We start from the raw sequence: 57,671 nt of genomic DNA on the forward strand, positions 1-57,671 counted from the left end.
AATGAAGTACAGTACGCACATCTCCTTCTCCGATCTCCTCCTCATCATAAGCTGCGCACAAAAAGGCCAAAACCACCCTGTCCGCTCCTAAAGAAGGTTCGATCACATAGGGCACATATCTTACATTTTTCTGATCGTCAAAATAAGTCAAATCCTGACCGGAAACATTCTGATGCTGGCTTAAATCATAATCGGTTCTGTCAGCGATTCCCCAAAGCTCACCCCAGCCAAAGGGAAACAAAAATTCAATATCTGTTGTGGCCTTGGAATAGAAGGAAAGTTCTTCTTTCTCATGGTCACGTACACGCATCTCATCCTCTTTCATGCCAAGGCTCTTAAGCCAGTCAATACAAAACTGCTTCCAGTAAGCAAACCATTCAAGGTCCGTATCGGGCTCACAGAAAAATTCAAGCTCCATCTGCTCAAACTCTCTGGTTCTGAAGGTAAAGTTTCCAGGTGTTATCTCATTGCGGAAGGACTTGCCAATCTGTCCGATTCCAAAAGGAATTTTCTTCCGGGAGGTTCTCTGCACATTCTTAAAGTTGACAAAAATACCCTGTGCCGTCTCAGGCCGCAAATAAACCGTATTTTTGGCATCTTCCGTAACTCCCTGGAAGGTTTTGAACATCAGGTTAAACTGACGGATATCCGTAAAATTATGTTTGCCGCAAGAGGGACATGGGATATGATGATCTTCTATAAAGTTTTTCATCATTTCCTGGCTCCATCCATCTATGCTGCCGTCTAACACAATGCCCTTGTCCGCTGCAAAATCCTCAATCACCTTGTCCGCCCGGAAACGCTCGTGGCATTCTTTACAATCCATCAAGGGATCTGAAAAGCTTCCAAGATGGCCTGAAGCAACCCAGGTCTGGGGATTCATCAAAATAGCGCAGTCAACACCTACATTGTAGGGATTTTCCATAATAAATTTCTGCCACCATGCTTTTTTTACATTATTTTTTAATTCCACTCCCAGATTGCCATAGTCCCAGGTATTGGCAAGGCCGCCATAAATCTCGGAACCGGGATAAACAAATCCCCTGCCTTTAGCCAGGGCCACAATTTTTTCCATCGTTTTTTCCATCATAGTCCTCCGTTCTTGCTTCGATACACAAATTGGGGCGCATGTACAAAATTCCCTGTGAAAAATTAATTTTACAGTATTTTTCTCTCCCACTGCTTATTTGTTCACAATTACCCCTCAACCCTATCTATCACTTATAAACAACATATATTATTTTATTCCCATCTTCCGTGCGCCTGACTGTCTTTCCGCCGGAAGATACCGTAACATTATCGCTGATATAAAGAGCTTTGCCGTCTAATTTTATGGCATCGCTGATATCCGTCACCAAAAGCTTTTCATCTCCCAGGGCTAAAATATCCGCTTTCCCCATGGTATCCTGGGAATCTTTCACACTGCTTAAAACTACGTTAAGGTCATACCCCGCGCTTTCCGCCTCCCCGGATTTTCCCGTAAAGAAAAGAGCCTGGTTGAATGCAGCATAGTCCTGCGCACCTGCATAGATAAGCTGGGCCAAAGCCACGCCGTCCTTCACTTCCACCTTTTTCACCGTTATACTCTCTGCCCCTGCCTGATTGTTATAATCATCTACCTGCTCTAAAATAGCCTGTTCCAATTCATCCTTATCATAATAGCTTTCTTCAAAGCTTTCCTCAATATTAGACTGAATGGTTCCATCATTAATAAGAGAAAGAAACGTTCCACCCTCCTCTTTGGCTTCACCACCGCAGGCCGAAAAGACCAGCATCACGGAAAAAGTAAGTACGCTTATTATCATTTTTTTGAATATTGGAAAACCTCTTTTCATTGCGCCCTCCCATTCACTTCCATTTTACCCCATCCATTATATATGACTTACCCTTGTTTTTCAACATTGAATTTCAGATAATATTTCAAGACTTTTCATTTTTCGGTCCATAAAACGTTTCCTGTAGCTTTCGGTAATCTCCGAAAGTTCAGCAAGGACCTGCCTTGTCACTGTAAAAGTGTAAAGCTTTTCTATGGAAGAATCCACAATATAATTTGCCGCATAAACCGTCCCAGGCAGATAAGGCCGTTCTCTGTCTGGCAGCCCCGGGTATTCCCCGTTAATGGAAAGCGCTCTAATCTCAAATATGTAGCGGATTAACTGATTGGAAAGTCCTTCATGCAAAAGCGCCCGCAGGGATTGATACAAGAGCTTTAACATTTCCATTTCGTCACTGTTTTCCCTGGTATAATAATCCATCATTTCCAGAAAATACATTCCATAACAAGCAGCCTCAAAATCTCCTCTAAACCCTTCAAAATAATTGCTGATGGAAGTTTCCGCTATGCCATAGGCGCTCCTTCCCTCATACAGCCGAAATTGGCCAAAACAAAAGGGATTGGTGGAAGCTAACAGCCTGCTGCCCTGTTTTCTGGCACCTCTTGCAAATGCTGCTATCTTTCCCCGTTCCCTTGTAAGTATCACAACCCGCCTGTCATATTCCCCAATCGGCTCTGCCTTTAATATTATCCCTGTAACACTGCTCTGTTCCTGCACCCTGCCCGGCTCCCTCATCCTCTTTCAAACCTGCCGTTCCTTCTCCCTCCCGGTAGGCCAGATAATCGTTGATATTTCCTGTACTTAAAAATTGTTCCCAGTAATTTATTACTTTCATCTTGTGCCCCCTAGTATCAAAAGTATGACAAGTATGGCATACATACTTCTGATATTAGGGTTTACTGTTTTCTTTTTTCTATTCGCACTCCTTGGGATTATACCCAAAATTTTTAATCAGGAACTCACTGTCCCGCCAATCCTTTTTTACCTTCACCCACAGTTGAAGATTTGTCTTGCACTCCAACATTTCCTCAATATCCTTTCTGGCGCTGGTTCCAATTTTTTTGAGCATACGCCCCTGCTTTCCAATGATGATTCCCTTGTGGGAATCTTTTTCACAGATAATGGTTGCGTCAATGTCAATGATTTTTCCGCGCTGTTTCATCTGCTCTATTGTGACGGCTATCCCGTGCGGAATCTCCTCCTCTAAGCAGTAAAGCGCTTTTTCCCGTATCAACTCCGCCACAATCTGGCGCTCAGGCTGGTCGGTAATCACATCTTCATCATAAAAAGCCGGTCCATAGGGCAGATAAGCCATAATACATTTTATAAGTTCATCGGTATTTTCCCCCTTTAGGGCGGACACCGGCACAATCTCGGCAAAATCCAGTTCTTTTCGATAGGTATCGATAAATTCCAGCAGTTCTTCTCTTTTCACTTTATCAATCTTATTAATGACCAGTATCACCGGCGTGTAAATTTTTTGAAGCTGTTCTATGATATGCCGTTCCCCTGCGCCTATAAAATTTGAAGGTTCTACCAGCCACAAAATTACATCCACTTCCTTAAGGCTTCTGTTTGCCACATTCACCATATAATCTCCTAACCGGTTCTTGGCCTTGTGGATACCCGGCGTATCTACAAAAACAATCTGTCCCTCCTTGGAGGTATAAACTGTCTGGATGCGATTTCTGGTGGTCTGGGGTTTATTGGACGTAATGGCAATTTTCTGCCCAATTAAGCAATTCATCAGGGTAGATTTTCCCACATTGGGCCTACCTATGAGCGCGGTAAAACCAGATTTATACTGATCATTCATACATAACAATCCTCCATACTGCCAACACCTGCCAATTTGGGCGTTGGTACAAATTGGTCTGTGAAAAATTTATTTTCACAGTAGTTCTCTCTACTGATAAGCAGCTGAACGAAAGCAGTCTGCTTTACAAATGATATCTTTCTTCCTGCTATTTGATTGGCGGTTCTTCCTTTTCTTCCGTTTTGATCTGTCCGTCCATCCTCCCATTAACTTCCGGCTGTCCAGGATTTCTGCGCATCTTTTTCTCCTGCTTTATCCCTCTTTTCTTTTTCACCAATTTCACTATCAGATGAATCATGAAAAAGACTATGAGCAAAATAACTGCCCATAAGATAAGATAAGGCAAATTAATCATACAGTCAATCCCAAAATTCACCATTCCGTTTCCAATATCATACAAGCTGCCCATAAAGCCTGTTGAAATCTTTTCCCACGGGGTCATCTCCTGCACCGGTGTATATTTCGTAACTTCATTGATATATAGGTAAACCGTGCTGTAGGAAACCTGATTGTCCATCGTCCGCAGCTGGGATTCCATGCTCTCAAGCAGGTAGCGCACCTCCGAAAGCCTGCTCTCTAAGGTGATGATGTCCTCAACGGTCTCCGCCTTCTCTAAAAGTTCCAAAAGCCTTTCCTGCTCCGCTGTCAGCGCCTTTTTATGGCTTTCCATATCCACATACTGTAAGGTCACATCCGTAACACTTTCATTCTGGCTGATTACATTGGAATTTTCGGACACCATGCTCAAAAACGCGTCCAGCTTTTCTGCCGGGATACGAATGGTCAGATTTGCATTCCGATTGCCCTTTCCATAATAATTGCTGCCGTTATAGGCATAGCTTTCTTCTATGTATCCTCCAAACTGCTCTGTCCTTTTTTTCACATCAGCAAGTAAATCCTCAAAGGCCTCTGTCTCCACCTCCAAGTTTACATTTTTGATAAGTTTGCGCTGGGTGCTTTGTACCTTTGGCGTTTCGCTGTCACCTTCCAAAGCATCTAATTCCCCGGCCTCTGCCGCCGCCTCCATAGCGTAACCGCCTGCGTCCGCATAGCCGTTATCTGTTGCCCCACTGGCTTGCATTGCCGTATCCGCCGCCTCCATGGCTCCCGTACTTTTAGACGCTCCGCCACAGCCTGATAAAAGAAATGCCATTATGATAAAAAATAACAGTAATTTCCTTTTCTCTTTTTCTCGTGATATCATCCTTAAATTTTTCATAGATAAGCCCTCCCATTCTCTTTTTCTGATTGTTACCCTGTGAAAAGTAATCTTTGATAAAAGAGATACGTTTCAAGCGGCTGATTTTATGGAAGAATGAAATAAATTTATGAAATAAGGTGTAAAGTCTAAAGGAACATCCATTCCGACCTTACACCCTTTTTGCCGTCTAAGCCTTTTCCTATAACTCACAGTTATTTACTGTTCTTGGGAAAGGAATTACATCTCTGATATTGCTCATACCTGTCAAATACATGACACATCTTTCAAAGCCAAGTCCAAACCCTGCATGTCTGGTGCTGCCATATTTGCGCAGGTCAAGATAAAAATCATAATCTTCTCTGTCAAGTCCTAATTCCTCCATACGTTTTACCAGTTTTTCATAATCATCCTCTCTCTGGCTGCCCCCAATAATTTCACCGATTCCCGGCACCAGACAGTCAACAGCAGCAACCGTTTTGCCATCCTCATTCAGCTTCATATAAAACGCTTTGATTTCCTTAGGATAATCCGTCACAAACACAGGGCGTTTAAATACCTCCTCTGTCAGATAACGCTCATGCTCTGTCTGTAAATCACATCCCCAGGACACCTTATATTCAAACTTATCATTGTTTTTACTTAAAATATCGATTGCTTCTGTGTAGGTCACATGGGCAAAATCGGAGTTAACAACATTGTCAAGCCTCTCCAAAAGTCCCTTGTCTATGAAGGAATGAAAGAAATTCATCTCCTGTGGCGCATGTTCAAGCACATACCGGATGATATATTTCAGCATGGACTCCGCCAGCATCATATCATCTTTTAAATCCGCAAATGCAATTTCCGGCTCAATCATCCAAAATTCCGCTGCATGGCGGGTGGTATTGGAATTTTCCGCCCGGAATGTGGGCCCAAAGGTATAAATATTGCGGAATGCCTGGGCGTAGGTCTCTCCGTTCAGCTGGCCGCTGACTGTCAAATTCGTTGCCTTATGAAAGAAATCCTGGGAAAAATCCACCTTTCCGTCCTCAGTCATTGGAATGTTTGCAAGATCCATGGTGGTCACCTGAAACATCTCCCCTGCCCCTTCACAGTCACTTCCTGTAATCAGTGGGGTATGCACATACACAAAATCTCTTTCCTGAAAAAACTTGTGGATAGCATAAGCAATCAAGGAACGCACACGAAAAACTGCCTGAAATGTGTTTGTTCTCGGACGCAAATGAGAAATTGTGCGCAAATATTCCATGCTGTGGCGCTTTTTCTGCAATGGGTAATCCGGCGCTGAGGCTCCCTCCACACTGATTTCTGTTGCCTGGATCTCAAAAGGCTGCTTGGCCGCAGGTGTTGGAACCAAGGTTCCCTTTACAATAATTGCCGCACCCACATTCATCCTGGAAACCTCTGCAAAATTCTCCATTTCATCATGATATACCACCTGCAGAGTGTCAAAAAATGTACCGTCATTCAGTACGATAAATCCAAAAGTCTTAGAATCCCGTATGCTCCGCACCCATCCGCCGACACATACCTCTTTATCCAAATATTTCTCTCTGTTTCTGAAAATTTCCCTGATCGTTGTTAACTGCATCTCGCAGTCCTCCTTCTACTTTCACTTAAGTTTGATAATTTTAACGCGGCAGGCCCTATTACCTTTTTCGTCCACCAGCCCTTTCCAAATCATAGCATTTTCGAAAGCAAAGCGCAAGATATGGCTTAAGTCTTTCATTTCGTGAATAGTAGTTCCGGTTACTATTCACAGCCTGGAAGCCGCTCATAGTAACATTCGGGGCGATATTCCAAGTTTCGCTTCGCAAAAATCGCCCCTCACACCTGAATCACGTTCTCACGGAATGCGCAGTAAATGTACATTCCTGACCCGCAAAAAGTAACCAGTTCAGCCCTGCTGACTGCTACTTGCAAAATCCATTAAAAATTGCCTTCAGCGATGGGATTTTGCATTCCCTAATCATATTCTCACGGTCTGTGCATTTACTGCACAGATCTGGCTGAATCGTTACTTTAGTAAAACAGCTGCTCCACCTGCATAAACAGTTCTTCACTTTCTTTTATCTTATCTCCATTTCCCACCACGCAAAGGCACTCATCCTCCATAAAGGCCCGCACATATCTGCCAAGCCCTTGGAGCTCCTCTTTGGTGGTGGCAAGCAGCTGGTCCCGCTCTTTTTGCACCTTGTCCATGGAAAGCCCTGTCATGTAGCCTCCAAGGGAATAGATTCCCTTAGTAGCCGGTGTCATAGGCGTATCCAGTTCGCTGATTGCCCCGATGATAAACTGTGTTACCGTCCGTTCGTCCAACTTTACATTCTCAATATATTCCGCCGCCTGCTCATACACATCCACTGTCTTTTTTAAATTAGGGTCCCTGTAAGAGACAAAATAACCGTCTCCATTTCTGAAAAATCCGCACATACAGCCATATGCGCCGCCCTTTACCCTGACCTGATTCCACAAATAGTCATAACCCATCATCACCTTAAGTACCTTTAAGGCGCCTGTGTAGGGCAGACCTTTGTCAATGAAATTCCCTGCACGGCATACATACTGCACCTGCCCTGCTGTCATGAAAGCCTCGTTTTTCTTTACCGGATCCGGCTTAAAGCTCTCCCCCGATGCCTTACTGGTATACAATTCGGCTTTTAATTGGCTCACGGCCTGGTCAAGGCCGGGATAGCTTTCTTTCGATGCGGTGTAATCCACCAGCAGGTTTTCAGGCCTGAAAATATACGCTGTCAAATCCTTCAGATTTTGCACCAGTTCCGTCTTCCTGCTCTCAAACTCTTTTAAAAGCTCCTCCAAAAGCCTGTACTGGGGAATACCGCTAATCTGCTCCGACACTGCCGCCGTAGGTGAAAAATAGGAAAGGGCCCGTATACTTGCAACGGAATGTCCCGCTCCTGTCATGACCGCCTGCATTCTGGATTTTGTTTCCGCCAGGATTTCGTACAGGCGCTTTGTATCGTCAAACTGGGAGGTCAGTAAAATCTCCTTCATCAGCTCCATTGCCTTATCCCGTTTTTCATAAAGCGCCTTAGAACGGATTTCCAGCGTAACTTTGTATTTCTTGAAATCATTTGCGTTGGTGTATGTGTTTACCACCGTTTTAATTCCACCCGTATGAATGTTTACCTCATTGAACAGTTCATTATAATTGAAGCGTTTTGTATCCACCATCATAAGCACTGCTTTTAAAACGCCCACATAGGGGAACAGCCTTGCAGGCACATCCCTCAAATCAAAGACCAGATTCAAATAACTGATACCATTTGTAAAAATATCATGGACAAGGATTGTAGTTCCGTCTATACTGTGCACTTCATTGATGTAGCCTGCCGCCTCTTTTTTCATATCCTCTCTGGTAAGCAGAGGAATCGTCTCCAGTGCCTCTTTTGTATTTTCCTCCTCCTGGTAAGCCCGCAATGCCTTTGTCTTGTCCACTATTTCCTGTTTTTCCTGCTGGGAAAGATCAGCTTTGTAGGTCTGTAGCTTCTCGAAAAGCGCTTTATCCTTTCTAGTGGTCAGTCCCTGTACGGGCTTCACCTCCATGATTGTTTTGTGTGGATTTTCCAAAATATATTTTTTTATGAGCTCCTCAAAATAACCTGTGCCGATCGAATCCTTCAGTTCCGCATAAGTCTTGTTCGCCTCTATATGCATAAAGGGCGCCTTCTCATCATAAAGCCAGCTGTCTAAAGCCTCCAGGCCAAGCATCAGTCCCTTTGGATAAGAACCAAAATCTGCTTCTCTGTACCGGAACTCAAAATAGTTGATGGCTGCAGCAAGGGCCTTTTTGTCCAGTCCTTCCGCTACCGCCTTTGTGAGCACTTCCTGGATCGTAGTTACAAATTCCTCCTTCTGGCCACCCTCCGCATTCTTGGCAATCACAGAAAAGTAAGGCTGGTAAATACCATTTTCCATGGTACTGTATACATCCTTCCCTATCCCCTTATCAATCAGCGCTTGCTTCACTGGCGCTCCAGGGGCGGAACAAAGCACATAGTCAAGAACATCCATTGCAATATAAAGTTTCTTGTCAAGACTGGTGCCCATGGAAACATTATAGGTTAGATAGGTATTTTCAAGAACAGAATCATCCTCCATAATGGAATACTCTTTAACCAGTTCCTTAGGCACTGCAAAGGGCCTCTGCACTCCAATCTGGGAGTCCACCTTAAGTTCTTCAAAATGGGACAAGTACTGTTCATCTATAAAAGAAAGATATTTTGCGGCATCCATATTTCCGTATAAATAAATATAACTGTTAGAAGGATGATAATATTTTTTGTGGAAGGCCAAAAAATCCTCATAGGTAAGCTCTGGTATAAAGTCAGGATCTCCCCCTGATTCAAGTCCATAGGTCATATCCGGATAAAGAGAATTCATGATTTCCCGCTCCACAACATCATCCGGTGAAGAAAACGCGCCTTTCATTTCATTGTATACAACACCGTTGATTGAAAGCTCGTCCTCCACATCCTCCATCTCATAGTGCCAGCCTTCCTGCCTGAAAATCTTCTCCTCATTATAAATGTTGGGATAAAACACAGCGTCCAGATAAACATGCACCAGATTTTTGAAATCCTTATCATTGCAGCTTGCCACCGGGTAAACCGTCTTGTCGGGATAGGTCATTGCATTTAAGAAAGTATTCAGCGAACCCTTCGCTAACTCAATGAATGGATCCTTGACCGGGAAATTTTTTGAACCGCACAGTACGGAATGCTCCAAAATATGGGCAACACCGGTACTGTCCTTAGGCGGCGTGCGAAAACCAATGTAAAACACCTTATTTTCATCATCATTCAATAAAAGGGTGATGGCGGCTCCTGTCTTTTTATGTCTCAAAATGTACCCTTCCGAATTTAAATCGCTTATTTTTCTCTTTTCAATTACTTGATAGGCGTCCATCGCCTCGATTTGTTGTTTCATAACGCACCTCATCCTTCTTTATTTTTTATCTGGTACATCTTTCCTTATAACAAGCGCAGCGCTGTACCAGTATAACAAACATGAATTATCCGAATATATCCTATTTTTCCCATAGTGCCCTATAAATATAAGCTTTCCAATACTTTTTTAGTGGCATATATCTTCTGCACGGATTGTAAACAAGCGCCGCTACGCTTCGCTAAACGGCTTATGGAATAAAAGAGCGGGCGGAAACAAGTTTCCAGCCCGCTCAGTGTAAAAGGGGAATTTTACCTAACTTCAGGCAATTCAGGAATTTCCTGACTGCGAACTCTATTATAACAGGATTATTTTCCCAGCGCAAGTAAAATATAAAATAAAATGTACTAATATATTGACAGATAAGTTATCATAACCTAAAATATTTAATACAGTAAGAAATGTTTGCGCCCCAGTTCCAAACTACAGGAATCAGGGCTTTTTTACCGTATATCTAGTGAAGAACAAATATTTGTCGTTTACTATCATTTTACTTTGCATAATACAGACGGAAACACGGAGAGGAAACAACACCTGCTATGACAAATATTGAAAATCATGTGCGTTACATGTATTCAGCCTTAAGCAAATCAGAACAGATTGCCGCCAGCTATTTTTTAACACATCCAGACCATATTTTCCAGTATCCTTTAGCGTCCCTTGCCCAGATGTCCAAAACCAGTCAGGGGGCATGGGTACGCTTTTGTAAAAGTATCGGTTATGATGGCATGAAGGGATTGAAGAATGCGCTTTTTCAGGAAATCAGTCAGGAAAAAGGGGATGAGGATTCTCCCAAAACCCAATTCCTTGACATCCGCCAGTGCAGTTCCATCTCTGTTACCGCAGATCAGGTAAGCGCCAATAGCATTCAGGCCATTGAAGCCACCAGAAAACTCCTAGATCAGGAGGCTCTTGAAAAAATCATTCCAATGATCATCGGTGCCAACACCATCGGCTGTTTTGGCATCGGCGCATCAGGACTTGTGGCGGAGGATCTGTATTCCAAATTTCTCCGTCTAGGCTACCATGTTTTCTTTAGCAGCGATGTCCATGTATGCTATGCCTATGCCGCCATTACTTCCCCCAAAGATATTGCCATACTTTTTTCCAATTCCGGGGAAACAAAGGAAATCCTCCGCATAGCGGACATTTTGAAAATGTCCGGTACCCCCTCTGTGGCTGTTACCCGGCATAACGCCAACAATCCTCTGTCAAAACTGACAGATTATGTATTGTATACGGACTCCACTGAAATATTAAAAAGAAGCGGCGCTACCAGCTCCCGTATCGCCCAGCTATATATATCCGATATTCTATTTATGGCAGTAGCCGGCCGGGATTATGACCAGATAGAAAAAAAACTGGAATTAAGCTATCGGGGCTGTCACCCGGCATTATCCTGAAACCAGGATGCTGCCCCGATAGCCGGGTCTTTTTTCCTTTCCGCCACATACACTGGCAGCTTTTCTCTGGCAATCTGTTCCCGCAAAAATCCGCCTATCTTTTTGTTTTTCACAAGTACACTGCCTGAGAACAGAATGGGATAGAACCCCTCTTCCATCCGGGAAAGACAGGGCCCTATCAGCTCTACCAGCTCACTGGCCGCAGCTTTTGCAATTTTCTCTGAAACCAGGTCTGATTTTATCCTTTCTTCCGTAAGCAGCTGGGCCAGATAGGCGATTTCTCTTTTTCCTGTTCCTCCATTGTATACAAAGCCTATGAGTTCTCCCACCGAATGAATGCCCAGCGTCTGAAAAACAGCCTCCGTAAGCACGGTTTTCTCTTCTCTTCCATCGTGCGACCGTACCACTGCCTGCAAAATATCCCTTCCGATTGCATAGGCGCTTCCGCCATCGTCAATCAAATGTCCGTATCCTCCCGTTCTGTACAGTTTTCCGGCCTTGTCCTGGGCAAGGCACACAGAACCGGTTCCCGCAATCAGCAAAAGACCGGCCTCTCCCATCAGCCCGCCCCTTAAAGCGGCTTCATGGTCGCCCATCACCACCACCGGACATACAAAGCCCAATTCTTTTATACATTCCTTTAAAAAGGAAACCGCCGCAGGATTACTTATGCCTGCCGCTCCAATACCTACACCTGTGCACAGAGCGGGCGCAAAACCATACTCCCGGCACTTTTCGGCTATCTCCTGCAAATGTTCTCTGATTTGCTTTTGTGAGTAACTGTTATAGTTGATTCCTCCGGCTGCAATACGTGCACATTCTTTCCCCTGCTGCAAAATTACCCCTTGCGTGGAAGTACCGCCGCCATCCATTCCCAATATAAACCCCATCCGTCCATTCTCTCCTTTAATCGTACAGCCGAAGCGATTTCACCGATTTGGAAAAGGCATCTCCTTCATCTTTCCAGCTCTCCTGTAAATCCTTTAAACTGACTTTTCCTTCCAGGTATTCCTCCGCCATGCCATTACCATAAAGGACCTTCAAATGCACCGTATTTTCATCCTTATCTTCTTTTCGGAATATCACCTTTTGGGGATAACGGTCACAAATAATCTTCATAAGCATAAGCGCTGTGGGAAGAAAGTCTTCCTCCAGTGAAAGGGGATGGAATTCCAGTCCATAGCATACCTCCCCCGCATACTTCCCACTGACGGGGATAAATGCCCTTCTGCGGAAAACGTAGCCCTCCCCTGTTTTTTGTTCCCACAACTCATGGTACACCAAGTCCATGTCCAGAAAAGGCGCGCCGTACATTAAAAAGGGCTTCATACTGCCCCTGCCCTCGCTGATATTGCTGGCTTCAAACAGGCACCCTCCACTGTAGCAGAGTGTATTCTCAAAGGCAGGAAGGGCGGGAGATGGAATGTTCCACAAAAGCCCTGTCTTAGGATGCATCATCCGGGATGTATAATTCTCCATCCGTATTACCCTAAGATCCAGTTTCAGGCCTGCATATTCTTTAAAATAAAACGCCGCCTCCCCCAAGGTCAGACCGTGCCGCATAGGAAGCTCATAATCCCCCACAAAGCTGTGAAGAGAAGGAAGAATTCTTGCACCGGTTATTATATTCCCTCCAAGAGGATTAGGGCGGTCCAGCACCACAAAGGGAATCCCCGCCTCCCCGGCTGCTTCCATGGCGTAGGTCATAGTATAAAGATATGTATAATATCGCAGCCCTACATCCTGCATATCAAAAACCAGAAGCTCGATATCCTGTAAATCCTGGGAAGAAGGTTTCTTCTTTTCCCCGTAAAGAGAGACAATAGGAGCCTCTCCTTTTCTTTGCTGGCTTTTTTCATCAATCGCTTCTCCCGCACCGGCTCCGTTTAAACCGTGCTCCGGCGTGAAAATCCGGGCTATGTGGTAACCGCAATCCCGAAAAACCATGAGATTATCCTTTTTCCAATCACTGGTTATCCCGGAAAAATTGGTGATCAGCCCAATGGCCTTCCCCTTAAATATTTCCTCATATTTCCTTACCCTCTCTAGTCCCAATACCGTCTTCATCCTTCTGCTCCTCCCTGCTTTTTCGTTTCTCTATTCCTCCTAGGAAATCCTCATATATGCCTGGAGATGAGTCAGGAATCACCATTGCGCCTACGCATTTTTCATAAAAAGCGGCAGGTCCTACACTTCCGATAATTGCATAGCCATACCCTTCTTCCCTCATAGCCCACAAACTGGCAAGTAAAAGCTGTTTTCCGATTCCCCTGCCCTGCTCCTTATCCAGAACCCTGGTAGGTCCAAAGAAGTCCGGGGCAGTGGCATCATAACAGGCATAGCCTATAATTTTTTCCTCTCTTGTGGCAATAAAACAGGTTATGGGTGTATGGGAAAAACATACATCGCACTCCCCTGCGGCGAAAATTCCCGAATGCTCTCTCACCCAGTCTACCACCCGAAGCTTATCCGGCGCCATTGCCCTTCTGATTTGATAATTTGCCTTTTTGATCTGTTCTCTGTCCATCTGCGGCAGATGATATAGTTTTACTAACATATCCGGCATATCAATCACCTCCTATTTCCTGTTTTCCGACCGCCTATCCCAGCTGCATTTTCTTACGCATCGCAGATAATGCTTGCGATACTCTCTACCACCGGATTGGCATCTGCCCCTTAGGCATCCACTCCCCTTTCAATATTTCCAGGGCAGCCTGAAAACTTCTGACTGAGTACTCCCACATAACAATTGCTGTGACATTTTGCGGAAGGTCCTTTAAATCATACGGGTTTCTGAGGGCAAAAACTGTCACCGGCGTATCAAGCTTTGAAAGCCTCTCTATCAGTTTTATCTGTCCCTTTTGTAAATGCCCGTTATAGGTTCCTATTACTATGCTGCTGTGTCCTTTCGCTTTTTCCACAATCCTGCATATTTCTTCTTCCTGTGGATTAGGTGAAAAAATGCAGGACGTACCGCCCAATTTCCTTTCCATCCACTCAGGGAAACTAAGAGTTTTATTTTCCATATTTGCCGCCAGTGTAATACGATAGGCATAGCAACCTGCAAAAAAAGGATTTTCTCCTGCCTTTGGCGTCTTTCCAAAAGGCATTGTCACAGGGGTAATGGTTTCCTTCAACAACCTGTATGCCTTTTGCTTATCTTCCTCTAATACCAGCCTTCCATCCCGATCTTCTTTTTCCGCATACACTTTCTTTAAGGCTAAAATCCTTTTCACAGAAGCGTCAATCACCTCCTCCAAAAGGGCTCCTTCCCCCACTGCCTTCTCCACCGCTTCTATGGCTTCCTTAGCAGCAGAAGGTGTGTGTGAGATCAGCACGATATTCACTCCCGCCCCCAAGGCTTTTACCACACCGTTGGCTGTACCGTAATATTTCTTGATTGCCCCCATTTCCATACAGTCGCTTAAAATGATTCCCTGAAAACCGTAGGTTTTTCTTAAAAGACCTGTAAGGATTTTTTCTGACATGGTAGCAGGTATTTTCTCCGGCTCTAGAGCCGGAAACAGGATATGAGCGCTCATAACCGCGGGAATGCCCATATCTACCGCCTCCCGGAAGGGACGAAGCTCTGTTTTTTCCAATTGTTCCATAGGTTTATCAACAATCGGCAGACTTAAATGGGAATCCTGTGCCGTATCACCATGGCCTGGAAAATGCTTGGCGCAGGCAAGGACTTTCTCAGATATAAGTCCCTTCGCCATTTTCATAGCGTATGTTCCAACCTGTCCCGGTTCATCGCCATAGCTGCGGATGCCAATCACCGGGTTATTCCGGTTGCAATTTATATCCATTACCGGCGCGAGGTCAAAATTTATACCTAGCCTTCTAAGCTGTCTGCCTGTAAGCTGCCCAGCAGCGTAAGCATTCTCCGGATTTTGGGATGCTGCAGTTGCCATTGCTCCCGGTACATTCACCAAATCATCGGAAAGCCGAACAATAGCGCCCCCTTCCTGATCAATCATAATAAAAGGGGCAATTTGGGTATTTTCCAACACCTGTTGGCGGAGAGTGCTGCAAAGTTCTGACAGCTGTTCTCCGCTTTCAATATTTTCCCCAAATAAAATAAGATTCCCAACCTGAAACTCTTTCAAAAAATCGCTATACTCCTCTGTCAACTCCGTACCGGGAAATCCTACCGAAAAACATTGTCCAATCTTTTCCCGCAGGGACATCTGCTCTACTGTCTTTTCCATATACAATATGATACTCCTTTCCTAGTTTCAAACTTAAAAGCTTATTTTCCCCATCACCACCGGATGTTCCGCCCCTGTTGCCTTCACAGCGTTATTAAAATGGCAGCAAACCGTTTCGTTTGCAAGAACTGCAAAAGCAATCGCTTCCTTGGCATTGCTGTCTAAATGAATATCTTCATTAATTATTACCTGACATTTAGGCAGTGCCTTTTTAATAAAAGTCATTAACAGCTTATTCTGGCTGCCGCCTCCCCCCACAATCAATTGTTCCGGTAAGGGGCGGCAGAAATTTTCTATGCCTATTCTAATACATTCCGCCGTAAAGCAGGTCGCCGTAGTAAGGGTATCCAAAAGAGATACACCCATTTCTTCAGCTTCTTTTATCAGCCGTTTCACATAATCTTTCCCATACCGCTCCCTTCCGGTAGTTTTTGGAATAGGAGCTTTCAGGTAAGAATCCTCCATCATAAAGGAAAGAAGTTTCCGGTCAACTTTTCCCGAGGCTGCCATTCTTCCGCCCTGATCAAATGTAAGCTTTCCCTCCGTCAGACACTCTGTCAGGGCGTCCATCACCATATTTCCCGGCCCTGTGTCAAAAGCATAAACCTCCTCTAAGCTGCAGTCTGCAGGCAAAATTGTAATATTCCCAATTCCGCCAATATTCTGAAGGGCGATTGTGCGCTCCTTCCGGCGGTAAAGCAAATACTCCGTATAAGGTACCAGGGGAGCCCCAAGCCCGCCTGCCGCCATATCCCGTACCCGAAAGTCAGAAACCACAGGGCAATTCATCTCTTCCGCTATCACTGCTGCTTCCCCTATCTGTAACGTGCTGGAGAAACATTTCCCCAAAAACATCTCCTTCCCGGGAATATGCCAAAGTGTCTGCCCATGACTTCCCACAATATCAATATCCCCAGGAGAGATACCGCATTCTTTACACAGATCCTTACAGCTTTCCGCAAATAATTTTCCCAGAAAAAAATTCAAATTACAGATAGTATGGCTTCCCCCATAGTCTCCTGATGCTGCCTTTAAAATCTCATTCCTTGCTTTTTCAGGATAAGGTACTGTGATAAAGCCAAGTTGTTCCACTTTCGTGGCAAGCCAATACCCCTCTATTTTCACCAGTGCAGCGTCAATGCCATCTGCCGATGTGCCGCTCATCAGCCCAATCACCAGTCGGCTTTCCTTCCCGGCCAATTTCGCCAATGGATGCATTCTTCTCCCTCCCGGATTACCCTAAATGACAGTTTCCATATTTTTGCCTGTTTTTAAAATTTCCTGTATACGTCCGTTTTTCTCTTCCAGAAGTTCTTTCGCCTCCTTGCTCCCTACTCCCATTAAAATCATAACAATTGCTACTTTGGCACTGTATTCACATTCTTCCAAAACCCTTCTGGCTTCTCCATCCGTAGCATTCGTACATGTCTTTACGATCCTTACGGTCCGTTCCAGAAGCTTCTCGTTGGTGGCCTTCACATCCACCATCAGATTCCCATACACCTTGCCCATCTGAATCATCACCGTAGTAGAAATCATATTTAAAACCATCTTTTCTGCAGTTCCACTCTTCAACCTTGTAGAGCCGGTAATAACCTCCGGCCCAGGCATGGGCGTAATGCCAATATCTGCCATTTTATCAATTGCGGAATCCGGGCAGCAGGTAACTGCGATTATGGGAGCGCCCATTCTTTTGGCATATACCATGGCTCCCAGGACATAAGGCGTTCTACCGCTGGCAGCCAGCCCCACCAGCACATCCTTTTCACAGAAATGAATTTTCTCTAAATCTTTCCTGCCTTCCTGCTCATCATCCTCTGCCCCCTCTTTTGCCCTGAAAATTGCTTCGGTTCCCCCTGCAATAATGGCCTGAATCAATTCAGGATCCGTGCCAAAGGTAGGGGGGCACTCAACCGCGTCCAATATCCCAAGTCTGCCTGAAGTACCGCAGCCTATATAGATCAGCCTTCCCCCCTTCCTTATTTGCTCATAAATCACTTCAGAAGCTTTTGCAATTTTATCCAGCTCTTTTTCCACCGCAAAAGCCACCTTCTTGTCCTCCTCATTCATCAGGCGGACCATTTCGTGCACGCTTTTTGAATCTATATTTGACGTATTTTCATTTCTCTGTTCCGTTGCGATGTAATCAAGTTCTACCATATTAATCTCCAATCTTGCCAGCGCCCCGCGAATTTGGCGCAAGCACAAATTTGTACTATGAAAAATTCCCATTAACCCTTTACTGAACCTACCGTCATGCCTTTTACGAAATATTTCTGTAAAAAAGGATAAATACAGATAATAGGCAGTGTTGACACGATAATAACTGCCGCTTTTACGGAAATGGCAATGGTAGACTTATCCGCACTTCCGGCTGCTTCACCTACCATCATGGTCCCATTCACAATATTCCTTAAATATAACATCACCGGATACTGGTTGCTGTTTAAATAAATCAGGGAATTAAACCAATCGTTCCAGAAAAACACCGCCGAGTAAAGACCAATGGTTGCAATGGCCGGCTTTGACAACGGCACTACAATTTTCCACAACAGTTTCCAATAACTCATTCCATCAATCAGCGCCGCCTCCTCTAATTCAACCGGTATGGTCTTAAAAAAGTTTATCAGAATGATTAGGTTAAACTGGTTGATGGCAAAGGGAATCAGCAAAGCAAATCTCGTACCAGTAAGCCTTAAGTAGCTGATTAGCAAATAATTAGGAATCAGCCCTCCCGAAAAGAACATAGTCAATATCACCATTTTCATAAAAAAGTTGTTTCCCCTTAAAAAGTCCTTTGACAAAGGATATCCCAGCATAATCATCATAAGAAGCGAAAAGGCGGTTCCGCAGATGGTATAAAAAAAGGTATTTCCATACGCCCTGAAAAAATTGGGATAAGAAAAAATCTGCCGATAGGAGGATAGGTTTAATCTTTTTGGCCAGAAGGTCACTTCATTGTTCATGATTGCCGCTGGGTCAGAAAGAGACATGGCAATCATATAAATAAATGGCAGCAGACATACCAGAAGAACCAATATCATAACCAGATTTACCAAACCATCAAAAATAAGATTTGACTTTGCTATCTTTTTATGTTTTCCCATGACTATCCCCCCTAATAAATTCCGTCCCCTGTCAATTTCCTACTGACAGTGTTAGACACAGTAACAAGGATTACGCCAATCAGACCGCTAAACAAGCCGATTGCAGTTGCATAAGAGTAGTTCTGGTTCGTAAGACCTGTGCGATAAACCAAAGTGTCAATAATATCGCTGACTCCAGAATTGGCAGGGGTATACATCAACAGCACTTTTTCAAAACCCAGGGTCAGCATCCGTCCTACGTCAAGAATCAGCATTACCATGATAGTCGGTAAAATGGAGGGCAGTGTCACATGAAACACCTTCTGTATCCTTGTAGCTCCATCCATCTCTGCCGCTTCGTAAAGTTCTGTGTTGATACCTGTAATGGCAGCAAGGTAAATAATTGCCGTCCAGCCCATAAACTGCCATGTATCCGTGAATACATAAAGCCACCTAAAATATTTGGCTTCATTCATAAAATACACCGGAACAATTCCGAAAACATTTTGCAGAAAGTTATTCACCATACCACTGCTAGGAGAAAGAAGTTCTCCCAAAATTGCAATGACTACTACTGTGGAAATAAAACGAGGCATATAGGAAACTGTCTGGACAAGTTTCTTAAATCTTGCATTCTTTACTTCGTTTAAGAAAATGGCAAATATAATGGGTATGGGGAAATTAATAATGAGGTTCATAAACGAAAGCACCAGAGTATTGCGAAAAGCTCTCCAGAACATACTGTCTGTAAGAAACCTCTTAAAATAATGAAACCCTACCCATTCTGTCCCAAAAGGACTCATACCTGGACGGTATCTGCGAAACGCCAACACACTTCCTAACATGGGAACATATTTAAACACCAGTATATGGATAATGGGAATCAGCATCATCAGGTATAACTGCCAATACCGCTTGAAATGGCTTTTAAAAGGCTGCTTCGGCACTGCAGCCGTTCCTCTTTTCACTGCTTTTACTTTTTTCATACACATACCATACCTTTCAAAACCAACCTAGCGGATGCAGGACTCCCAATATGTCCTTTAACCAATACTTGCCGCATGTTTTTTTAGCATGCGGCAAGCGTCATATCCCTTTTGGCCGATTTTATATCAGAGCGCATTCAAGAAATTTTCCCGCGCTCAATCACCTGTAGTTCTTACTTTAGTGCATCATTATACATCTGACAGAAGGAATCAATTTGAAGGTTGTTCATTTCGCCTACGTATGCATCCCAATCTGTTTCCAGAGATTTGCTTCCGGTCAAGAACCCATCCAGCCATACCTCAAGATTATCTGCCAGAGGCGTCTGCAGGGACGAAGCATCCTCCGCCTGTAAATCGTCAAAATCTACACTGGGGGGAATATCCTGGATTGCGTTATCCATAGCCGCCACCTGTTCATTGATCTTCGCATAATTCTCATCATACTTCGACATCTCACGGGCATTATACCATACCATCTGTGTAACGTCAGAGCCACACCCATACTGAACCTGCATATACTTATAAACCCCGTCAGCAGCGTTTAATATCTCATCGGAATATGTAATCGTATCGCCACTTTCCGTATAAGTCTCTCCTTCTATTCCAAGGCACCAGATTTTTGCTGCTTCTTCTGAGAAAAACATAGCGTCAATGGTTCTTACGATCCTTTCAAAATCATCCCTTTTCGCCGTTGCCGCCGGGAACATGATTCCACTGCCAAGGCTGGATTTAGGCTGGTGATGGGCTCCGCTGGGTCCCTCTAAAGGAGCGTACATTTGAAGCTTAAAGCCTTCCTGGGCAGCTGCTGATTCCACACCGCCAATCTGATCATAGTATGCATATGTTGCACAGGAATAGCCTGTGGCCATTTTCTGTGACCATGTATCAGAGTCAATAGGATCCGCCATTTCAGGATCAAGAAGCCCCTCTTCATATAACTTGTGGAAGAAAGTCAGGTATTCTTTCAGCTCATCGCTGGTCGCCGCTGCAAAATACTTGTTGTTCTCATAATCCCAGCTTAACACACTAGTACCTGATGAACTATTCTTTCCTACACTGATTCCAAAGGAAGGCATGGTCATACGATACAACACTCTAGGACCAGCTAGAATGGTAAGAGGATAAGAATCCGGGTTTTCTTCTTTGTATGCTTTCAATATCTCATATAAATCATCAAATGTTTTCGGTTCAGACAGTCCCTTTGCCTCCAAAAAATCCTCTCTTAAAATCAAACCACCATCATAAAAAGGTTTATCTGTCAGGGAAGGCATATAATAGAGCTTTCCGTCCTGAAGCTTTTTGGCTTCCACTGCATCTTCCAATCCAAATTCTTTTACTCTCTCCGTAAAGTTGGGTGTCCACTGTTCATAATCGCTAACAGGCACAAGAGCCCCATTCAACGCCAGGGAGGCATTTTCTCCCACGGTTGTCTGGTATAAAATTACGTCAGGCGCGTTGGTTCCTGTATTCAGGGCAAGAGAAACCTTGGTGTTATAATCCGCAATAGGGATGATTTCCCAGGAAACATCCACATTGTACTTTTCTTCCATGGCTTTCACCGTGAGCCAATCCTCTTTAAAAGGAAGAGTGGAGTTATCCGAATAATATACTGCGATTTTTAACGGATCTTCTCCGGCATACATGCTTTCTGCATCTTCCCCTTCAGCAGTGGTTTCACCCTCTGTCTGGGATGTTTCTGTTTCCTGCCCTGCATCGGTCTTAGCAGAGGCATCGTCTCCCTGTTCTGCCGGGGGATTGGCATCCGTCTGGGAGTCATTTCCAGAATTGCCGCATCCTGCAAGCATCGTCACAGATAAAGACGCTGTTAAAATGAGTGATAATAACTTTGACTTTTTCATTGTAACCTCCTTTTCATGTATCAGTTCATTCGTTTCATTATATTGCAACAGGTTTCCCTGACAACAATCATTTTATTGACATGAAATCAGCTCACGAAACGTGTTCGTTATTGTTACGATAACCTGACTCGCGAAACGAGACAGCGTTTGTTAACATAAGGATGTCTCACAAAACGATCCATCATCTATTTCGAAATTGTTGGCAAATTATTTAATTTTTCTTTGCTTTTTTTAACTTTTTTATGTAATTTAACTATACACCAGTATCTGATATGAGTCAATAACTTTTTGTAATAAAATTACATTTTTTTATTTTAAATGATTTATTTTTTCAATCTATTATTTTATAAATAGACTTGATCTACGGAAAAAATCAAATAGCTGCACCATATCCCGCAACAGCAACTACTGTTGCTATAAATGGTTGCCAAAAAGTCTGCAATCACTTCTGCACTGGTGCTAGTTTACATTTCACATAAACTTCAATTCGCTTTTTAATGTAATAAGCCGAATCACGGAGCATGATGGCTGTTCTTACCCCCAACTTATAAACCGACATGTGGAGTTGTCTCTTGGGTGAAGTTGGCCGGGGATAATAAACTGATTTATGCTGCTATGACAGGAACATGGATGTAGAGAGTTTATTTATATCAGAGATATCGTCTGCCTACAGGCCTATCATGAATATGACGGCAAAGCAGATACCAATGAGGGAGATGCAGAACTTTCCCTTTCTGAGTGGTCCGATTTGGCCGACTGCATGGATAACACATGATTTAATCTGGTTATTTGAGGGGGATATGATGTTGGAAAAAGATTTAAGATGGAATCAATTTGTAGAAAATAACTGAATAGAATTTTAAAATGGAAATAAAAATATGGATATTATTGTTAATGGCAACATTTTTCTGCGTATCTGTGGCCAGATATGTGGCAGCTACAGATAATCGTAAAAATAGCGCAGATGCAAAGGCAAACAACAGGCAGGATACGAAAAAACAGGATTGCTGATAGAGCCTCGAATCAGCCGGATTCCCTGCAAGGCGACAAAAGCCCCAAAGAAAATGAGGCTGATTGAAGGACAGGGATGCATATATGGACCGTATCTCCCATTAAGGTAACAAAAGAACGCGATGAGAGAATTCCGTCCACATATCACTAATGGCAGTTCCTGCTTTTGGAAAACAGCGTTTTCAAATAAATGCAGCAATAAGAAGTACGCTTATTCTTTGCTTAAAATATTATTTGCCATAAACATCCGATGGAAGCTGCCCCAACAGTTTCTTATATGCCCTGCTAAAGGTGGAGTAATCTTTAAAGCCGCATTCCATACTGGCAAGCGTTGCAGGCATCCCTGTAAGAATCAGTCCTTTAGCCGCTAAAATACGTTTTTCCAATATATACTGGTGCATGGAATAGCCTGTCTCCTCCTTGAATTTTCGCATCATATGGTACTTACTCAAATAGAATTCGGCAGACAATTTTTCAATGGTTAAATCCTTTGAAAGATTGTCGTTGATATAGTGAATCATCTCCACGATTTTTTTATCGTATCTGGCCATCTTGTGGAAAACCTCAGGATTGCTGATACAGCACCTGTTCAGCTCAATCAGTAATTTTAGAAAAGAAACTCTGCTGTACATGTCCTTAGCATAAGCATTATCATAATTAAGCTTTTCAATCTGCTTTACCGCTTCAAACAGATTTCCGCTTACGGCCGGCGACAAATGAATGACATGTCCGCCCTGCTCTTTTGAGGCCATCTGAAAACATAAATCCAATCTGTCTTCATCTTCCGAATGTTCCTCCAAAAATTCACCGGAAATATAAAACACATACCGTTCATAAGGTGTATCATAATCAACAAACGGTTTATGTATTTCTCCCTTACTTACCAGCAGAATATCATGCGGCTCTAATTTGTATGCCTTACCTTCTATATGGTATTCCACATTCCCTGAAATAAACCAAATCAGCTTGTGAAAATCATGGTAATGATAAACGTATTCCCTGCTGCTTATATCCTTTAAGTAAAACAGTCTGAACTTTTCAAACAGATATCCGCTTTTTACCGACTCCTGAATTTCATTCATTTTCCTGTGTATAATCCTTCATACAGATATTCAAATCCACATCTCCCTTGATTCCTGCAATACTACCCTTTGAGGAATACTGCCAGATATTAAATGCATAAGGGAAATAAACCGTCTCGTCATAATAGGCAAACCATTTCTCATAATCTTCTATCTGCTCCAAATCCAGCATAATCATGAAGGTTTTCAAATTTCCATAAATCATGGGCGTATAACCTGCCTCTTTGATTGTCTCGCAAAAGGCTATGGCCACTTTGGTAAATTCCTCTTTTGTCATCTCTGCGGTCCGAGCCGAAGCGCTTTCTGTCTCCTCTAAATCCAATACAACAGGATAATCAACATCATACGGCTCTATCAGTTCAATTACAAACTCTGCCTCCTCTTTGGCCTCCTTTGGCGTCATGGCCTGGGTGTAAAAGTAAATCCCTATATCAACGTCATTTTCCGCAGCCCCTTCCATATTGTCCACAAAAAATTCATCCTCTATCAGCTTTCCTTCCGAACTTCCCCGGTAACCTGCCCTGATAAAAGCATAAGAAACGCCGTCCTCAGCCACTTTGTCCCATTCTATCTCCCCTTGATGTTTCGAAACATCTATCCCCTTTACGGAACGGATATTTCTTTCTTCATCCACATAAATGATCTCCTCATTTTCCTGCTTTACAAAATTTTCATAAACATACTCATGTTTTTTCAGCGTTTCAGATATAGGAAAAAAAGAATATCCGCCGTCCGCATACACCACCACATCCTGCGGAAAAAAGCTCCTCAAAAGCGAGACAGTACTCTCCCCGCTGCTGACTCTGCGTTTTATTTCTTCGAGGAAACTGTTTCTTTCATCCTCCCTCTCCCTTAAGGCATTTTCAGCCAAATATGCATCTAAATCCTCCTGGGTATAAATAAATTCCAGCTCATGCTCCTCTAATCTGCTCATTACCTCTCTGCCTTCATTTTGAAGACTATAATTTTGCAGTACAAGAACAATACAGCCTGTAAGAGCAGTAAGCGCAATCAGGCAAAATATAATATTGCTGATTAAACTGCTTAACTGCTTTTTTTTATTTCTTCTTGTCACCGTTTTATTCATCTTTTCTTCTGAACCTTTCCCCATTTATCCTCTACCCGGTCTACCGGATTACCGGATGCAAACACAAAAACTTTATTACAATAAACAGCTTGCACAGCGTCACGATGTTTGTTGCAATAAGCCGGTTTGCGCTGCATGACAGCGTTTGTTTTTGTCTTTCCTTATAAGTATATTATGAATCCCCATCTTTTTCAATTGTTTATCCTTTCCATTTACAAATTCTATGTGGTTCTTAATCACAATTTTTCCCCAAAATAACTTTTATACCCTTCTCCATATATTTCCGTTGCATTGGTGATAATCATAAAGGCATTTCCATCCTCCTGTCTGACCACTTCCTCTACTTTATGGGCAATCTGCTTTCTCACCACACAGAAAATTACTTGCTTTTCCTCTTTCTTATATGCCCCGGTACCCGAAAGCTGGGTAACGCCTATATTCACCTCTCTCAAAATACGCTCCGTAATGGCGGCGGAGGAATCGCTAATAATATAAATCAGTTTAGCCTCATCCCTGCCATACAAAATCATATCCAGCACCTGCGATGTCACCACTGCGGATATAATGCTGTAAAGCACCGCCTCCACGTTCCCAAAAACAATTCCGCCTATCCCGATAATGACAGAATCCACCGCCAGAAAAATCGTGCCCGTTTTTAAGTGGGGCTTTTTAAGACGCAGGCATTTTACGATAATATCAGTTCCCCCTGTTGTGGCCCCGGCCCGCAGCACATAGCCTACACCTGCCGCCACAAGCACCCCTCCGAATACAGCGCCGAGCAAAGGCTGTGTGGTAAGTGGTTGCATCAGCTTAAAAAGATTGGTGGCTGCAGAAACCATAAAAGTAGTGTACAGAGTGGATAAAATAAACTTTACGCCAAATTTCCATACCCCTAAAAGCAGAATCGGTATGTTGATCAGCATAAACATTGTTCCGGTTTCAATGGGAATCAAACGGCTTAATAGAATAGAAAGCCCTGATGCTCCGCCCGGTGCAAGATCATTTGGATCAATAAACAGGCTTATCCCTGCCCCAAAAATGAAAGACGCAATCGTAATTGTCAGATATTTTTTTATAAACTTTGTCATTTCCACCTCAATCCTCCATTCTTCCAGTAGACCGCAAATAATTAGCAGTGGAGCCGAATGCCGAACTGTTACAACAATTCCTAATCACATACGGGCTGTTTTATTCGTAAAAACCGCATACCCTTATAGTATGCGGTTTTTTTGATAATATATATTCCGTCAGATAATTGTGCGGACCGGCTTAGGCTGATAGCCGCTTCGCTCTAAAGCGCCCATGATCTGCTGCTTATGTTCTGTTCCAAAAGCTTCCAGTGTGATGCGCAGCTCCACAGCGTCATTTCTGTTGATGGACACGAACTGGTTATGCTCTAGCTTAATTACGTTGCCGTTTTGCTTCGCAATCACATCCGCCACGTGGCTCAGCTCTCCCGGCTTGTCCGGCAGACGGACAGAAACGGTAAAAATACGGTCACGCAAAATAAGTCCCTGCTGAACCACCGAGGACATGGTAATCACGTCCATATTTCCGCCGCTTAAAATAGCCACAACTCTTTTCTTTTTTTCTGTCAGATGCTTTAGGGCGGCAACTGTAAGAAGGCCTGAATTTTCCACTACCATCTTATGATTTTCCACCATATCCAGAAAGGCCACTACCAGTTCTTCATCCGGGATGGTGATAATATCATCCAGATTTTTACTAAGATAGGGAAAAATTTTCTCTCCCGGCGTTTTCACCGCGGTGCCGTCCGCAATGGTGCTTACCCGCTCCAAAGTAACTACCTTTCCAGCTTTCAGGGATGCCTTAAGGCAGCTTGCCCCTTCCGGCTCCACGCCGATTACCCTAATTTTGGGATTTAAAAGCTTTGCAAGGGTGGAAACGCCTGTGGCAAGTCCTCCGCCCCCAACAGGCACCAGTATCTCATCCACCAAAGGAAGCTCTTTAAAGATTTCCATTGCAATGGTCCCCTGCCCTGTCGCCACAGCCAAATCATCAAAAGGATGAATAAAGGTGTATCCTTTCTCCTTGGCTAACTTGTATGCATATTCACAGGCCTCATCATACACATCACCATAAAGCACCACCTCAGCCCCGTAATTTTTGGTTCTGTTTACCTTAATCAGCGGTGTGGTGGTAGGCATAACAATGACAGCTTTTGCCCCAAAGCACTTTGCAGCATAAGCTACCCCCTGCGCGTGGTTTCCTGCGGATGCGGTAATTAAACCTTTTTCACGTTCTTCCGGCTTTAAGGTACTTAATTTATAGTATGCACCACGCAGCTTGTAAGCCCCTGTAAACTGCATGTTTTCAGGTTTTAAATAAACCTTATTTTCTGTCTGTGCACTGTAAAAATCACTGTATACCAGCTTTGTTTCCTGTATTACCTTTTTCACCGTATCCGCCGCTTCTTCAAATTTATCCAGCGAAAGCATTTTTTCCTCCATGCCTGTTTCCTCCTATGCTTGTCCGTCCACATCAAATAAAGCGTTTACAAACTGCTCCGAATCAAATTTTTGCAAATCATCCAGTTTTTCGCCCACGCCAATATATTTGACAGGGATATTTAACTCGGACTGGATTGCAACCGCAATTCCCCCCTTGGAGGTGCCGTCCATTTTCGTTAAGATAATTCCGGTAAGTTTAGCGGTTTCTCCAAATTCTCTGGCCTGGTTTAGGGCATTTTGTCCTGTGGTTCCGTCCAGCACAATCAGATTTTCCCTGTGGGCATCCGGAAATTCCCGATCAATAATACGATTCATTTTTTTCAGTTCTTCCATCAGGTTCCGCTTATTGTGAAGTCTGCCGGCGGTATCACAAATCAAAACATCCGTATGTCTTGCTTTTGCCGCGCTCACTGCGTCAAAAACCACACTGGAAGGGTCCGCCCCCTGGGCCCCTGCGATAATGTCCACTCCCGCCCGGTTTGCCCACTCGGTAAGCTGTTCGCAGGCCGCCGCTCTGTAGGTATCCGCAGCGGCGATCAGCACCTTCCTGCCCTGGGCCTTTAAAAGTCCTGCCAATTTGCCCACAGATGTGGTCTTGCCAACGCCGTTCACCCCAATGACCATCACGATAGACTGTTCATGTTCAAAGTCATAGGCGGTTTCCTCCACCTTCATCTGCTCCTTAATACTTTCTATCAGGAACGATTTGCACTCTGAGGGTTCCTTTAAGTGGTTTTCCTTTACCTGTTTTTGCAGTCTCTCCAGGATATCTCCTGTTGCGTTCACCCCGATATCTCCCATAATCAGGATTTCCTCAAGCTCCTCATAGAACTCATCGTCAATTGAGGAAAAACCGTTGAAAACACAGTCAATCCCATGAACGATATTGTCTCTTGTTTTTGTAAGTCCTTCTTTTAACCTACTGAAAAATCCGGCCATCAGTCATCCAACTCCTTATCAATTAAATTTACGCTCACCAGGGTGGAAACGCCCTTCTCCTGCATGGTAATACCATACAGCCGGTCCGCCTTTTCCATGGTACCGCGTCTGTGTGTTATCACGATAAACTGGGTGCTTTTTGTAAGTTTATGTAAATATTTTGCAAACCGGCCTACATTGCTTTCATCCAAAGCGGCCTCAATTTCATCCAACAGACAAAAGGGCGATGGCTTTAGATTCTGAATGGCAAACAAAAGCGCAATTGCCGTAAGAGCCTTTTCACCGCCGGAAAGCTGCATCATATTCTGTAGCTTTTTCCCCGGAGGCTGGGCTATGATTCGGATACCTGCCTCCAGGATATCCTCATCCTCCATAAGCTCAAGTGTTCCCTTTCCGCCGCCGAACAATTCTTTAAATACTTTATCAAACTCTCTCCCAATCTCTGCAAATTTCTCATTGAACTGCTTGCGCATGGCACTGTCCAGCTCTACGATAATGCCCTCTAAGGTCTTTTCCGCCTCCACCAAATCGTCATGCTGGGTCTTTAAAAACTGAAAACGCTCCATCAGGTTTCTATAGTCCTCAATGGCGTTTACATTTACATCCCCCAGCTTTTTAATCTGGTCCTTTAAAGAGGCAATCTCCTTCTTCATGGCAGGTAAATCCGTAAATTCTTCGTTCCGCAGGGCAGCCGCATCGGAGAGGGTAATCTCGTACTCGTCCCACATATAGTTGATCTGGTTATCCAGATTTTCCTGAAACTTTTCCTTCTGGGAATTCAAACGGTACACTTCCTTATCCAGGCTGCTCATCTTTTCGGCAAGGGATTCCCTGTCCTTAAAGAAATTCTTCTGCTTGAAAGAAAGCTGTTCTTTTCTCTCCACATCCTCCTTAAGCTTCTTTTCCGTATCCCCCTGGGTGGTGTGGGAGGCTGCGATTGTCTGCTCTATGGAAAGAATATTGCTTTCCTTTTCCTTCGTATCTTCGCTGCTCTTTTGGAGGCCTTCTTTTATCTCGGAGAGCTCCCTTGCAAACCGATCGATTTCTCCGTCAATACGGTTCACATTCTGCTGGTGGAATTCCTGCTGCTGAAGCATTTTTTCCACTTCCACATCCCACTCTGAGACATGTGCCGACTGCTCTGATTCCTCCCTGCGCTTTTCCTCCAGCTCTATTTGCAGCTTTCTGATTTCCTGCTCTGTCTTTTTCTCCAAAAGTTCGGAATCCTCAAGCTCCTTTTGGATTTCCAGCTTATTTTGCTTGATTTCCTTGATCTGCTCCTCTATTTCCCGCTCCTCCGCTTTAAGCTCCAAAGAGCCCTCGCTGGCTTCATCCCGGCGCTCCTGGGCCTTGATTACATTGAGGCGGGCCGTGTTTTGTTCAATAAACTTCCTTTGAAGGGCAGCCTTGTCCTCCTCTAAGGAAAGGCGAAGCTTATTTCTCCTCTCCTTTGTCATTTCTATCTCGTTTAAAAGAACATCCACTTCTTTTAAATATTTTTTGACCTTCCCTGACAGTTCTTCCATCTCTCTGCGGCGCCCTAAAAGATTGCTGTTGTTCTTATAAGCTCCGCCACTTATGGCGCCTCCCGGGGTAAGCAGTTCACCCTCTAATGTGACCATGCGGATGCTGTAATTATATTTTCTGGCAAGCCGCACGGCATTGTCTATGCCATCTACCACTACAATCCGTCCAAGCAGAGCCTTTGCCACATTTGCATACCTGTCCGCCACCGTGACCAGACTGTCCGCAATGCCAATCACACCGTTTTCCTTAAGCGCTTCTTTGTTCTTAAATTCCTGGGACTTTACGATGCTGGTAAGAGGTAAAAAGGTCGCTCTTCCCGCTTTTGTCTGCTTTAGAAAGGCAATCATCCTTTTCGCGGTTTCTTCATCATCTGTGACAATGTTTTGTATATTGCCGCCTAAGGCCGTCTCAATGGCGGTTTCATATTTCTTATCCACCTTGATGATATCCGCCACAACGCCAACAATACCCTTTTCCCTCTCTCTTGCCTCCATCACCCTTTTGACGCTGCCGCCGTATCCTTCATAGCGCTCCGTCAGGTTCGTTAAAGCTTCCAGCTTGGATTTTTCCTGATGGTAGCTTACCTGTGTGTCCCTAAGCTTTTGGTCCTTACCGGAAAGCTCCTCACGAATCAGGGCAAGGGCTTCTTCCTTCTGTTCCTGGGAATCGTTTAATGCGTGAATTTCCTGATTGATGGTCTCAAATTCTTCCTGGAGCTTTTTGATGTTTTCTTCCTGCTGTTCCTCGTCCGATTTGATGCGCAGCAGCCTTGAAGTAAGCTCCGCTTTACGGATGTTGACCTGCTCTGTCATAGTGTCATAGCGGCCAAGCTTTGACCGGATCGTTGCCCTTATATTCAGGGCCTCTATAATCATATTTTTATCAGCCTCGATCCGGTTGTTTAGTTCTTCTATCCGCCCCTGAACGCCAAGCAGCTTTTCTCTGGCCTCGTCTCTTACCTTTTCAATCTCGGCTACCTGGCTGTCAATTACCTTTTTATCCTCTAAAATCTTTTCCTTGTCACAAAGCTTTGTCTCAATCTCCTTTGTGACGGTTTGCTCTCTGGAGAGGAAGTGCGCTTCATTACTTTTCGCCGACTTGATCTGCTCCCGCAGCACATTGATCTGGCCTTCTAGCTTACCGCGCAAAACGCTGGTATCGGAAAGAGTTGTCCGCTCAGCTAAAATAGTTTCCTCTAATTCTTCAATCTGTCCTTGTATCTGCTCGTATTCTTCTTTTATCTGCTCATACTGGCTGCTGGTCTGTTTTAAATCGCTGTCCGCTATCTCAAATTTTTCCTGTGTGTTCTTTAACTGCTCTTTAAGGCGGTTATGCTCAAGCAGGAACATATTGACGTCTAAATTCTTTAATTCTTCCCGTTTCTTTAAATAAATTCTGGCCGTCTCCGACTGTTTCTCCAAAGGGCCTATCTGCTTTTCTAACTCTGATAAAATATCCTTTACACGAACCAGATTCTGTTTCTCATCTTCTAGCTTTTTCTGGGCCGCCACTTTGCGCTTTTTAAATTTCACAATGCCCGCCGCCTCGTCAAAAAGCTCCCTTCTCTCCTCCGGTTTACCACTTAAAATCTTGTCGATCTGGCCCTGGCCGATAATCGAATAGCCTTCCTTGCCAATACCCGTATCATAAAAAAGTTCATTCACATCCTTCAGTCTGCAGGGGGCTCCGTTTAAAAGATATTCGCTTTCACCGGAACGGTAAATCCTTCTTGCCACCGTCACTTCATCAAATTCAATGGCAAGCTGATGGTCCGAATTATCCAGTGTAATTGCAACATATGCATATCCAAGCGGTTTGCGCATTTCCGTCCCTGAAAAAATGACGTCCTGCATGGACGCCCCCCGAAGCTGTTTAATTCTCTGTTCTCCCAGCACCCAGCGGACCGCATCGGCAACATTGCTTTTTCCGCTGCCGTTGGGCCCTACGATACCGGTAATACCATTATGGAATTTAAATACGATTTTATTTGCAAAGGATTTAAATCCCTGAATCTCAATATTTTTTAAATACATATACACCTACTCTTTTGACATGTCCGCAAGAAGCGCCTGATAGGCCGCCTGCTGTTGCGCCGTTTTCTTATTCCGTCCCTGGCCCTTTCCTACTGTGATACCCTCAACTCTGGCTTCCACCACAAAAATCTTATCATGCTCAGGCCCTATTTCCTCAACCAGCTCATAGACCAGTTCCTTTGCCTGTTTTTGGACTCTCTCTTGAAGCAGTGTTTTGCTATCATAAAAAAGTTGCTTATTTTCCAAGTCGGAAAAAACAAATTTGTTGACAAATTGATTGGCCATGTCAATGCCTCCATCCAAATAGATAGCGCCTATGACGGCCTCCATCACATCTGAGAGAATAGAGTCTCTTTCCCTTCCTCCGGTAGCCTCCTCACCCTTGCCAAGCAGAATATACCTGCCAAGTAAGATATCCCTTGCACAAAAAGCAAGAGCCGCCTCACAGACCATGGTAGAACGCAGTCTGGTCATCTGCCCTTCCGACATCTCCGGATAAGTCCCATAGATAAACTGGCTGGATAAAAGCTCCAAAACCGCATCTCCCAGAAACTCCAGCCTCTCATAATTCTTATATTTATTGATTTTTTGTTCGTTCGAAAAAGAGCTATGGGTCAAAGCTTCTTTTATCAGCTTCTTATTCTGAAATACATAGCCGATTTTATCTTCCAATTCCTTCAATTTACCCTGTTTATACATACTTCTCCCGATACACCGCCAGCGGCAAAAAAGCCCTTAGCGGGCTTTTCAATTTTGTGCATTCCTGATAAGGTTCACTGCTTCTTCCACAGTTGAGATTTTCTCTGCCTCTTCAGCCGGAATTTCAATGTCAAATTCTTCTTCCAGTCCCATGATAATCTGAAAAACATCTAAGGAATCCGCTCCCAAATCGTCCACAAAGGTTGTCTCCATTGTGATTTCCTCAGGGTCAACGTTTAAAACGTCCGCAATTACTTTTTTTAATTTTTCAAATTCCATCTTTACATTTCCTTTCTAGTTTTCTTCCATTGTTATTTTTTCTTTTATTTTTTGATTGATATTCTGTTCTGTAAAGGTAATACATTGCAGAATAGAATTTTTTATCTCAACGCTGTTAGAACTGCCGTGGGTTTTCACCACAAGCCCCTTAAGCCCAAGCATGGGGGCTCCTCCATATTGTTCCAAATCAAAAGCCTTTAATGTATTTTTTAATGCAGGTTTTACCAAAAGCGCACCGATTTTGCTGCGCAGGGAGGTCAGCATCCCCTCCTTTACTTTCTTAATCAGGGTAGCCCCCACACCTTCATACATCTTTAAAATCACATTCCCCACAAAAGCCTCACAGACCACCACGTCCGCATAACCGGCTGGGATGTCCCTTGCTTCAATACTTCCAATAAAATGAATATCGGGGCAGTTCTTTAAAAGCGGAAAAGTCTCTTTCACCAGCGCGTTTCCTTTTTCTTCCTCCGCGCCTATATTTACAATACCCACTCTGGGGTTTTTTACTCCCATGACACTTTCCATATATACGGAGCCCATCTTTGCAAACTGTACCAGATGGGAAGGTCTTGCGTCCACATTGGCGCCACAGTCAATCAAAAGCGCACAGCCCTTTTCCGTAGGAATAAGCGGTGCAAGCGGCGGTCTCTCCACTCCTTTTATCCTGCCTACAATTACCTGACCTCCTACTAAGGTTGCCCCTGTGCTGCCGGCCGAGACATATGCATCGCAGGTACCCTCCTTCACCAGATTAAGGGCTTTTACAATGGAGGAATCTTTCTTTTTGCGGATTGCCATGACCGGCGGTTCCGCCGTCTCAATCACCTCTGCGGCGTTCACAATCTCCACCTGTTCCTTATGATATGTATATTTCGAAAGTTCGCTGCGGATAGCATCTTCCTTCCCTGTCAGATACACCTTTACATGGCTGCTCTCATTCACCGCATCCACAGCGCCCTTTACAATCTCTAAAGGGGCATTGTCCCCGCCCATAGCGTCAACTGCTACATTTACAAATTCTGCCATCCGCTTACTTTATCCTCCTTGTTGTCAGTACTATTTCACTATACTAGACCGTATACGAAAAATCAAGCACAATTTTGCTCAAAAAATTAGGAAGTCAACCGACTTCCTAATCCCTGATTTACTCAATTAATCTACACTGATGATTTCTTTTTTATTGTAAGAACCACATGCCTTACATACTCTGTGAGGTGCCATCAGGGCGCCGCACTTGCTGCACTTTACTAAAGTGGGAGCACTCATTTTCCAGTTTGCTCTCCTCTTATCTCTTCTTGATTTAGAAGATTTATTTTTAGGACAAATAGACATCGTTACACCTCCTTACCTGCGTTAAAGATATCTTGAATAGCTGCCATCCTGGGGTCAGGCACAAAGGTATCGCACCCACACTCCCCCTCGTTTAAGTTGTGTCCGCACTGCTTGCAGATTCCCTTACAGTCCGGTTTGCACAGCACTTTAACAGGCATGTTAATTAAGATCTCGCCGTTCACAAAAGCCTCCACGTTAAGCTCGTATCCAGCCATAAAATCCTGCTGCTCGTCCTGGCTTAATGAATGTCCGTCTAAATCCGGAGCAAAAATTTCCTGCTCAAATCGAAGTTCCAAGGGCGTATAAACCACCTCCAAACATCTGTCACAGGGGATTTCCAGTACAAGCCTCATCTCTCCCCGTATCAAAATCTTCCCTCTGCCAATATTGGTAAAGGTTAAATCAACAGGGGATTTCTCACGGATTTTGTAAGAATTTCCCATATGGGAAATTCTATCCGGCTCAAAAGCAACGCTTTCCCTTCTATCTTTTCCCTCGGATGTAAATACGTCAGCCAGATTGATTAACATAATAAGCTCCCTATGAATCAAGTCATACACTCAAACAATTATAACGAGTGCCGCTTACTTTGTCAATACCTGTAAAAATATTTGGTGGGTAATTGTAACGATTCAGCCAGGTCTGTGCATTTACTGCACAGACCATGAAAATATGTTTAGGGAGTGCAAAATCCCATCGCCGAAGGCGATTTTAAATGGATTTTGCATATAACAGTTCAGCAAGGCTGAATTGTTATGGGTAATGTAATTACTAAATATTATTTTACAAGCGCAACTGTCTCGCGTGCGATAGCCAGTTCTTCGTTGGTGGGAACCACAAGCACTTTTGTTTTGCTCTCGCCGGTGGAGATAAATATCTCCTCGCCTCTTTTTTTGTTTGCTTCTTCGTCTAACGCAATACCCAAATATCCCAGATAGGAGGCAACCATGGTTCTGACCAGAGAAGTGTTTTCTCCAATGCCTGCCGTGAAGCAGATTACATCCACTCCGTTCATGGCTGCCGTGTAGGCCCCAATGTATTTGGCAACTCGATAGGAAAAAGCTCTAAGGGCCCGGTCCGCCCCTTCATCACCCTGATCTCTGGCGCTTACCAGGTCTCTAAAGTCTGAGGAAAATCCCCCCGATAATCCAAATACCCCTGACTCCTTGTTCATCACGCTTAAAATTTCCTGAACGGATTTCTTTTCTTTGTTGCACAAAAATTCAACGATTGCAGGGTCTAGGTCTCCGCACCTGGTTCCCATAATGAGTCCTTCCAAAGGGGTAAGCCCCATGGATGTATCCACACATTTCCCATTCTTTACAGCGGAAATGCTGGCGCCGTTCCCAAGATGGCAGACGATTGTCTTTAAATCCTCATAATCCTTCCCAAGTATCTGGGCTGCTCTGCGGGACACATAAGAGTGACTGGTTCCATGAAAACCATACCGCCGCACCTTATAATCTTCATAATAATGGTAAGGAAGTCCATAGAGGTAAGCCTCCTTGGGCATTGTCTGGTGGAATGCCGTGTCAAATACCGCTGCCATAGGCGTATCCGGCATCAGCTCCATGCATGCCCTGATGCCAATCAAGTTGGCAGGATTATGAAGGGGCGCTAAATCGTTACACTCCTCAATCGCTTTCAGCACTTCATCGTCAATCAGAACGGAGGATGCAAATTTTTCTCCGCCGTGGACAACTCTGTGCCCTACCGCTCCAATTTCATCCAGGCTTTTCACCACGCCCATCTTTTCGTCCGTAATTGCTGAAAGCACCAGCCTGATTGCCTGGGTGTGATCCTCCATGGGTGTCACTGCCTCATATTTCTCTCCGCCTGTGGGGGTATAGGACATTTTACTGCCCTCTATACCGATTCTTTCACACAGCCCCTTTGCTATCACTTCCTCCGACTGCGCGTTAATCAGCTGAAATTTAAGGGACGAACTCCCGCAATTAATTACCAAAATATTACTGTCTGTCATTTTTACCTCCTATTAAGCCAGCTGCGCCTGCACAGCAGTCAGCGCCACAACGCCTACGATATCCTGCCAGGAACAGCCTCTTGATAAGTCGTTGACCGGCTTTGCGATTCCCTGAAGCATAGGCCCGTAGGCTTCCGCATTTGCCAGTCTCTGTACCAGCTTATATCCGATATTGCCGCTGTCCAAATTAGGGAAAATAAGCACGTTCGCTTTGCCCGCAACCTCACTGCCCGGTGCCTTTGATTTGGCCACCTGGGGAACTAATGCTGCGTCTGTCTGCAGTTCGCCGTCCAGCGTAAGACCGGGATATCTTTCATGGGCGATTTTCGTAGCCTCAACCACCTTGTCCACCAATTCATGCTTAGCGCTTCCCTTGGTGGAGTGAGACAGCATTGCAATAATAGGCTTTTTCCCTACCAGGCTCTTAAAACTCTTAGCGGAGGAATCCGCAATTGCCGCCAGTTCTTCCGCCGTAGGGTCCTGATTCAGACCGCAGTCGGCAAATAAAAAGGTGCCATTATCCCCATATTCACAATTCGGCACACACATCAGGAAAAATCCCGAAACCAGCTTCACCCCCGGCGCCGTCTTTAAAATTTGAAGGGCGGGACGCAAAGTATCCGCCGTTGCATGGCAGGCCCCGGCCACCATACCGTCCGCATCGTTTGCCTTTACCATGATCACGCCAAAGGTAAGATAATCTGCAAGTAAAATTTCTCTTGCCTTTTCCGGCGTCATTCCCTTGTTTTTCCTCGTCTCATATAGCAAATCAACATATGCATCCAGCTTATCACAAGTCTCCGGATTGATGATTTTTACCCCATCCAATTCAATCTCCAGCCAGGTCGCGCCATCCATGATTTTTTCTTCATTTCCAATCATGATAATATCCGCGATACCTTCATGCTCAATATGCGAAGCAGCAATCAGAGTTCTCTTATCCGTAGTCTCCGGCAGGACGATTGTTTTTTTTTCCATTCTTGCTTTTTCTTTTATTATGTCAATGTATGACATACCCCATTCTCCTTTCTTATACCTTTTCTTTATGCATACAACTGCATACACCCTCTTAAAAATTATAGTTTAAATTGCCATACACGGCAAGTATAACTTCACAAAAAAACGCGGAAATCAATCTTGCATACAGTTTCCTTGAATGTTACTGTGAGCGGCCTTTCATCCGTAAACAGCAACCCTTGAAAATCGACTTGCGTGTTTGCCGCAATTCGTCTGTGGCAGTCTACATGAAAATATGATATGTTAAAAAGGAATCATGTAATATATTCTGTCAGCTTAAATGGGAGGACAACACATGAAAACAGCTGCAATTATTGCCGAATACAATCCCTTTCACAACGGCCATCTCTATCAAATCAAAGAAACCCGCCGCCAAACCGGAGCAGACTTTATTCTCGTAGTTATGAGCGGAGATTTCGTGCAAAGGGGCGGGCCCGCTTTTTGTGACAAATATATCCGTACCCGGATGGCCCTTGCCTGCGGTGCGGATGTTGTGATAGAATTGCCTGCTTTATATGCTCTCTCCAGCGCGGAATTTTTTGCAGGCGGGGCCGTGGCTTTGTTAGAACAGTTAAAGGTTATAGATGCTTTATCCTTTGGCAGTGAATCGGGCCAGCTTTCCGCCTTCACAGACTGCGCCCGTTTATTGGTTCAAAATCCCTCTCGGGTCCATTCCAAATTAGAGAGACAATTAAAATCCGGCTTCTCATATCCGGCGGCCTTAGAACGGGCCGTGACCGAAATGCTTTCGGAAAATGATGTTTTCTCGGACCGTTCCGGCTCTTTGGGCCATTGCGCTTTCAGGATGGGGCCCGCAGAAATTCATGCGCTTTTTTCCTTCCCAAACAATATATTAGGACTGGAATACTGCAAGTCCTTATTTTCTTTTCATAATCCTGCCGGCTGCAGTCGGATCATTCCTTTTACCTTAAAGCGTCTGGGGGGCGGCTATCACGACCTTTCCCCAAAGGAAGATGCCCCTTTTCTTTCCGCCTCCGCCATTCGACATATTTTAGGCCATGGGGGCGAAACCCTCCAAAAATATGTGCCCCATGCGGTATATGATTTACTCAGCTTAAATAACCTTCTTACGCCTCCGGTCACAGAGAACCATTTTTCCTCTCTGCTGCATTACAAGCTTATATCCGAGCGGGACAAGGGCTTTACCGATTACTTGGACTGCGATGGGAACCTGTCGGATAAAATCTGTAAAAACATTGATAATTTCACGCGTTTTGACACATTTTGCAGTCTGTTAAAATCAAAGGATATCACCTACACCCGCATAAGCCGGGTATTAATGCATATCCTGCTTAATATCAAAACGCCCCAATTTTTCAAAAAGCCTTTGCACCAAAGAAATCTTTTGGCGCCCTATGCAAGGCTGCTGGGTTTCCGCTCCCAAGCCGCCCCCCTGCTTCATGCCATAAAGAAAAGCAGCGCAATTCCGCTGCTTTCCAAACCTGCCGATGCCCGTTTTCTTTTAAATGAGGAGGCTTATGCTCTGCTGCAGCAGGATTTTTTCTGCGCCTGTGTCTATGAATCTATTGCGGCTCCATACAGAGGCAGACCTCCCATAAATGAAATAAAACAATCTCCCATCATAACTGCTTAAAAGGTATTTCAAACCTGCCGTAAACTGACAGGGCATCCGTAACGTTAAGCCTGGAACTTTGCATTTGCTGCAAAGTCCGTAAAAAAATGTAAATTTGGCTTATTACCCGCAAAAGTCAGCGGTTCTCATTCACATAAAGCTGCGCTCTGCTTTGAATGATGGCAGCCACATCCTTTGCCTGTTTCTGTCCCGCAAAGTAAGGAGCCGCTTCTTCCTCAATAATATTCAGCAGGGCCTCATCCATCTTGTAAACCTGGGTCAGACTGTAAAGCTGTTCTTTAAACGCCTCCATCTCCTCCCGGGTCATGGGTGGAATTATAATCTCCTGACCGCCTACATAATAGGAATCATCATATTCCACCTTTTTACCCTCTTCAAAATAGTAAGGTCTTTTTGTGGCTTCCTCCCCAAGTTCATCAAGCCTTTTTATACTCAAAGGGAATCCGTAATTTATATTTTCCTCCTGGTATTTATCTGTAAGGAAGGTACGCAAAAAAGCCCAGACACCTTCTTTATTCTTTGACTTTGCGGACATTGCCAGCTGCATATCAGGCCAAATCACCGTGCCGTCCTCATTGGCACAGGGGAAACCAATCATGGTAATCTTTTCTCCAAAGGTTCCTTTTTCTTCTCGGTTGTAAGATCTGAAGTCTCCCAAACCATTGACAGACGCAATGATCTTGCCTTCCCGCCACATAGAATCCCAGTTTTCCCAATATTCGTCTTCATAAGCGATATCATCTGTTTTCTCAGGAAAAAGGCTGATTAGCTCCAAAGTCTGGATAAAGCTGTCCGAATCAAAATTACAGGCACCGCTCTCCCAGTCTATAAACTGATTTCCTGACATAGTCAGGCAATTCCGCAATATCATATCTCTCGAATTCATTTCAAAAAGCAAAGTGCCCGCCGGCTTTGAGGCAAGCAGCTCCAAAGCTTCCTGCACCGTCCAGCCTCTCTCCTCTCCTACTTCCGATGCCTTGGCAAGCACCGTCTGTATGGTGTAAGAAGGCACAACCGTATACAATTTCCCATTTACGGAAAAAGCCTCTACCACATTAGGCATGAAATTATTGATATCAAGCTCCTCATCCTTTTCAATATAAGGCTTAATATCTTCCAAAAGACCCTTGCTGATATAACTGTCCACAGGCATTGCATCCTCCAGTAAAATAATATCCGGTACTTTTCCTGTGGCAATATCCGTATTGAGCCTGTTGATCCCCTCCATATAATCATCCCCTGTGCTGTACATGGAATAATAATCCTGAATGGAAATTCTGTAATCCTCACTCTCTTTGTTAAATTGAATCACATTCCGCCTTACGGTCCAGTTTGTAAAGCCCATGGCCAGCTGGATAACCTGTTTTTCCTTTACCTCCTCTGGTGGCACTTTCGTAAATTTTGCCAATACGCTATCCCCTGTCTCCAAATCTTCATGCATGGCAAAAAACTCTTTTTCATTGATGCCAATCACCTGATAAACATTGTAAAAGTCAAAATCCGAATCAATATAATTCATCAAGCAGACTTTATCCGCCTCCCCCAGATTATAGCCATATACGGCGTAGTTATCCGCCATATACAAATCATACCCTACTCCCGGATAAAAAGAAAAATCATAGGACAGGCCCGGAATCTGGTATCTTTCCACCAAAACGCCCGCGTCCAAATCTGCAAGGGCTACATTCATTCTATTTTCTTCATCACTGAAAACGGCTACCGTTCTTCCATCCTCAAGACAGACAAAGGAAGATCGGTCCAAAAGCTCCTGGTCCTGACCTTTGGCCAAAGTCTCCACATAGTTACCCTCAAGGTCAAATTTAAAAAAAGTCCCATAGGAATTGATATAAATGCCATTTCCCTTTTTTAATATCATATCGCCAATATAGAAATAGCCATTGGCCTCCTCAAGTTCTTTCAAAGCGGGAATATCATTTAATTTTACGGAAAAATACTTTTCTCCGGAAGGACTCATTTTAGTCAGATAATACTCATCCAAATACGCATCTTCCTCCGAAGGTACGGCATCCCTTGTTTCCTCTTCCATGCTCTGTGCGTCTTCCTCCGCATCCTGCGCGTCATCTGCCTTAGTATCTTCCTCCGCGTCCTGTACGTCATCTGTATGCGTATCCTCCTGGGGTCTGGTATCTTCCACTGTTTCCCCTTGGGTTTGATCGCCATCTTCATTCATGGCAGTATCATTTTCGGATATCTGTCCGTCTTCCCCATCCGTTTCTCTCGGTTCAACCGCTCCTCCTTCTGTTTCCCCTGCACTGTCCTCAGGAGAAACGCCTCCGCCTATCATGTGAAAATCATTTTCAATACAGTAAATATTTCCCTCGTCATCAAAATTGATGTTTCTTATATTGATATTTTCTTTTACTGAAAAGGAAAAAGTCTCCGCTGCGGTTCCATCCCCGTTAAGTTTATAAAAATAAAGAATAGAAGACCCATCATCCTGCCAGTCACTGCCATAAGCATAAATATCTTCCCCTGAGCGGAATAACTGTCCTGCCTCTTTCAAGTCTAAATCTTCCATGCGGTACACATAATCTTTTGATGCCAAGCCAGTTTGTGCGCCATCCTCTTTTTTCTTTCCACAGCCCCAAAGACCTGCAGCCATGAGGCATAACAATACTCCTAAAATAACGCTTTTTTTCATAACAATCTCCCTTTTACCTATAGTCCGCAAATCAAGGCGCCGTCAAAGTTTCATACGCCTAAAAGTGCTGCCACTTATTCTTTTCTCCCTTTACCTTTTGCACTGTTTTATCCTTTGTTTGTATGATAAAGTTTACCACATCCCTGTAAGTCCAAGTCTTATTTTTCCATCTTATGATAAGGAATACCGTAAGGATGACTCCCGGAATCAATAAAAAAATAATCTGAAACAGTAAAACGACCGCCTTTACATCCTCCCATCCCCTTCCGATATTTTCCCAGTAGGGGAATTTCACAGCACTGTTTTGCATGGACCTGGTCCCAAAGTCAAAAAGCACCGTAACCAAAGCTTCTACTGAATAGCGGGAAGAATTTTCAACCATCACCATATCGCTGTCTTCTATTCCAAGTTTTTCTTTTATGTTGTTATATACAAAATGCTTCACCGGATTAGGTGCCGCCACCTCATAAACACTGATGCCTTCGCTCACGCCATAAGCCGCAAGAGACTCATTTGATACATACAGGACCGACTTGTTTAATCCTGCCTTTTCCGCAAATTTGCCCTCCTGCCTTTTCACCACACCCGCCACATAATGGGGCACATCTCCGATCATCACGCTTTTTCCTGCAATATCATTAGAGCCGAACAGCTGCCATGCTGCATCCTCGTCTAAGACAATGGAGTCTTTCATCAAGTCATTGCCCGAAAAATATCCTCCAGATACAAGCTGCAGCGGATGGAACAGGAAAAAATCTCCCCCGATTCCCACTGCGTCCGCCTCCAGCTTTCCTTTTTCACTGACCACCGTAATGGTTCCAAGAGAGCTATACGCATCAATAAAGAGCCGTCTTCCGCCTTCATCGCTTACTTCCTCGGCAGACAAAACCTCCTTAAGACTCTGCTCAAGGGCTCTCTCATAGCTCATAATCGTATATTCTTCCACTTCTACATGTTCTGCAAAAAAGCAGCTTACATGCGCACTGCCGCCGTCTTTATCCCAGCGGATGGCCGCCTGCTGGTCAATCAGGCCATCTACCTTATCATCTGACCAAATCGTTAAGGTCAAATACAACACAAGGGATAAAAACACAATCAGGGAATAAATGATTTCCTTAAGGGACAAGCCGCGCAGCCATTCCTTTATTCTTAAAGCCATAGCTTACCTCATTTCTGCGCTGCTTTTCGCGCATAACAAAGTTTATGAATGCAGCGCATACACAAACTCCTCTCCAAATATCACAGGTTATGCCCATAAGCATATCTGTTCGGCCGAAGGCTCAACCAGCCCAATCTTATGTTTCATTCAGCCTTACCTGTTTACCAGCCTCCACCGGCTTGGTAGATGTGGTAATCACATATTCATACCCATAAAGTCCCGCTGAAATGGCTGTATAATTATCATCCGAAGCCAGCACTTCCACATCTACTCTTGTAGCAATGTACCGATTGCTCAAAGGACCGCTCTTTGATTCCACAATTAAAATAAATTTTCCGTTATTGTCCTCGCGGACTGCACTGTTGGGCACCACAAACTCATATTCCGAACTGCGCTGGCCCACGGAGATACTCAGAGCCTGTCCCGCCTGTATGCTTGAACCTGTCACATCAAATTCCAACAGCTTGTTCTGTCCCGGATTGTCAGGGTCCGGCTTGATTCCCGACAAAATAACCTGCGCGTCATCATAATACCATGCATTTTGCAGCTCCGCCGTATCTCCCACCTGTACTTTTCTGGCCTGTTCATTGGTAACGGAAACCTTTAATATAAATCCTTTTCCTTCCACCTGCAAAACCGCAGCCGTTTCCTCCGGATTTGTAGTCTCCCCTGCCACATAGGTAAGAGAGGTTACGGTTCCCGCCACAGGGGCCGTAATGGCGGCGCCCATGGATTTTTCTTTTAATTTGGCAATTTCCTCTTGCTTTAGCGCAATATCTTTGCTTACTTTGGTTAAATCCAGTTCCGCGTTGATATCCGCGTTCATTTCCTCCTGTTCTTCTTTCAGAAGGTCATAGACCGCCTGGGCATTTTTAAGGGCCGCCTCCGCATTGGCAATCTGATTCTGGTATGCCACGGACGCCTGCTTGTTGGCATTGGTTTTATCCGATAAATTCTTGTCCGCCTGGTTTAATTTGGCCTGGGCATCCTTGACACTGTCCCCAGGGGAATAGGAAATGGCATTTACCCTGTTTAGTCGGGACTGCAACTCCTGCAATTCCTGATTTAAGTTTCTTAGCTGTTCCTGATTGCTGCTGTATCCTGTCAAAGTGCCTACGGCGTTGCTTAAAAGGTCATAGGCAATTTTATATTCTGCGTAGGCTACTTTGAACTCACTGGCTGCTATCTGCGCACCTTCACCTAAACTATTCCAATCGCTAAGTGAATTAATCCAGCTGTATGCTTCCTCGGTTGTAAAATTGTTACCGCTTGCAGCATTCAATGCCTTGCGTTTTTCCTCTAAGGCCTCTTTTGCCAGCTTTTCTCTCTTTTCTATTTCCTCAATTCCACCGGAAGAAACAGTATCGCCGTTATCATTAGTTTCTATTGTTTTACTATTTGCAATTGACTCCGCACTTCCTATCAACGTCTCCAAATCCGCTATCTGCTTTTGTTTTTCCTCAATCCGACTGTTCAGTTCGGCTATCCGCTCGGACTTATCTCTGTTAAAAGCCGCCTCCGCATTTGCCTGGGCAGTCTGGGCATCGGAAAGCTCCGTAGTTGCCAGCGCCTTTTCATTTTCTTCCGGGATCGTATTGATAGTGGCATCATTGGCATTGATGGTACTCTGTAAGGTCAGGCTCTCCAACGCATCCTGGCATTCCTTTACCCTGGCCTGGGCGGTATCCAGCCGGTTTTGCATATCTGCAACCCTTGTCTGCAATGCGGAAAACCCGTCCGTGCGTCCGCTTGCTACCTTGCTGATGATATCAGAGGACACATTGTTGCCAAAAAGCCCCTTCATATAGGTCAGCTTAAGTTCTTCCAGTTCCGCCTCCGCGTCTGTCAGCTCCTGGCTTTCCGCGTCTTCCAGATAGTAAATGACCTCATCCTTTTCCACCTCATCGCCTTGCTTTACCGCAACGCTTGCAATGACCCTTGACTCCTTTGCAACAATATTATATGGGTCAGACGCCTCCACATTACCTGTGCCCCGCACCTTGGCCGTGATGGTACCGCTCTGCACATATTGGGTAGCTACCTCGGGCAGAGAGTAATTCATGATAGTATTAGAAAAAAAGGTGAGTATCAGCATAATCGTCAAAAAAACAATCGCCGCATTTTTCACCCACTCTTTTCTTTTCCTTCCTTCCTCCTGATTCATCGCCTTAAACCTTTCCTTTCCCACCGCTTAAGCAAAGCGCCCCCCGCTCTGCACAAGTGTACTTATCGCGCATTACCCTTTGATTCCCCCCTGGTAGGTAATGCCTTCCACCAGATAATCCTCTCCATACAAAAACACCAGTATGGGAGGCACCATATAAATTGTAGCTACGGCAAAAGCCAGTCCGATTTCACCTGCATTGATCTTTGACAAAAACACCGACAGAGGATGCTTTTGCTCATCCGCCAAAAGAATAAGCGGCTGTTCTACCATATTCCAATAATCTATAAAAATCAGGATTGCAATTGAGCACATGGCACCTTTACAAAGAGGCATACAAATATGCCGAAAAATCTGCCACTCTCCCGCCCCGTCAATCTGGGCCGCCTCCATAACGGATATCGGAATCCTCCTCATATACTTGGTCAAAAGATATACCGCAAAGGGTGAAAAGATACCGGGCAGCCAAATAGCCCAATTGGTGTCCAAAATATGAAGCCAATCCGACACAAGATAATTAGGCACCAATGTAACCTGATAGGGCATCAGCATCAAAATAATATAAACAAAAAAAATGATTTCCTTCATTCTGCCTCTGTACCTGGTAAACCCAAAAGAAGCGCCGGCCGCTACAAGGAGCTGAAACACTACAATAGGCACCACCAATATCACTGAATTCCAAAATTTAAAAAGATATTCGGGGCTTTTTAATAAAACCGTTATATATTGGCTGAAAGACACCATATCCGGAATAAACTTAAGGTTCACGGTTTCCGCTATATAAACCTTTCCTCCTGAATCATTGGTGGCAAACACCTGCCCGTAATTGGAAGAAATTTCGGAGGCTGACATAAAGGAATTGGTGATGGTCAGCAAAATAGGCAGCAGAAAAAGAACCGCAAAACAGGCAGCAGCCATGGTCTTTAAAGTAACGCCAACCGCCTTTTTTCTAAGGCGCCATCTTTTCTTTCTTTTAACCTCCATCTCCCAACGCTCAAGGGAAATTTCATCTATCTTTTTTATTCTGCCAAAGCGTTGCTTCATCCTTCCACATCCTTTCCGAAATAATTCTCGGTCAGGAACAAAATTCCTATGATAATCACCATTACAATCGCCATCATGATTGCCGCCGCCGACATCTTCTGGTAGTCTAGCCTGCTAAAAGTATTGTTCATAAAATGCTGCAGCATATACATGGTATCATAAGGATAATCCCCTTTCAGAAGATAAATCTCTCTGAAAACCTTAAAAGAATTAATTAAAGACATAATCGTCACAAAAAGAATAGTAGAGGATATATACCGCAGTTTAATATGAATAAAAACCTGAAACGGAGACGCGCTCTCCAATATGGCCACTTCAAGTATATCCTTAGGGATACTGCTCAGAGCCGCCATAAATAATATCATATTATAACCTAAATTTTTCCACAAAAAAAGTATTACAATCACTACCTGTGCATAGCCTGAATTGAGCCAGTCAATTTTATCCAGGTCAAAAATACTTCTCAGCTCATTCATCATGCCGTTAAAGTGGAATAACACCTGCCAAATCAGCACCACCGATGCAATAGGCACCATCATAGGACTTAAAAAGAATGTCCTGAACTGGCTTTGAAAAGGGATTTTGCTTTCCAGCATCATTGCCAGAAACAAAGATAAAACCACCGCCAGCGGAACCGCGGATACGGAAAAAGTAAAAGTATTTTTTGCTGCCTGAATAAAAGCCGCATTTTGAAAAACCATCACGAAATTATCAAATAACACAAATTGTGCGCTGATAGGATTGTCTATCATGGAATAATAGACCACAATCAAAAAAGGCAGCACGAAAAACAGCAGTACACCAACAGCACTAGGCAGCAGATATCCGGCAGATATCAGCCGCCCACGGTGCTTTTTTTTGTTACTACTTGATTTTCTGCCCCTTTTTGGGGAAGGGACAGTTATTTTTGTGTTTCTTTCTATGCTGCGCAGGTTATTTTCTTTCACATAAGGATGTGCCGCAAAGCGTGGCATCCGTTGTCCCTTCCTGCTTTTAGGAAAATGCATTTCAATCCTCCATGCTGCCAATCGCTTCATCTATCTGTTTTCATTCACGTAAATCTGAATCCGGTTCTGAATCACCCCTGCCGCGTCCGCAGCGGACTTTTGTCCTTTAAAAAACGGTTCCGCTTCTTCTGTTATAATGTTGGTCAGCTGCGTATCCACATTGCCGGAAAGCCTGTCGGCCGATGTCAATAACCCTCTTACCGCATCAACATCCTCCTGTGTTGCCGCCATGATTTCCATCTGGAAATCATCATAGCCCCATGTGGTTTTGGAACTTTCCACCTTGTTGCCTTCTTCATCCTCATAATACTCCGGCGTCATGTCATTTTCAAACTGTTTTTCGAGAGCTTCCTTTCTGATGGGGAATCCCCAGCCATAATTGTCTTCCACCAGACTATCCTGGTATTCCTTGGAGATAACGGACTCTACAAATTCCCATGCGCCCTCCTTATGCTTTGACTTAGCGGATATTCCGAAACTTCCACCGCTGGACTGGATCAGATTTCCTTTCCTTTCACTGTTTGGATAACCGATATAAGTAACCTTCTCTCCAAAAAGTCCATTCATCATCTGATATTCCTGTACGGAGCTTACCGTATTTTCCATCAGGAGCACCTTATTAGAACGCAGTCTTGCAGATATTCCTTCCTCCTCCTGATTATAATCAACTTCTTCCGGGAATTTAGCGGCAAACTCAAGAGTCCTGATAAATTCCTCTCCTTCAAAGAAGCATTTCCCGGTTTCCCAGTCAATAAATTCATCTATATTATTGTAAATACAATAGCGGAATATACTGTCCCTGCTTCCATACATAAATACATTTTCCGGATTATTCTTTTCTACAAAATCCAGCATCTCCGAAAGCGTCCAGCCGTTTTCCTCCCCCACAAGGGATTCTTTTGCAAGCGTGGATGTAATATAAAATTGCGATACGATTCCATACAATTTCCCATCCTGCTCAAAAGCCTTTAACACATTCTCAAGATAATCCCCCTTATCAAGTCCGCTCTTTTCCATATAAGGATACATATCCTCCAACACGCCCTTGCTTGCATACTGTGAGAAATCAAGGGATGTAAGTCCGATTAAATCCGGGCAGTTTTGCGAAGTTAGGTCCGCATTAAACTGAGCTACCTGGCTGCCGTCAAAATCATTTCCATACTCCTTCACGCTGATATGGTATTGGTCATTTGATTTGTTAAAGTCTATAATGGCTCTGCGGGTAAGGGTATCAAGCCACAAAGCGCCATAGACAATTTCTTCCTTTTGAGGCACCTCAGATGCTTTCTTGCGGGTTAGATAAACCAGTTCGTATTGATCACCTTCTTCAGAATACTCTCTGGAAATTGTCCAGATACGCCCATCAGAAAGTTCTCCTACAATCTCTATATTATTGCCGTCTATATCCACATCCATCCAGTTAAACAATTCCTCGCTTGTGCCGGTCTCTAAATCAATCAACTTTAATTGATTGGAGCTGCTCTGTATCAGGCTTTTGCTGACGCTGGGATAATATCCTACATTTCCGAAGACATCTTCTATGCCCTCCACAGCCTCTCCAAGCTTTTTGGCCGCCACATCCACCTTTTTTAACACCATTCCGTTTTCGTTATAGGTAGCGATGTACACATCTCCTTCTTTCGATGCCGCCATACCGTCAACCCAGTCATCAAGGCTTATATCACATAATTTATTAAAATCCTTGTCCACAATATGGATTCCCTGGTCCCCATCGCACAGATAGAGATTCCCCTGTCCGTCTTCGCACAAATACTGAATATAAGAATTCTCTATACGATCAACCACATTCGCCAAATCCTGGGAGTTTATGACAGTTCCGTCATCAACTGAGATTCTTCTTAGTTCCATCGTCATACTGCTGTCTACAATTTCCCCGTTTTCATCTTCCTCATATTGGTACTGATTTACCACCATCACAAGATTTCCGTCCCCGCTTATCAAAAAAGCGTTCACGTTCACATCCCCATCCAGATCTGCGATGGACAGCTCCTTCGCAGTATTTTCCAGCAGGTTATATTGATAAACCACGGTTTTATACCCTTCGTTTTCTTTATCCTCAACCATCGCCGCCATGTATGCCTCATCTCCTGCAGGCGCTAACTGGCTAATATATCTGGCCTCAAAAGCAAGCTTTTGATATTCCGGGACATAAATAAGTCCGTCTTTTTCCTCCTCCGGCGCCGTATCGCTTTTGCCACAGCCAAAAAGGGAGGCCATAAGTGTAACTGTAACTAAACTCATAATAATAACTCGTAAAATGCCCTTCCTTCTTGCTTTCTGACACATCTTTTCAATCGTTTTCATCCATAATCCCCACAACTTCTTCTATTTTTAATCTTAAACTATCCTTCATTCGCAAACTACCGGACTTTTTTGCTACCACACAAACTATAACACACTATACCGTTTGAAACAACGTAGATAATCTTAATTTTTTCCTAACTCGCCGCATTACGTTTACTGTTCTTGGTCTGAGGGCCGCTCATCGTAACATTTTGGGTAAAAATAAGGCCAGGAACTTATTTTAGGTTCCCAGCCAATATTTTCTCAATAAGATGACGCGCAAAGCATGACGGCGTTTCATAACATAAGGATGTCATTCACTTACCCGCAAGCGTTCCACAATACTCTTTTTTTGGATACTTCTATAACAAATTACCGGCGTAGCCACCGCTGCCAGCACAAGAAGCGGCAGCATAATCACAAATGGCAATATCTGGAATCGATATTCAAAAAATAGTATCACTCCATTTAATGCCCGCAAAATAAGCCAGGCCAGAAGACTTCCCAGTACAAAGCTGATTGCCCCGGAAATTACAATATAGCTTACGCCCTCGCAGATCAGCGTCTTTCGCAGCTGCCCGTTGGTCATGCCAATACTTTGCAGCATTGCAAACTCCCGCTTTCTGGAAATGATTGCCGTCACCATGGCATTAATAAAGTTCAAAATACCAACCAGGGCAACCACTGCGGCAAGAGCAATGCCAATGGTAGCGATTACCATCACCATACTCTCAAATTCCTTCCTGAGGGCTTCTTTGGTCAAATAACCCATCTGCGGATGCTGCTTTGTATACATCTCTACCGCCGACTCAAAAGCCGACTGCTCCTGTTCGCCTACCTGATAAGACACGGCGAAACATCTTGTAAAACTCTCTTGCATATATCTTTCATACCAATCAATTTCTCCATCATTACCTATCTTCTCAACTCCCATCTCCGACAATGGCAGTACCATATCACAGCTGTTTGCTGAATATCTGTTCAGTCCTAATGCGTAAGGGATTTCCACAATCGCCATAACCTTATATTCCTTCCGGTCAAGATTATCATATACAACATTAATTATCTCCCCCGCTTCATCCACGATCTCGTGTCCAATCGAATCCTCGCCGCACCATTCCAACGTCACAGTATCTCCGGGATGATAAATATGCTCATCAGACGGCAATACCGTACTTCCCAAAAATTGTGTCAGCAATATATAATCACCTGTCAGAAACTCCTCTATGTCCAGCGTTCCATCCAGAACTTTCAAATAAGAAAGAAGTTCTTTATCGTATCCATAACAATAACCGGACAAGGATTTTTCGCCTTGCAGTAATTCCTCTAAATCTTCTGCCATATAAGGCTCCTTCCTCAGATTGCCTGTTTCGCTTAATACCTGAAGCCTTTCTTTCGCCTTATCATCCACTAAAAGTCCGGTAGAAAATCGGGTCCACATTTCCCGTCTCCCTTCAATTCCTCTCTGTAAGTCCGCCATCTTTAAAAAGTCCGGTTCTATATCTATATCACCATTTCCCACAGCTGTACTCGTAACATTCACATTACCCAGCAAAAAGTCTCCCGCAATCCTCTGTTCTATATATTGGTCAATCCGAAAGCTGCCCACTGCGGTCATTACAATCGACAACAGAATAATGCTTAAGGAAATTGCACTTACAACCACAGCTGTTGTGCGCCTGTTTCTCCCAAGGTTGGAAAAGGACATGGACACAGCGCTGAACTTTCCACCCTTTTTTCTTTTCGCTTTTTTCTTCCTTTTTAGACTTTTCTTTCCTATCTCCCCTTCTTCCGTATACTTGACCGCCTCAATGGGTGAAACACTTCCCGCGATTTTCCCCGGCTTTCTGCTGCTTAAAAATACTGTAAAGGTGGAAAATCCGGCGCCGAATACCAGTATCTGGGGATGAAACTTAAGGGAAATCTCCATACCGCCGTAATCCGAAAAGCTGAGCATAAAAGGCAGCGTCCACGCACCAATTCCATAGCCGATTATCAATCCAACGGGAATCCCAATCACTGATAAAATAAACGCCTGCCGCCTCACAAGCGCGCGGATTTGTTTCTTTGTTGTACCTATGGTCTTTAAAAGACCGTAAAATCGGATATCACTGATGACGGATATCTGGAAAATATTGTAGATAATCAAATATCCGGTAAGCAGAATGACCGCCACTGTGCCAAGTAATATCAACATGACAAACGGGTCCACCGCCTCTAAACGGTTGGTCATATAAGCCCAGTTTACGCCATAAGCCAATTCCGTCCCCGGCTCATAACCGGCATTTGTTATCACCGTCCGTACTTTTTCTTCCAGATGATACGTATTGTCAAAATATAGATTCACCGCCATAAGGCCCACGTTCTTATCTTCAGGATGCCCTTCTCCCCATTGCAGAAAATCTTCGTCCGTAAAAGAACCTTTTAACCCCATCCAATAGCTCTCCGACAAAAAAAGCTCGCTGGCATGGGACACCACATCTCCCCGGTACCATCCGCACAGGGTAAATTCATCCTCCACCGTTTCTCCCATAAACTGAAAGCGCAGCGGTATCTTTTCCCCCAGCGCATAGGGCAGCCCCAGTTCATCTAAAATAAAACTATCTACAATGATATCTTTTTCTCCGGCCGGCATATGCCCTTCCTCCAGCGTAATGAACATATCCTCCAGTGCGCTCTCCATTGGTAGATAACGCAGCTCTGCCTGCCGTTTAATGATATTATCCGCTATGCTGATAAAAATATTGTAGCTGCTTTCCTTAACTAGGGGATCTGAAATCACCTTCTCATATTGCTGTGTGGTGGCCGCCTTAAGTCCTGCATGAAACTTTCCTCCAACCTCCCGCATGGTCTGCTCCTGTGCTGTCTGCATAACACCGCCTGTTAAAGAAAATACTGCCGTGAACAAAATCCCTGTGAGAGTGATTGCCAATACCGCAAAAAAATTCCGCATATGATTATTTTTCAAACTGCGGTTAGAAAGTTTGCGGATGGATGCACCATTGTTATTTTTCATCTTCTACCTCCCCGGCCGCTCCCCTTGATGTTTCTTCCTTCAAAGGGATGTCTCTTTGTTCCCACTGCCTTTCCAATTCATCTCCTGCATGATCGTCTACGATTTTACCGTCCTCAATATGAATCACCCTGTCACACAGTTGCGCAAGCCCTTCATTGTGTGTAATCATCACAATCGTTTGGTGAAACTGCTCACCGGTCAGCTTCAAAAGCCCCAATACTTCCTGGGTCGTCTTACTGTCCAAATTGCCTGTGGGCTCATCAGCCAGTATGATAGCTGGTTTTGTTGCAAGCGCTCTTGCAATGGCCACTCTCTGCTGCTGCCCCCCTGAGAGCTGCCCTGGCAGATTGTCCAGCTTGTTCTCAAGTCCCAGCATACACACAATCTCTTTCACAAAAACTTCATCTATGCTGCGTCCGTCCAATTCAAGCGGAAGAACGATATTTTCATAAGCGCTTAAAATTGGCACCAGATTGTAACTCTGAAAGATAAATCCAATCTGCCTTCTGCGGAATATGGTCAGCGCATTCTCATTCAGTTCAAAAATCTTTTTCCCTGCAACCGTAACTGTGCCGGAAGTGGCATAATCCAGCCCGCCCAGCATATGCAGCAATGTGGATTTCCCTGAACCGGATGTACCAACAACCGCGGTAAACTCGCCCTCCTCAATGCTTAGGTTTACCCCGTCTAAGGCCTTAACCTGAGTATCGCCATTTCCATAATACTTTTTCAAATCCTTCGTCTCCAATATTTTCATATCAATAACTATGCTCCTTTCCCAACCTACGGATTTGTGCTGGGGCACAAAATATGGAATTTTTTTTACAGATTTATTCTATCAGATACTTCTTACAGTATAGTGACAGATGTGAGAAAAAGATGTGACAATTTTGTCAGAAATATAGAATTAGTTCATTTAATACTTATCCAAACATAAAATATGTCTCTTTTACTTTTTGTGTTGTTAAGTTTTATTATCAAACAAACGTTGCCATGCTTCGCGAGTTAGCTTATTGTAAGAAAAAGCCGATAACAGCGGCTTAAAGTTCTGCTTGTTATCGGCTCTGCGTCTGTGAGCCTGGCTCTCCAATAATATATTATTGTAATTGCATTCTCATAGTTCCCTTAAGTTACTCAAACTTTTAAAATTTTCATTTAAATATTGACCCATATGCTCGCAAATATATGTGTTTAAGAGATATTTCCACTGCATGGTGATAGGAACACCAATTCATCGGCACTATTCTTATATCATTCACGTATCCCATACAATGCCTCGTCCTTGTTTTGCCAGCCAAAATGTGCAGACTGTTCCATTACACCTGTATTTGCAAATCTTTTCATACTTGCCTCCCAATAAAACATTCCCCTTCGTGCCCACAAATAATTCCTTTAGAATCCATTCATCCAAATCTGCACCAATCCTCATCTCTCAACGGTATTATCCCTTTCCCACAAAAATCACTTTTTATCCCTCTTCCATTTCTTTTAGTGATATTCCCTTTTTATTCTTCCATGCATTCCTGCCATTAATACTATACCCTACAACTATAGCTGCTGCAAGTGAAGGGCTCGTAAATGCCCAATCCTGAGTAAAAGTAAAGTTCTCATCAACAATGCCTTTATCAAATAATAGCTGTCGTTTATTGATAACAGACTTTGATAAGGATGTTGCTACATTATCAGCAACTTTAGAACCTTTCAGTACCGCAAAGCCTTCTGAGATTGGTTTACCACTGGCCTTAATTCCCGAACGGTCTTGTAAAATGTAAAGAATCTCTTTCTCATCATTTTTTCTCTTTATAGACGGTTCTAAAATTTTATGTCCCAACACTCCTAAAATCAACCGCATATTATCAATGAACTCATCCATTTCTGCACGATCCATTTCAGATATTGATGCTTCCATAGGCACATTGCTGTTTACTATCTCATATCTTTTAGATTCTTTCGCCAGAATATAAAGATGATTTTCCAAATATTTTATATGTGCTTTGTTCAAATTATTATCTTTGCTAATAAACACTATACACTCTGTCCAGAAATCTTTTTCAGAAAGATGCTGTTTGAGCCTGTTGAATATATTTTCAGCCTCTCCTATATAAACTTGTTCTTCATCTGTTTCATCATTGCGCCCAAACAAAAAATACACACCAGTATTACCCAAATCATCTCTATCCGTACATTGATTAATATATGTACGTGGAATCTTATATGCCTTGCCTGTCCAATTAGAAAGCTCACTAGCCCATCTGCCATCTGCCTGTCCATCAATTAAAAATTGTCGTATTGTTTTTCCTCTCATTTTTATCACCTTCTCATTGCATTATTGCACAATACAATTTTTAGAATTATGTATTTTCTGTTAATTGTGTAAGATTATTTAAACTTACTGCCTCCAACGTCTGCAGCTGTTGTACTGCTAATTGGCGCAGCAATCTCATTCGTTCTTTCTGAATCTTCCCTTGATTAATCAAAACAGCATTATAGCTTTCCAGATGCGCAAGCACTAGTAATTGATTCAGTGTTGCTGCATCCCGCATATTTCCTTTCACCGTTGGATTTTCATCTTTCCACTGTTTGGCTGTTTTCCCGAACAAAACGACATTGAGCACGTCTGCTTCATTGGCATAAGTATACGCTACTTGCGCAGGTGTTAATTCTGGTGGAATCAAATTATCTTTAATTGCATCTGTATGTATCCTGTAATTCAGCTTAGAAATCTCCCTGTTCAAATTCCAATTCAAAGATAACCGACTATTCTCGTCTGTCTTTAATCTCCTATAATCCTTCATAATATATAACTGAAACTCTGGAGAAATCCAAGTTGCAAAAGACATGGCAATATCGCTATGGGCATATGTTCCGCCATAGCGTCCTGCTTTTGAGACAATGCCGATGGCATGCATCTGTGTGATCCACTTTGTCGGTGTCATCACAAAGCGATTTAATCCTGCCTCATTTTTAACCGCCTCGAATTGCACACGGTTAAAGTCTGGATTATGCAATTCTTCCCATACACCTAAAAATTCTATTGTATTACGATTTCGCATCCAGTTTTGAATCACAAATCTTGGGTCATCTTCATTTCTATATTTTGCAATATCCGTTAATGAGATAAACTCATTTTCAAAATTGTTGTATAGATGCCAATATCAATGCCTTTAGCATGAATAGTCTCTTTCACAATTTTAGCCATACACGTTCCCTATCCTCACATCATATGCTCATATAAAATGTCTCTTAAACGCTTATCCTCTGCTTAATCTACAAATCATGTTCTAAGCATTCCCCCTCGTCTTCCCACATTTCTCGATATCCTTCAATATAAAATTTAATACAACTCGGATATACATAGAAATATCTCCTACATACTCTTTTAAACGGTCCCAAGATTTTCTCGTCACATACAAAGTCCAGCAAATAGTCGAGTAAATGCGATAATTCATCTTCAGATACTTTTCTATTACACACATCATCAACCAACAGTAAATAAATCTCGTATGCCTCTTGCTATAATTGAGCTATCCTTCCTGCAATTTGAAATATATTTTTATCCATTAAACTACCTCAAAATATTTGAGAGCATCTTTTATAGCCTCAACTTTTTCTTTAGGCGGATATTTTCTCGGCTGTTTCAATTCCTCTACCGCATTAGGCGCATCATACATCGTTAGCCCTAAAGGCCTCTTTACCTCTGCAATATACGCAGTATGTGCTTTAAACCCATATTTCTTTTCAACATACTCTTGCATCATTTTATACGTGATTTTCGGTTTGGGCTGGTATTTCTTTGCTCGCTCTGCAACCTCATCCAAAGGTACTTTCCCATCACTCAATTTTGCACCATCCTGATGTGATTTTAAATTTTTCAGCCCTTACTACTATTTAATCGCTGCCTAAGCGTATCAATAACATCTCTTGTAAATTGCTTAGTTCGTATTTGCCTTTTAAACAATATATGAATTAAGTAGACCTAATAAAAGATACTCGTTCAGCATACTTCTGATAAATTTCCTCAGACACTCCTTTACATAGACCTTCTCTCACCTTCCTGCTCCATTCCTATATTTCCTCCAATCCGGGAGTGTTCTTCGATTCAACCTTTATTTAACAAAAACAGCGAAAATCTGCTCCCACATCCCTTTTTGGACGCCACCGTGATATATCCCTTTTCCTGCTGCAAAATAAGCTGCGCCAGATACAGGCCAAGACCGCTGCCTTCCTGCTGCTCCACTTCCCTGCCCCGGTAAAAACGTTTAAAAATCAGATTGTACTCCTTTTCAGAAATACCAATGCCTTCGTCCGCAATCATAATCTTCGTATAAATATCCAGTTTCGTAAGGGTAATCCGGATGCTGCTGCCGTCCGGGGAGTATTTAACCGCATTTTCCAGAATATTTGCCATTGCTTCTGCCGTCCACTTGGGGTTATGATAAAGGTCAAAATCCTGAAATTCCTCTACAATCAGTTGCATATTCTTACCAGCTGCCTGGGCATAAACAGAGCCAAGTGCCCGTGCAATTGTCCCCTTAACGCCATGATTTCCGGCCTCAAACCTAATCATGCCGTTTTCCAGTTTGGATGTCTTCAAAAGATCCGCCATAAGCCATTGCATCTTATCCGCCTGGCTCTTTGTATGCGCAAGAAATTCCCTGCGTTTGTCCTCATCACCACCTATCAGCGGGTCCTGCAAAAGTTCCGTATTCATCACAATATTCGAAAGCGGTGTCCTTAACTGATGGGATAGGTCCGAGATCAGCTCCATTACCCGGTCTTTTTCTCCCACCGCCTGGCCGGCCTTAAACCGCGCATCCGCCAAAATCCGCCAAAGCTGGCTGATCACACGGGATTCCCGGGTTTCTAAAGCATCCTCCAGCCCGTCTAAAGCGCCATTCTCCCCATATAATTTTCCTTGCTGAAAAAGCGCTAAGATACGGTCCAATTTCTTCCACTGCCATAAAAAATAAACCACGCCCACAATAAGCGTAGCAAGACAAATCATCAGACATATCGCAAGTATCCAGATAACTGTCTGACTTTTCATAATAATAACCAAGCTCCTTTCCCAGCCTATCATTTATTCTTTCAAGCCCTCGCTGCAAGCTGGCGGGGCATCAAGCGCTGCAGAGCGCACGCTGCAGAGCGCACGCTGCAAGGCAGCGAGGTATATGGCTCTCGCTGCAGTCGCCAAATATCTAAGAGATGCTTCGCATCTCTATAAGCACGTCTACTTGGCTCATCGTCCGCGGGAATAAAGAGTTTGGAAGTTTACTTCTCAACTTTTTCCTCCCAAAGGTACCCGATTCCCTGAATCGTACGGATATAGTTCCCGCCCAGTTTCCGGCGAAGGCGGCTGATATTGACGGATAGTGTATTTTCTTCCACATAATTTCCATCCCCATCCCAGATGCGCTCTAAAATCTGTTCCTTTAAAAGCGCCTGCCCCTTGTTTTCCAAAAAATACTGCAGCAGACGAAACTCGGTCAGGCTAAGCTCCAGATCCTTACCGTTATTTGATACCCGAAATGTCTTCGTATCCATCACAATACCACCGGATGAAAGTGAATGGTTGTCCTCCGGTCTAACTGCTTTTCTTTGCAGAATATTCTGCAGCCTGATTTTTAATACGGATATAGAAAACGGCTTCGTGATATAGTCGTCTGCCCCACCGGACAGTCCCATAATCTCGTCCGTCTCCATATCCCGCGCCGTAAGCATCACAATAGCAGTCTCCGCCTCTGGGCCGGAGCGTCTGCGTATCTTCTTGCACCAGTCTATCCCATCCCCGTCCGGCAGATTTAAGTCCAATATAACAGCGTCCGGCTTCTCCTTCTTAAAATACAGCTCTCCCTCCTTCAGGGAATA

Annotated in this window: 45 protein-coding genes and 1 pseudogene (2 of these 46 only partly in view); 3 read left to right on the forward strand and 43 right to left on the reverse strand. The window is 43.8% G+C overall.

Features of this window, described 5'->3' with window-relative positions; genetic code table 11:
- The 8 genes from D5281_RS02845 to D5281_RS02880 all read right to left on the reverse strand — a co-directional run.
- Positions 1 to 1,087: the 5' portion of a glycine--tRNA ligase gene (locus D5281_RS02845; protein WP_160558702.1), read on the reverse strand. Its footprint begins 302 nt before the window's first position; only the first 1,087 of its 1,389 coding nucleotides appear in the window; its start codon is at positions 1,085 to 1,087; its stop codon lies beyond the left edge, outside the window.
- Between the two features lie 130 nt (positions 1,088 to 1,217).
- Positions 1,218 to 1,835, reverse strand: a complete 618-nt coding sequence (locus D5281_RS02850; RefSeq protein ID WP_160558631.1) for a hypothetical protein — start codon at positions 1,833 to 1,835, stop codon at positions 1,218 to 1,220.
- 60 nt (positions 1,836 to 1,895) lie between these two features.
- Complete coding sequence (recO, locus tag D5281_RS02855) at positions 1,896 to 2,552, reverse strand: DNA repair protein RecO (RefSeq protein ID WP_330584775.1); 657 nt, start codon at positions 2,550 to 2,552, stop codon at positions 1,896 to 1,898.
- A complete protein-coding gene (locus D5281_RS02860; RefSeq protein WP_160558633.1) occupies positions 2,491 to 2,670 on the reverse strand; it encodes a hypothetical protein in 180 nt (59 codons plus the stop codon). Before D5281_RS02860 ends, recO begins: the two co-directional genes overlap by 62 nt.
- 78 nt (positions 2,671 to 2,748) lie before the next feature.
- Positions 2,749 to 3,651, reverse strand: a complete 903-nt coding sequence (gene era, locus D5281_RS02865; protein WP_160558634.1) for a GTPase Era — start codon at positions 3,649 to 3,651, stop codon at positions 2,749 to 2,751.
- Between the two features lie 148 nt (positions 3,652 to 3,799).
- Positions 3,800 to 4,870, reverse strand: coding sequence for a DUF4349 domain-containing protein (locus D5281_RS02870; RefSeq protein WP_160558635.1), 1,071 nt, complete (start codon positions 4,868 to 4,870; stop codon positions 3,800 to 3,802).
- 181 nt (positions 4,871 to 5,051) lie between these two features.
- Positions 5,052 to 6,443 (reverse strand): asparagine--tRNA ligase, encoded by a 1,392-nt coding sequence (gene asnS / locus D5281_RS02875; RefSeq protein WP_160558636.1) that lies wholly within the window; start codon positions 6,441 to 6,443, stop codon positions 5,052 to 5,054.
- 431 nt (positions 6,444 to 6,874) lie between these two features.
- A complete protein-coding gene (locus tag D5281_RS02880) occupies positions 6,875 to 9,802 on the reverse strand; it encodes an insulinase family protein (protein WP_160558637.1) in 2,928 nt (975 codons plus the stop codon).
- A gap of 557 nt (positions 9,803 to 10,359) precedes the next feature.
- On the opposite strand from D5281_RS02880, the gene D5281_RS02885 reads away from it, so the two are divergent.
- A complete protein-coding gene (locus D5281_RS02885) occupies positions 10,360 to 11,223 on the forward strand; it encodes a MurR/RpiR family transcriptional regulator (RefSeq protein WP_160558638.1) in 864 nt (287 codons plus the stop codon).
- Here the strand turns inward: D5281_RS02885 and D5281_RS02890 are convergent.
- From D5281_RS02890 to D5281_RS02930, 9 genes are all read right to left on the reverse strand, one after another.
- Positions 11,205 to 12,113 (reverse strand): N-acetylglucosamine kinase, encoded by a 909-nt coding sequence (locus D5281_RS02890; RefSeq protein ID WP_160558639.1) that lies wholly within the window; start codon positions 12,111 to 12,113, stop codon positions 11,205 to 11,207. The genes D5281_RS02885 and D5281_RS02890 overlap by 19 nt on opposite strands.
- Positions 12,114 to 12,129: 16 nt before the next feature.
- Positions 12,130 to 13,290: an exo-beta-N-acetylmuramidase NamZ family protein gene (locus tag D5281_RS02895; protein ID WP_160558640.1), complete on the reverse strand. Its 1,161-nt coding sequence runs from the start codon at positions 13,288 to 13,290 to the stop codon at positions 12,130 to 12,132.
- Positions 13,250 to 13,789 carry a GNAT family N-acetyltransferase gene (locus tag D5281_RS02900; protein ID WP_160558641.1) on the reverse strand — a complete coding sequence of 180 codons (540 nt, stop codon included), beginning with the start codon at positions 13,787 to 13,789 and terminating at the stop codon, positions 13,250 to 13,252. The genes D5281_RS02895 and D5281_RS02900 overlap by 41 nt, the downstream gene beginning before the upstream one ends.
- Before the next feature lie 85 nt (positions 13,790 to 13,874).
- A complete protein-coding gene (gene nagZ, locus D5281_RS02905; protein ID WP_160558642.1) occupies positions 13,875 to 15,437 on the reverse strand; it encodes a beta-N-acetylhexosaminidase in 1,563 nt (520 codons plus the stop codon).
- 33 nt (positions 15,438 to 15,470) lie between these two features.
- Positions 15,471 to 16,655, reverse strand: a complete 1,185-nt coding sequence (locus D5281_RS02910; RefSeq protein ID WP_160558643.1) for an anhydro-N-acetylmuramic acid kinase — start codon at positions 16,653 to 16,655, stop codon at positions 15,471 to 15,473.
- Positions 16,656 to 16,676: 21 nt separating this feature from the next.
- A complete protein-coding gene (gene murQ, locus D5281_RS02915; protein ID WP_160558644.1) occupies positions 16,677 to 17,597 on the reverse strand; it encodes an N-acetylmuramic acid 6-phosphate etherase in 921 nt (306 codons plus the stop codon).
- Between the two features lie 71 nt (positions 17,598 to 17,668).
- The gene (locus D5281_RS02920; RefSeq protein ID WP_160558645.1) at positions 17,669 to 18,544 is read right to left on the reverse strand and encodes a carbohydrate ABC transporter permease; all 876 of its coding nucleotides are present in this window, start codon (positions 18,542 to 18,544) and stop codon (positions 17,669 to 17,671) included.
- A gap of 11 nt (positions 18,545 to 18,555) precedes the next feature.
- On the reverse strand, positions 18,556 to 19,515 hold the full coding sequence (locus tag D5281_RS02925; protein WP_160558646.1) for an ABC transporter permease: 960 nt from the start codon (positions 19,513 to 19,515) through the stop codon (positions 18,556 to 18,558).
- 167 nt (positions 19,516 to 19,682) lie between these two features.
- On the reverse strand, positions 19,683 to 21,368 hold the full coding sequence (locus D5281_RS02930; RefSeq protein ID WP_160558647.1) for an extracellular solute-binding protein: 1,686 nt from the start codon (positions 21,366 to 21,368) through the stop codon (positions 19,683 to 19,685).
- A 680-nt stretch (positions 21,369 to 22,048) separates the two neighbouring features.
- Here D5281_RS02930 and D5281_RS02935 point away from each other — a divergent pair.
- Entirely contained in the window at positions 22,049 to 22,219 is a 171-nt protein-coding gene (locus D5281_RS02935) for a hypothetical protein (protein WP_160558648.1), read from the forward strand.
- A 390-nt stretch (positions 22,220 to 22,609) separates the two neighbouring features.
- Here D5281_RS02935 and D5281_RS02940 read toward each other — a convergent pair whose 3' ends face one another.
- The 13 genes from D5281_RS02940 to pta form a co-directional block, all read right to left on the reverse strand.
- Positions 22,610 to 23,461 (reverse strand): AraC family transcriptional regulator, encoded by an 852-nt coding sequence (locus tag D5281_RS02940; RefSeq protein WP_160558649.1) that lies wholly within the window; start codon positions 23,459 to 23,461, stop codon positions 22,610 to 22,612.
- Positions 23,454 to 24,572: a glycoside hydrolase family 25 protein gene (locus D5281_RS02945; protein ID WP_160558650.1), complete on the reverse strand. Its 1,119-nt coding sequence runs from the start codon at positions 24,570 to 24,572 to the stop codon at positions 23,454 to 23,456. The genes D5281_RS02940 and D5281_RS02945 overlap by 8 nt, the downstream gene beginning before the upstream one ends.
- 212 nt (positions 24,573 to 24,784) lie before the next feature.
- The gene (locus D5281_RS02950) at positions 24,785 to 25,636 is read right to left on the reverse strand and encodes a YitT family protein (protein WP_160558703.1); all 852 of its coding nucleotides are present in this window, start codon (positions 25,634 to 25,636) and stop codon (positions 24,785 to 24,787) included.
- Between the two features lie 159 nt (positions 25,637 to 25,795).
- The gene (gene ilvA / locus D5281_RS02955; RefSeq protein WP_160558704.1) at positions 25,796 to 27,007 is read right to left on the reverse strand and encodes a threonine ammonia-lyase; all 1,212 of its coding nucleotides are present in this window, start codon (positions 27,005 to 27,007) and stop codon (positions 25,796 to 25,798) included.
- Between the two features lie 24 nt (positions 27,008 to 27,031).
- A complete protein-coding gene (gene ftsY / locus D5281_RS02960; RefSeq protein WP_160558651.1) occupies positions 27,032 to 27,958 on the reverse strand; it encodes a signal recognition particle-docking protein FtsY in 927 nt (308 codons plus the stop codon).
- Positions 27,958 to 31,518: a chromosome segregation protein SMC gene (gene smc, locus D5281_RS02965; protein WP_160558652.1), complete on the reverse strand. Its 3,561-nt coding sequence runs from the start codon at positions 31,516 to 31,518 to the stop codon at positions 27,958 to 27,960. Before smc ends, ftsY begins: the two co-directional genes overlap by 1 nt.
- A gap of 6 nt (positions 31,519 to 31,524) precedes the next feature.
- Complete coding sequence (rnc, locus tag D5281_RS02970; RefSeq protein ID WP_160558653.1) at positions 31,525 to 32,217, reverse strand: ribonuclease III; 693 nt, start codon at positions 32,215 to 32,217, stop codon at positions 31,525 to 31,527.
- Positions 32,218 to 32,265: 48 nt separating this feature from the next.
- Entirely contained in the window at positions 32,266 to 32,496 is a 231-nt protein-coding gene (gene acpP / locus D5281_RS02975) for an acyl carrier protein (protein ID WP_160558654.1), read from the reverse strand.
- 15 nt (positions 32,497 to 32,511) lie between these two features.
- Positions 32,512 to 33,525 (reverse strand): phosphate acyltransferase PlsX, encoded by a 1,014-nt coding sequence (plsX, locus tag D5281_RS02980; protein ID WP_160558655.1) that lies wholly within the window; start codon positions 33,523 to 33,525, stop codon positions 32,512 to 32,514.
- Between the two features lie 126 nt (positions 33,526 to 33,651).
- Complete coding sequence (gene rpmF, locus D5281_RS02985) at positions 33,652 to 33,831, reverse strand: 50S ribosomal protein L32 (protein ID WP_120467795.1); 180 nt, start codon at positions 33,829 to 33,831, stop codon at positions 33,652 to 33,654.
- 2 nt (positions 33,832 to 33,833) lie between these two features.
- Positions 33,834 to 34,361: a YceD family protein gene (locus tag D5281_RS02990; RefSeq protein WP_160558656.1), complete on the reverse strand. Its 528-nt coding sequence runs from the start codon at positions 34,359 to 34,361 to the stop codon at positions 33,834 to 33,836.
- 248 nt (positions 34,362 to 34,609) lie between these two features.
- Entirely contained in the window at positions 34,610 to 35,815 is a 1,206-nt protein-coding gene (locus D5281_RS02995; protein ID WP_160558657.1) for an acetate kinase, read from the reverse strand.
- Between the two features lie 12 nt (positions 35,816 to 35,827).
- On the reverse strand, positions 35,828 to 36,829 hold the full coding sequence (pta, locus tag D5281_RS03000; protein WP_160558658.1) for a phosphate acetyltransferase: 1,002 nt from the start codon (positions 36,827 to 36,829) through the stop codon (positions 35,828 to 35,830).
- A 298-nt stretch (positions 36,830 to 37,127) separates the two neighbouring features.
- Here pta and D5281_RS03005 point away from each other — a divergent pair, with 298 nt between their 5' ends.
- A complete protein-coding gene (locus D5281_RS03005) occupies positions 37,128 to 38,447 on the forward strand; it encodes a tRNA(Met) cytidine acetate ligase (protein WP_160558659.1) in 1,320 nt (439 codons plus the stop codon).
- 115 nt (positions 38,448 to 38,562) lie between these two features.
- On the opposite strand, the gene D5281_RS03010 is transcribed toward D5281_RS03005, so the two are convergent.
- The 13 genes and pseudogenes from D5281_RS03010 to D5281_RS03070 form a co-directional block, all read right to left on the reverse strand.
- Positions 38,563 to 41,109, reverse strand: coding sequence for an extracellular solute-binding protein (locus D5281_RS03010; protein WP_160558660.1), 2,547 nt, complete (start codon positions 41,107 to 41,109; stop codon positions 38,563 to 38,565).
- Between the two features lie 58 nt (positions 41,110 to 41,167).
- Entirely contained in the window at positions 41,168 to 42,268 is a 1,101-nt protein-coding gene (locus D5281_RS03015; RefSeq protein ID WP_160558661.1) for an ABC transporter permease, read from the reverse strand.
- 136 nt (positions 42,269 to 42,404) lie between these two features.
- A complete protein-coding gene (locus D5281_RS26450; RefSeq protein WP_160558662.1) occupies positions 42,405 to 44,456 on the reverse strand; it encodes an HlyD family efflux transporter periplasmic adaptor subunit in 2,052 nt (683 codons plus the stop codon).
- 48 nt (positions 44,457 to 44,504) lie between these two features.
- Positions 44,505 to 45,476, reverse strand: coding sequence for a carbohydrate ABC transporter permease (locus tag D5281_RS03025; protein WP_330584780.1), 972 nt, complete (start codon positions 45,474 to 45,476; stop codon positions 44,505 to 44,507).
- Positions 45,473 to 46,483 carry a carbohydrate ABC transporter permease gene (locus tag D5281_RS03030; RefSeq protein ID WP_277935139.1) on the reverse strand — a complete coding sequence of 337 codons (1,011 nt, stop codon included), beginning with the start codon at positions 46,481 to 46,483 and terminating at the stop codon, positions 45,473 to 45,475. The genes D5281_RS03025 and D5281_RS03030 overlap by 4 nt, the downstream gene beginning before the upstream one ends.
- Positions 46,484 to 46,513: 30 nt before the next feature.
- Positions 46,514 to 48,808 carry an extracellular solute-binding protein gene (locus tag D5281_RS03035; protein WP_160558663.1) on the reverse strand — a complete coding sequence of 765 codons (2,295 nt, stop codon included), beginning with the start codon at positions 48,806 to 48,808 and terminating at the stop codon, positions 46,514 to 46,516.
- 292 nt (positions 48,809 to 49,100) lie between these two features.
- Complete coding sequence (locus tag D5281_RS03040; RefSeq protein WP_160558664.1) at positions 49,101 to 51,803, reverse strand: FtsX-like permease family protein; 2,703 nt, start codon at positions 51,801 to 51,803, stop codon at positions 49,101 to 49,103.
- Complete coding sequence (locus tag D5281_RS03045; RefSeq protein ID WP_160558665.1) at positions 51,793 to 52,560, reverse strand: ABC transporter ATP-binding protein; 768 nt, start codon at positions 52,558 to 52,560, stop codon at positions 51,793 to 51,795. The genes D5281_RS03040 and D5281_RS03045 overlap by 11 nt, the downstream gene beginning before the upstream one ends.
- A 711-nt stretch (positions 52,561 to 53,271) precedes the next feature.
- Positions 53,272 to 54,108: a GIY-YIG nuclease family protein gene (locus tag D5281_RS03050; protein ID WP_160558666.1), complete on the reverse strand. Its 837-nt coding sequence runs from the start codon at positions 54,106 to 54,108 to the stop codon at positions 53,272 to 53,274.
- Positions 54,109 to 54,154: 46 nt separating this feature from the next.
- Positions 54,155 to 55,002, reverse strand: a pseudogene (locus tag D5281_RS03055) (KilA-N domain-containing protein).
- A 361-nt stretch (positions 55,003 to 55,363) separates the two neighbouring features.
- Positions 55,364 to 55,642: a hypothetical protein gene (locus tag D5281_RS03060; protein WP_160558667.1), complete on the reverse strand. Its 279-nt coding sequence runs from the start codon at positions 55,640 to 55,642 to the stop codon at positions 55,364 to 55,366.
- 260 nt (positions 55,643 to 55,902) lie between these two features.
- Positions 55,903 to 56,850, reverse strand: coding sequence for a sensor histidine kinase (locus D5281_RS03065; RefSeq protein ID WP_160558668.1), 948 nt, complete (start codon positions 56,848 to 56,850; stop codon positions 55,903 to 55,905).
- A 224-nt stretch (positions 56,851 to 57,074) separates the two neighbouring features.
- On the reverse strand, positions 57,075 to 57,671 hold the 3' portion of the coding sequence (locus D5281_RS03070; protein WP_160558669.1) for a response regulator transcription factor. 90 nt of this gene lie beyond the right edge of the window; only the last 597 of its 687 coding nucleotides appear in the window; its start codon lies off the right edge, out of view; its stop codon occupies positions 57,075 to 57,077.

Source organism: Parablautia muri, from assembly GCF_009917485.1.
Classification (GTDB): Bacteria; Bacillota; Clostridia; order Lachnospirales; family Lachnospiraceae; genus Suilimivivens; species Suilimivivens muri.

Excerpts from the sequence above, each read along its gene's own strand:
- smc (WP_160558652.1), bottom strand. The coding sequence starts at position 31,518 with ATGTATTTAAAAAATATTGAGATTCAGGGATTTAAATCCTTTGCAAAT.
- D5281_RS02870 (WP_160558635.1), bottom strand. The coding sequence starts at position 4,870 with ATGAAAAATTTAAGGATGATATCACGAGAAAAAGAGAAAAGGAAATTA.
- D5281_RS02940 (WP_160558649.1), bottom strand. The coding sequence starts at position 23,461 with ATGAATGAAATTCAGGAGTCGGTAAAAAGCGGATATCTGTTTGAAAAG.
- pta (WP_160558658.1), bottom strand. The coding sequence starts at position 36,829 with ATGTCATACATTGACATAATAAAAGAAAAAGCAAGAATGGAAAAAAAA.
- D5281_RS03010 (WP_160558660.1), bottom strand. The coding sequence starts at position 41,109 with ATGAAAAAAAGCGTTATTTTAGGAGTATTGTTATGCCTCATGGCTGCA.
- D5281_RS02895 (WP_160558640.1), bottom strand. The coding sequence starts at position 13,290 with ATGAAGACGGTATTGGGACTAGAGAGGGTAAGGAAATATGAGGAAATA.
- ftsY (WP_160558651.1), bottom strand. The coding sequence starts at position 27,958 with ATGGCCGGATTTTTCAGTAGGTTAAAAGAAGGACTTACAAAAACAAGA.
- D5281_RS02885 (WP_160558638.1), top strand. The coding sequence starts at position 10,360 with ATGACAAATATTGAAAATCATGTGCGTTACATGTATTCAGCCTTAAGC.
- D5281_RS03015 (WP_160558661.1), bottom strand. The coding sequence starts at position 42,268 with ATGGCTTTAAGAATAAAGGAATGGCTGCGCGGCTTGTCCCTTAAGGAA.
- nagZ (WP_160558642.1), bottom strand. The coding sequence starts at position 15,437 with ATGGAAAAGACAGTAGAGCAGATGTCCCTGCGGGAAAAGATTGGACAA.
- D5281_RS02860 (WP_160558633.1), bottom strand. The coding sequence starts at position 2,670 with ATGAAAGTAATAAATTACTGGGAACAATTTTTAAGTACAGGAAATATC.
- D5281_RS03040 (WP_160558664.1), bottom strand. The coding sequence starts at position 51,803 with ATGAAAAATAACAATGGTGCATCCATCCGCAAACTTTCTAACCGCAGT.
- D5281_RS03030 (WP_277935139.1), bottom strand. The coding sequence starts at position 46,483 with ATGCATTTTCCTAAAAGCAGGAAGGGACAACGGATGCCACGCTTTGCG.
- rpmF (WP_120467795.1), bottom strand. The coding sequence starts at position 33,831 with ATGTCTATTTGTCCTAAAAATAAATCTTCTAAATCAAGAAGAGATAAG.
- era (WP_160558634.1), bottom strand. The coding sequence starts at position 3,651 with ATGAATGATCAGTATAAATCTGGTTTTACCGCGCTCATAGGTAGGCCC.
- asnS (WP_160558636.1), bottom strand. The coding sequence starts at position 6,443 with ATGCAGTTAACAACGATCAGGGAAATTTTCAGAAACAGAGAGAAATAT.
- D5281_RS03025 (WP_330584780.1), bottom strand. The coding sequence starts at position 45,476 with ATGAAGCAACGCTTTGGCAGAATAAAAAAGATAGATGAAATTTCCCTT.
- acpP (WP_160558654.1), bottom strand. The coding sequence starts at position 32,496 with ATGGAATTTGAAAAATTAAAAAAAGTAATTGCGGACGTTTTAAACGTT.
- D5281_RS03005 (WP_160558659.1), top strand. The coding sequence starts at position 37,128 with ATGAAAACAGCTGCAATTATTGCCGAATACAATCCCTTTCACAACGGC.
- murQ (WP_160558644.1), bottom strand. The coding sequence starts at position 17,597 with ATGGTAGAACTTGATTACATCGCAACGGAACAGAGAAATGAAAATACG.
- D5281_RS03050 (WP_160558666.1), bottom strand. The coding sequence starts at position 54,108 with ATGAGAGGAAAAACAATACGACAATTTTTAATTGATGGACAGGCAGAT.
- D5281_RS02990 (WP_160558656.1), bottom strand. The coding sequence starts at position 34,361 with ATGTTAATCAATCTGGCTGACGTATTTACATCCGAGGGAAAAGATAGA.
- D5281_RS02935 (WP_160558648.1), top strand. The coding sequence starts at position 22,049 with ATGAATATGACGGCAAAGCAGATACCAATGAGGGAGATGCAGAACTTT.
- D5281_RS02850 (WP_160558631.1), bottom strand. The coding sequence starts at position 1,835 with ATGAAAAGAGGTTTTCCAATATTCAAAAAAATGATAATAAGCGTACTT.
- D5281_RS02900 (WP_160558641.1), bottom strand. The coding sequence starts at position 13,789 with ATGCCGGATATGTTAGTAAAACTATATCATCTGCCGCAGATGGACAGA.
- D5281_RS02910 (WP_160558643.1), bottom strand. The coding sequence starts at position 16,655 with ATGCATCCATTGGCGAAATTGGCCGGGAAGGAAAGCCGACTGGTGATT.
- plsX (WP_160558655.1), bottom strand. The coding sequence starts at position 33,525 with ATGGCAGAATTTGTAAATGTAGCAGTTGACGCTATGGGCGGGGACAAT.
- D5281_RS02880 (WP_160558637.1), bottom strand. The coding sequence starts at position 9,802 with ATGAAACAACAAATCGAGGCGATGGACGCCTATCAAGTAATTGAAAAG.
- D5281_RS02950 (WP_160558703.1), bottom strand. The coding sequence starts at position 25,636 with ATGACAAAGTTTATAAAAAAATATCTGACAATTACGATTGCGTCTTTC.
- D5281_RS02930 (WP_160558647.1), bottom strand. The coding sequence starts at position 21,368 with ATGAAAAAGTCAAAGTTATTATCACTCATTTTAACAGCGTCTTTATCT.
- D5281_RS02945 (WP_160558650.1), bottom strand. The coding sequence starts at position 24,572 with ATGGGGAAAGGTTCAGAAGAAAAGATGAATAAAACGGTGACAAGAAGA.
- rnc (WP_160558653.1), bottom strand. The coding sequence starts at position 32,217 with ATGTATAAACAGGGTAAATTGAAGGAATTGGAAGATAAAATCGGCTAT.
- D5281_RS03045 (WP_160558665.1), bottom strand. The coding sequence starts at position 52,560 with ATGAAAATATTGGAGACGAAGGATTTGAAAAAGTATTATGGAAATGGC.
- D5281_RS03065 (WP_160558668.1), bottom strand. The coding sequence starts at position 56,850 with ATGAAAAGTCAGACAGTTATCTGGATACTTGCGATATGTCTGATGATT.
- D5281_RS02925 (WP_160558646.1), bottom strand. The coding sequence starts at position 19,515 with ATGTGTATGAAAAAAGTAAAAGCAGTGAAAAGAGGAACGGCTGCAGTG.
- ilvA (WP_160558704.1), bottom strand. The coding sequence starts at position 27,007 with ATGCTTTCGCTGGATAAATTTGAAGAAGCGGCGGATACGGTGAAAAAG.
- D5281_RS02890 (WP_160558639.1), bottom strand. The coding sequence starts at position 12,113 with ATGGGGTTTATATTGGGAATGGATGGCGGCGGTACTTCCACGCAAGGG.
- D5281_RS02995 (WP_160558657.1), bottom strand. The coding sequence starts at position 35,815 with ATGACAGACAGTAATATTTTGGTAATTAATTGCGGGAGTTCGTCCCTT.
- D5281_RS03035 (WP_160558663.1), bottom strand. The coding sequence starts at position 48,808 with ATGAAAACGATTGAAAAGATGTGTCAGAAAGCAAGAAGGAAGGGCATT.
- D5281_RS02920 (WP_160558645.1), bottom strand. The coding sequence starts at position 18,544 with ATGGGAAAACATAAAAAGATAGCAAAGTCAAATCTTATTTTTGATGGT.